The sequence below is a fragment of the Haloferax sulfurifontis ATCC BAA-897 genome (assembly GCF_000337835.1).
Lineage (GTDB): Archaea > Halobacteriota > Halobacteria > Halobacteriales > Haloferacaceae > Haloferax > Haloferax denitrificans.
In genome coordinates, this window is the sequence record NZ_AOLM01000012.1 from 1 (window position 1) to 56,585 (window position 56,585).

Below are 56,585 nucleotides of genomic sequence, written 5' to 3' on the forward strand. Positions count from 1 at the left end.
CGTCGCGGGTCGAGACGGCGATTTCGGGGAGGCAGGCGACGAGCGGGATGTCGGCGTCGACGGTCGTCACGCCCTCGTCGGTCGCGACGGTGAAGCCGCCGAGGAGCGCGGGCGCGACGTTGTCGGCGTGGGCCTCGCCGGAGACGACCGCCTCGCCCTCGGCGGCGACGGGGACGAGTTCCTCGCGGGAGAGGCCGCGGTCGTACAGTTCGTTCAGCGCGACGGCGGCGGCGGCGGAACTCGCCGCCGACGACCCGAGTCCGGACGACGGGCGGACGCCCTTGTCGATGCGGATGTGCGCGGGGGCGTCGAGCGCCTCCGCGACCGCGCCGACGACGTTCCGGTCGGGGTCGGTCGGGATGTACTGGCTTCCGACGCCGGTCACTTCGATTGTCGTCCGGTCCGCCCGTTCGACGTGCACGATGTCGGCGGGGCGGTCGAGAGCCACGCCGAAGACATCGAACCCACTTCCGAGGTTGGCGCTCGTGGCGGGTGCGCGGACCGTAACCATGCCCCGCTGTTGCCTTATCGCAGATAAAAATGTGGCGAACGTCGCAACCGACCCCCGTCTCGGTCGCTCGGCGACCGCGACGATGCGCCCCGCGGTCGCCGGCTCCGACGGCGGCGGAACCGGCCAATCAGAAAGGACTTTCCACCCGACGCCGAACCTCGGGGCATGATAGGCATCGTCGGCGGCGGCATCGCGGGCCTCGCCGCGGCGTACCGACTCCAGAACCGGGGTCACGACGTTCGAGTCTTCGAGGCGGCCGACTCTCTCGGCGGTCTCGCGGCGACCTACGAGACGAACGGCGACGACATCGAGAAGTTCTACCACCACCTCTCGAAGTCCGAAGAGACCATCGTCGAACTCGCCGGGGAACTCGGCCTCGGAGACGACTTGGAGTGGCGCATCGGCAAGAACGCCTACTACGTAGACGGCGTCGTCCACCCGCTGGACACCGCGTGGCAAATCGCCGCGTACCCCCACATGAGCCTCTACGACAAGTTCCGCCTCGGGATGCTCACCCTCGGCGTCGACGTGCGCGGGGGCGTCCCCGACTTCGACGCCTACGAGGAGCTCGCCGAGTACGAACACACGCCCATCGAGGAGTTCGTCGTCGAGCACACCACCCGCGGCGTCTACGACAACTTCGTCGACCCGCTCCTCGACGGGAAGTTCGGCGAGCGCAAACACGACGTGTCGGCGTCGTGGTTCCTCGGACGGGTGCGCTTCCGCGGCGAGCGCGACCTGCTCCGCGGCGAGAAACTCGGCTACTTCGACGGCGGCTTCGCCCCCTTCATCGACGCGCTCGTCTCCGCGGTCGGCCGCGAGCACATCGAGACCGGCGCGCGCGTGACCGAACTCGACACCGCCGGCGAGGCGGTCTCGTCGCTGACCGTCGAGACCGACGACGGGACCGAGACCCACGAGGTCGAGTCGGTCGTCGTGGCGACGATGCCGAACGTGCTCGAAGACCTCACGGGCTTCCCCTGCGACATCGACTTCCAGGGCGCGGTCTGCGGGCTGGCGACCATGTCGGAGTCGCTGATGGACACCTACTGGCTCAACATCGCCCGCGACGCGCCGTTCGGGTCGCTCATCGAGCACACGAACTTCGTGCCGAAAGAGCGCTACGGCGGCGACCACCTGCTGTACGTCGCGAGCTACGTGCAGGGGCCGCACGAAGAGCTCTGGCAGATGAGCGACGAGGAAGTCGAAGACGCGTGGTTCGACGAAATCGAGGACATGTTCCCCGACTTCGACCGCTCGGCGGTCGAGGAGTTCGAAATCGCTCGCAACCCGCGGGCTGGCCCGGTGTACGAACGCGGCTACCTCGACCTCGTGGTGCCGTACGACCTCGGCGACGACGTGGCCGAGGGGGTCTACTACGCGGGGATGGCGTCGGAAGCGCAGTATCCCGAGCGGTCGCTCAACGGCGGCATCGTCGCCGGCTACGAGGTCGCAGACCGAATCGACCGGAGCCTGTAGCGACCCGGCTCCGAGTTTCGAGGCTCTTCTCACCCGCTCGCGGCGCTCGCGCCGTGCCGCGTGCTCTCGTGCCGACAGATGGCACACTTACCGGCAAACCGTTTCTCGTCCGCAACTGCTTTTTAAGTAGCTGACTGACTAGTCAGTTAGTGAGTGCAGACGAAACGCCGGACCAGTCGGTCCCCGACGAGGTCCACGAAGAACTGATGGCCGCGACCTACCGGGCGCTGTGCGCCCACGGCTACGCAGACCTGACGATGCAACGAATCGCGGACGAGGCCGGAAAGAGCAAGTCCCTCCTCCACTACCACTACGGGACGAAACAGGAACTGCTCGTCGCCTTTCTCGGCTACCTGTTCGACCGCTTCGAAGCGCGGGTCGCCGCGACCGAGGGCGACGCCCCCGAGACGCGCCTCCGGGTGCTCCTCGACAAGATGGTCCCCGGCGCGGACGACGACCGCGACTACGACCGCTTCGGTCTGGCGCTCAACGAACTGCGGACGCAGGCCCCCTACGTCGAGGCCTACCGCGAGCAGATCGCCCGCAACGAGGCGGTCATCCGCCGCCGGCTCGCCGACATCATCCGCGAGGGCGTCGAGAAGGGGGACTTCCGCGAGGTCGACGCCGACCGGACCGCGTCGCTCCTCTTCGCCGCGCTCGACGGCGCGCGCCTCCAGCGCGTCGCGGTGACCGACCCCTCGGGCACCGAGACGGCGAGTCAGTCCGCCTTCGACGCGCCGACCGAGGTCCGCGCCGCGCTCGACGAGTTCGTCGTCGAGAAGCTCGTGCGCGAGGGGGGCGACGAATGAGCGCGAAGGCCCGGGACGTCAACCTCGTCGACGGCGACCTCGTCAAGCCGATGTTGGTGCTGTCGCTCCCGCTCGTCTTCTCGCAGATCATGCAGGTGGCGTACAACCTCGCCGACACCTTCTGGGTCGGCCGCGTCGGCTCCGAGGCCGTCTCGGCGCTGTCGTTTTCGTGGCCGCTCGTCTTCCTCATGATCTCGTTCGGCGGCGGCTTCACCGTCGCGGGGACCGTCCTCGTCGCCCAGAACAAGGGCGCGGGCAACCACGACGAGGTCGACCACGCCGCCGGCCAGACCCTCGGGTTCGTCATCCTGCTCTCGGCCGGGTTCGCGGTCATCGGCTACCTCCTGACGCCGATACTGCTCCCGCTCATCGGGACGACGCCCGGCACGGAAGTCCACCAGTTGGCGGTCGAGTACACCCGCACCATCTTCCTCGGCGTCGCGTTCATGTTCGGCTTCTTCATCTTCCAGGCGCTCCTCCGCGGGTGGGGCGACACGAGGACGCCGATGTACCTGATGGCGCTCGGCGTCGTCATCAACGTCTTCCTCGACCCGTTTCTCATCCTCGGGTTCAACTCGAACCCGATATTCGGCCTCGTCGGCCTCGAAGGCCTCGGGCAGTCGCTTTTCGCCGCGACCGGCTTCACCGGCTTCGGCGTGCAGGGCGCGGCCATCGCCACGGTGTTCTCCCGCGGCGTCGGCGCGCTCGTCGGCTTCTGGCTCCTGCTTTCGGGTCGGGTCGGCATCAGCCTCTCGCCGCGCGACCTGATTCCGGAGCGCGAGACGGTCGAGCGCATCGTCCGCATCGGCGCGCCGTCGAGCATCGAGCAGTCGACCCGCGCGCTCGGCGTGACCGCCCTCACGGCGCTCGTCGCCTACGCCGCCGTCAACGCCGGCGGGGCCAGCACCGAAACCGCGGTCGCCGCGTTCGGTATCGGCAACCGCCTCAACTCGCTCGTCTTCCTGCCGGCCATCGGCCTCGCGCAGGGGACCTCGACGGTCGTCGGCCAGAACCTCGGCGCGGACCAGCCGGACCGCGCCGAACGCGCCGTGTTCTTGGGTATCGGCATCATCGTCTCCGCGCTGGTGTTCGTCTCCGCCGCCGCGTACCTGTTCGCCGAACCCATCGTCTCGGTGTTCATCCCCGGCGAGGCGGAGGTCATCGCCATCGGCGTCGACTACCTCCGCATCATCGGCCCGACGTTCCTGTTCCTCGGGGCGTTCAACGTCGTCAACGGCGGCTTCCGCGGAAGCGGCTCGACCCGGACGGCGATGGTGTTCTCGCTCATCTCGCTGTGGGTGCTTCGCATCCCCGCGGCGTTCGTCCTCGTGGAGTTCTTCTCCATGGGGCCGACCGGCATCTGGTACGGCATCGCCTTCTCGAACGTCGGGGTGGCGCTTCTCGCGTTCGCGTGGTTCACCCGCGGCACGTGGAAAAACAGCGTCGTCGACGTCGGCCCCGCCGTGCCGACCGACGATTAAGCAAGAAACGACTTCGCGCGGCCCCTTTTAGGCGGTCTTCTCGTCGGTGCGGTCGACGTCCTGCATCCCCGGCGCGGCCGACACGTCTACGTCCTCGGGCTCGTCGGTCCCGCCGACGCCGACCTCGCCGGAGTCGTCTTCGACGTACACGTCGTCGGCGAAGCCGCCCTCCGCGTGGGGGTGGTCCGGGTCGTCGAGCTTGTCGAGCGTCGCGGGCGCGTCCGGGATGTCGATGGTGCGGAACTCGCCGAGCGGCTCCGCGATGTCGATGCCGTGGCGCTCGAAGAACTCCTCGTAGCGCTCGTAGTGGGCCTCGATTTCGTCGACCGGAATCTCCATCATCTCGGTCCAGCCGTGGTTGTAGAAGTCGAAGTTGGCCTGGACGTGGGTTATCTCGCGGGCCTCGGCCTCGGGGTAGCCCGCGTCGAGCGCCGCGAGGTAGGTGTCGAACGTGCACTCGAAGAACGCCGCCATGTGGTCCTCGCGCTCGTCTCTGCGGTCCGGGTCCGCGCGCTCGCCGAAGATGCGAACGTGGAGGTCCACCATCTTCTCGGTGGCGATGTCGCCGATGACCGGCATGGTGAGCGCCTTCTTCGTCGCGAAGTGGCGGATGTTCTGGCGAATCTTCATTTCGTCGTCCGCTTCGGGTCGGATACACGTAAAGACCACGTCTCCGGGGGCGTCGGTGTCGCGCGTCCCGCGGGCGACGCCTGTCCGGCGCGACGCGGGCGCGAGTCGGGCCTCCCGAACGAGATTTGACGACGTGATTTAATGCGGTTCGCCCGCATGTGGGTGCTATGAGCGACTCCGCATCCGTCCGCGAGGACTCGGTCCTCGAATGCGACGACTGCATCTCTCCGGCCGAAGCGTTCGGCATCGTCGCCGACGAGACCCGACTCACAATCCTCGAAGCGCTCTGGGAGTCACCCGACCGCCCCGTCCCCTTCTCCGAACTCCGCCGACGGGTCGGCGTCGACGACAGCGCCCGCTTCAACTACCATCTCGGAAAGCTCCGCGGCCAGTTCGTCCGCAAGACCGACGAGGGCTACGACTTCCGGCACGCCGGCGAGAAGGTCGTCCGCGCCGTGCTCGCGGGGACGTTCAACGAGGACCCCGTCCTCCCCGCCTTTCCGGCTCCCGGCTCCTGCGTCGCCTGCGGTGGCTCGCTCGAAGCCGACTACGGCGACGAGAAACTCACCATCTCCTGTGCCGACTGCGCGCGCACCCACGCCCACGAGGAGTTCCCGCCCGGCGGTCTCGAAGGCCGCTCGTCGGAGGCGCTCCTGTCGGCGTTCGACCAGCGCGTGCGACACCTCCACTGCCTCGCCGCCGACGGCGTCTGCCCCGAGTGCGGCGGGACGACGAGCACCTCGCTGTCCCGCGACGCCGACCCGTTCGACGTCGACGTGGTCGTGACCCACCGCTGTGCCCAGTGCGCTTACGAGGCCGTCTCGCCCGTTGGACTGGTGCTTCTCGACGAGTCGACGGTCCTCGGCTTTCTCTCCTCGCGGGGCGAAGACGTGTGCGGGACGCCGTTCTGGCGGTTCCCGTGGGTCGTCGGCGACGACGCGCTCACCGTCGTCTCGGAGGAGCCGTGGCGCATCCGCGTCCGCATCGAACAGGACGACGAGGCGCTCGTCGTCGAACTCGACGGCGACCTGTCGGTCGTCGACTCCGCGGTCGAACCCGTCGAGAAGATTGCATAAGCGCGCTACAGTAAGCCCGCTTACAGAAATGTAATTCAGATTACTATTTTGGTGTCGGCGGTCGTCCCTCCAAACGAGGAGAACGACCATGTTCGACGATATTCACTTCGGCCGCGACGACGTACGAGAGACGGTCCCGAGTCGGTTCAGAACGCTCTCAGAGACGGCGCTCGTCGCGCTCGCGGCCGTTATCGGCGTCCTCGCGGCGACCGCCGTCGCGACGCTCGTCGCCCCGCTCGCCCCCGGCCTCGGTCTCGTAGCGCTGTTCCTCGGGTGGCCGCTCGGCTTCGCGGCCGGCATCGCCGTCGTCCGCGGGGCTGTCGGTATCGTCGCTACCAGCGGTGTTCCCGGCCGCGTCCGTGACCTCGCCCGCGATGCGCCCGCTCGCGGCGACGGCGACGCGGCGTCGGCACCGTCGGAGTGCCCTGTCGCCGCCGACGGCGGCTTCGACGAGCGGGTCGGTGAGACGCAGTAACACCCACGATTCGGCTCCTGTCTCCCCATCTCGCCCCGATTTCCGACTGCGAAACAATCATGAGGGAGATAGCAATCCACATTAACCCCGAATACAAACGTCGGGTCATGAGCCAATCGTACGTGATCGTCGGCGACGGTATCGCCGGGGCCTCAGCGGCTGAGACACTCCGCGAAGAGGAACCCGACGCCGACATCACCATCATCACGGACGAGGGCGAACCGCTGTACAACCGCATTCTCATCAAGGAATTCGCCAAGGGCAAACTGCCCGAGGCACCCATCTCCATCCACGACGAGTCGTGGTACGACGACCGCGACGTGGACCTCGAACTCGACACGCTCGTCACGAACATCGACCCCGAGGGCCACACCGTCACCGCCCACGACGGCACCGAGTACGACTACGACAAACTCCTCCTCGCCATCGGCGGCACGCCGACCCAACTCCCCGTCGAGAACTCCGACGCCGAGGGCATCCACCACTTCTGGACGTTCCAGGACGCCCGCGACATCAAAGAGCACATCGAGGGCGCGGACAGCTCCGTCGTCATCGGCGCGGGTCTGCTCGGCATCGACCTCGCGGCCATCACGGCCGCACAGGAGGTCGAGGGCAAGTACCTCATGCGCGGCAAGGCGTGGTGGCGCTACGCGCTCTCCGAGGAGGGCGCGGAAATCATCCACGAGGCGCTCCGCGAGCGCAACGTCGAACCCGTCTTCGACTCCGGCGTCGACCACTTCGAGGTCGACGAGAACGACCGCGTCACGACCGCCGTCGACCCCAACGGCGACCGCTACGACGCCGACTTCGTCGGCATCGCCATCGGCCTCAACTTCAACACGGAGATTCTCGGTGGCACCGACATCGAGTACGACAACGGCATCTACACGGACGAGTTCATGCGGACGAACCACGACGACATCTTCGCGGCCGGTGACATCACCGAGTTCCACGACCTCATCCTCGGCGACCGCGCCCAGAACGGCGCGTGGGGCTCCGCCAAAGAGCAGGGCACCATCGCGGCCAAGAACATGGTCGACTACGGCTCCGAGGAGTTCCGCTGGGTCTCGTCGTACTCCATCACCCACTTCGACTTCCCGTTCCTCTCGTTCGGCCACCCGACGCTCGGCGACGACCACGTCGAGGCCAAGTACTCCGACACCGAGTGGCGGCGCCTCGCCATCAAGGACGGCAAAATCGTCGGCGGCGTCCTCATCGGCGACCTCTCGCCGCAGACGAAGTACAAGAAGCTCATGCGCGAACAGGTCGACGTGAGCGGCCAGAAGGAGGTCCTCGTCAAGCAGGACTTCCAGCTCGACGACCTCGAAGGCGCGGCGGCCGAACAGTAACCCGGGACCCGCTCCCGCTGTTTTCACCCGGCCAGCCGCGTCTGCGCGTGTTCCGCCCGGTCCGGCTCGGGCCCGACCGCGTCCGCGGTTCGCTCGCTTCCGTTTTGGCTCTCTTTCGTCCGGCGCGCTCACCGTCGCCAGCCCTCCCGTTCCCTCGTCGTCCCACGCCCCAACGGCCAAACATTTATCTCCCTCCATGAAGTGTGTTACCACATGTCATCAAAAGACGGACAGCAACCGTCTTCTCCGGACGCCACCGCGCCGCCGACCGTCGCCCCCGTCTCCGACGTCCCGCCCGGTGCACGGGTTCACCACTTCGACGAGTTGAGCGAGCGGACCCAACACGCGCTTGCGACCGCCAGCCCCGCCGGGTCGCTCGATATCGACCCGGCCACCTCGCGGCTCTCGCGGGGCGACGTCGTGGTGTTCACCGACTACGTTCGCGTCAAGTAATTCCTCTGTGCACGCCCCGTCGCCCGCGTTCGCAACCCGTCTCGGTCGCCGCCGAGCCGTCGGTCTCCCGCTCGCGGACGGCCGGGACCGAAGTCGTTTTCCACGCGTCGCCGCCTATCGCCGGGTATGGCAACAGGTGGCGGCCAAGGAACGATGACGCTCGCGTTCGAACTCTCCGCGCTCAAGCGGCTCGGCGACCCGAACGCGGCGTTTTCGGACGCGCGGACGTGGACGAAGTACATCGGCGTGGTGAGCGAGAAGCCGACCTACGTCGTGACGAATTTCACCCGGAAAGAGCGCATCCGGCAGGACTTCTTCTCCGGACCGCGCGGGGTCAAAGAGAGCCTCGAAAACGTGATGCGCCAGTTCGACACCGACCGGCACGTCTTCGTCGGCACGTCCGACGAGGACCGCGCGGTGGCCGAAGAAATCGGCTGGGAGTACCTCCCCGTCGAGGACGCCGCCGAGGCCGCCGAGTGGGTGCTCGCCGGCGACGACGACGCCCCCGCCGACCCCTTCGAGGACGAGGGCCGCGACGACTGGCCCTAGTCGGAACACAGCGGCGCGTTCGCCCGCGATTCCGTTCCCCTATCGAAAGCACTAATCAGCAACGGCACTTCTTATTCTCCGATGAGTCACCAGTTGCCTGACGTACAGGCCTCCCAGCCGGACGTGACCGTCGGGCTGAGCCAGGTCGGCGTCACGGGCGTCGAGAAGCTCGTCAAGATAGCTCGCGACGGGAAGCGACCCCTCGTCTTGATGGCGGAGTTCGAAGTGTTCGTCGACCTCCCCGGCGGCCGCAAGGGCATCGACATGAGCCGAAATATGCAGGTCATCGACGAGGTCCTCGAAGCCGCCGTCTCCGAGCCGGCCTACCGCGTCGAGGACATGTGCGGCGACGCCGCCGAGCGCCTCCTCGCCAAACACGAGTACACGACGACCGCCGAGGTCAGCATGACCGCCGAGCTCGTCGTCCGCGAGGACACCCCCGCCAGCGGCCTGTCCACCCAGAGCACCGCCCAAATCATCGCCAGCGCCACCGCGACCGACGAGGGAACCCGCGAGGAAATCGGCGCGGAAGTGGTCGGCATGACCGTCTGTCCCTGCTCGCAGGGTATGTCCGCCTCCCGCGCCCGCGACGTGTTACAGGACCTCTCCGTGGACGACGACACCATCGAGGAGTTCCTCGACAAGGTGCCCCAGCCGGGGCACTCCCAGCGCGGCCACGCCACGCTCACCGTCGAGACGGAGGGCTCGCCCGAGGTCGACCTCATGGACCTCATCGACATCGCCCGCGACTCGATGTCGGCGCGCATCTACAACCTCGCCAAGCGCCCCGACGAGGACCACATGACCTACCACGCCCACGCGAACGCGAAGTTCGTCGAGGACTGCGTCCGCTCGATGGCCGAGATGTCCGTCGACGCGCTCGACCACCTCGGCGACGACGCGGTGGTCCACATGAAACAGTCGAACGACGAGTCGATTCACCAGCACAACGCGCACGCCGAGCGCGAGGTGACGCTGGGACAGCTCCGCGACGAGCTCGACGCCTGAACGCTCTCGACGCCCGAGACGCTCGCGTTTCGAATCCCGTCCCGTACTCGTTTTTCAGTTCCCGTTTCCGCCGCCGCGAGCCGCTACAGCGAGAGCGGTGCCGCCTCCTCCCAGCGCGGGTCGAACGTCGCTCGGAGGTCGGCGGCGAACTCGGGGTCTTTCAGGTCTATCATGGCGAACGCCCGCCCGGGGTCGAGGGGGTTCGGCACCTCGATACAGACCTCCACGTCGTCGATGAGGTTGAACACGCCCGTGACGTTCTCCGCGGTACGCGCGTGGAAGTTCGGCGTGCTCGACAGCCGGTTCACGTAGCTCTGGTTGACGCTCTCGGGCAGGCTGTCGACGAGGCCGGGCGACATGAGCATCGACACTTCGACCCCGCGGTCGAGCGCGGCTTCGAGTTCGTCGACGACGAGGTCGCCGACGGCGTCGAGGTCGAACTGCGGCGAGGGCGTCCCGGCGACCATCACGAGCGAGTCGTCGGCCGCCGCGAGGCGCTCGACGAGCAGGTCGATGGTCTCGTCCGCGCCGACCGCGGCCGTCCAGAACTGGTCGTGGACCGGCTCCGCGGCGTCGAGTTCGTCGGTCAGCTCGTCGACGACGTTCTCGTACTGTTCGGCCTTCTCGGCCAGCTCTTGGCGCTTCGATTCGAGCAGGCGGTCCAGCGCCGTGTCGGGCTCGACGGCGACGTACTTCTTCGGCCGGCTGGCCGCCTGACTCCGGATGAGGTGGTACTGTTCGAGGCTGTTCAGCACGTCGTAGACGCGGCCCATGGGAACGTCGCTGGCGCGGGATAACTCCTTGGCCGTCGTCGCCCCCGTCCGCAGGAGCGCGCGGTAGGCCCGGGCCTCGTACTCGGACAGCCCGAGGTCTCGCAGACTGGTCATGCACCGTCCGTCACGTTTCTCCTTGATAAACAAACCGGATGTTTACACCCGAGTTCGGTTGCCGCCGGTCGCGGTCAGGGGGTGGAGTCAGGCGTCGGGCGTGACTGAAGACACCGCCTGCATCAACTCCTCGGGAGTGGTTGCCTCCACCGCCGTCTCGCCGGCGCTGACGCGCGCGGTCCCGGCGGCGAGGTCGGCGGCGTCGGCCTCGGGGACGACGAGCGCCTCGTGGTCCGCGACGCGGAGCGCCGCCCTGTGGAGGTCGGAGCCGACCCCGTCGTTGAGTTCGACGAGAAGCGGGTCGCGGAGCAGTCGCGCCGCCGCGGTCCCGTAGGCGGCGACCTGCACGCCGATGCGGTCCCACGCGCCCGCGAACGCGGCGATGGTCTCCCGTGCCACCTCGCGGTAGCGCTCGTCGTCCGTGAGCGCCGCGAGGTCGAGAAGCGCGTTCGCCATCTCCACGTTCCCGTCCAGCGGGCGGAGCGGCGACGACAGGAGCGCCTCGCCGCTCGCGGGGCCGTCGAGGAACGAGCCCTCGTCGAACAGTTCGTCGATGGCGGCGTCGGCGACCGCGGCGGCGAGTTCGAGGACCGGTTCGCCCGCCACCGACTCGTCGCCGAGCACCTGCCGGGCGCGACAGGCCGCGGCGACCACGCGCGCTTGGTCTTCGAGCAGGAGGTCCTCACCCGCGTCGCCGCCGGACCGGAAGTGGGTCACGACGCCGTCGTCGACGAGGTCCTCGGCGACTCGCGCGAGCGCGCGAGAGCCGAACTCGCGGGCCCGCTCGTCGTCGGTGAGCCCCGCCAGCACCAACAGTGCGTCCGCGGCGAGGGCGTTGCCGCCGGCGTACACCGTGAGGTCGGTCCGCGGGCCGGGGGCGTTGTCGCGGCCCTCCTCTCCGAGGAGGTAGTAGTCGGTCCCCGCGGCGGGACCCATGCTCCCGGCGAAGCCGGTTCCGGTCCACAGCGAGTCCACGAGGAAGTCGGCGGTCCCCGCCGCCGGGTCGAGGTAGGCGTCCTCGCCGGTGTAGCGGTAGCCGTTTGCGAACGCCCGCAGGAGCGCGGCGTTCGATTCGAGCGTCTTCTCGCGGTTCGGCTTCGACCACGCGGCGTCGTCGGCGTAGCGGAAGAAGCCGCCCTCGACGGGGTCGTACAGGCCGTCGCGAATCGCGTCGAGCGACCGGAGCGCCCGGCTTCGGTCGCGCTTCAGCGCGAACTCGACGGTCCGCGGGAGCGGGAACTTCGCGGCGTCGCCCCACCCGCCGTGGGCCTCGTCGAAGGCGACTTCCAACTGGCCGGCGAGGTGCGATTCGATTTGCGGCGAAACCTCGCCCGCGGGCGGGAGGTCGCCCCTGAGCGCCCGCGGGAGCCGCCCGGCATCTGCGCCCTTCTTCTCCCAGACCTCGCGCACGCGGTCGATGACCTTCCGCATGCCGTCGGGGCCGATGAACGTCGCGCCCGTGATGGGGTGGCCGTCGGGCGCGAGGAAGACGGTCGAGGGGAAGCCGCCCATGTTGTACCGCTCGCGGATGCGCGGCTGGCGGTCCACGTTCACCCGAATCGGGACGAAGCCGTCGTTGAGATTGGCCGCGATGCGCGGCTCGGCGTACGTCTCGGCGTCCATCTCGTGACAGTCCTCGCACCACGTCGCCGACAGCGAAAGCAGAATCGGCTTGTCCGCCGCTCGCGCCTCGGCGAACGCGTCGGGGCCCCACTCTCGCCATTCGACGCGCGTCTCGTCGGTCATGTCCACCCATCCGCGGTGGACGCGGGTAAGCGCTTCGAGCCCTCGTGGCACGACCGGTCGCCGTCGGCGGGTCGCGCGAGCTCCTCGACGACCGTCGCGGCCGGATTCGGGAGACCGACGCGCCGCGGGCGGGACAAAAGGGCTATGGGCCGCGACCCGGTAGTGTCGCCCATGCGAACGCGCACGCTGATGGCGCTCTTGCTCCTCATCCCCCTCTCCGACGCGTTGCTACTCGTGGTCGTCGCGCAGTACATCAACCTCGTGCCGACCGTCGCGCTCGTCGTCCTGACCGGGCTCGTCGGGATGCTCATCGTCCGCGCCGAGGGGCGACACACCCTCAGAAGCCTCCAGTCGAAGTTCGCCGGGGGCGACCTCCCAACGAACGAGGTCATGGACGGCGGCCTGCTCATCGCCGCGGGCGCGTTCCTCCTCACGCCGGGGCTCGTCACCGACACCATCGGCTTCCTGCTCGCCATCCCCGTGACTCGGTACCCCATCCGCGAGGTGCTCAAGCGCTTCGTCGTCAAGCCGTATCTCGACAAGCGCGCCGACGGCTTCGTCACCGGCAACGTCTGGACGACCGGCTTCCCACAGGGCGACTTCGGTCCCGGCGGCCCCGGCGGCTCGCCCGGCCCGAGCGGCGGGAGCGGTTCCGGCGGGAGCGGCAGTAGCGGGAGTAGCGGTGGCGACGGCGTCTACGACGCCGACCCCGACTCCTACCGCTTCGACGGTGACCGCAACGACTCCACGTAACGCGTCTTCTCCGCTCTCGCGTCGGCTGTTCCGGTGTTTCATCCGCGTAGCCACGCGATTGGCCCGCGTTTCGAGCCCCGCAATCGACCGACAGCGACGACATTCACTAACACGCACCAACGCGCCTCCGAAAAGAAAGTCTTAAAATCAACAGCGCACAACGAGTGAATGCGCTTACCTGGGCCAATAGCTCAGTCAGGTTGAGCGCTCGGCTGATAACCGGGAGGCCCGCGGTTCAAATCCGCGTTGGCCCACTCGCGTCGATAACGATTCGTTGCCGACGCGTGTCAGGGGCTCAAACTCCCCGGCCACCCAACTTCTGCGGATACCACTGACCGAGAGAACGTTCGGTCTGTCGTTCGTGCCGTCGGGACGAATCAGCGACGAAGCCTCGACTCCGCCGACCGAGCGGCGACTGTCTCGGCACAGAGAATCACTAATGTCTGACCCAAATACCTGCTTATTCAGCTCAATTCCGGCCCTATTTGCACAGAATCGTCTGCATTTACCGGCACATGACTGGTCGAACGAGCGAATACAGAGAAAGCTATATCACGCGATAGATTGTGGTACCGAATAACATGGAATACGAACTCACCTGTCTGTACGGGTGCGGCCACACCTCCACGGCCGACTCCCGCGAGAGCGTCGGCGTTCTCGTGATGGAACACATGAACGACGAACACGACACGCCCGTCGACCCGCTCGAAGCGGGCGAACTCGCGTTGAAGCGCTTCGACGGCGCGTCGCTCCGGCAGGCGCGGCAGTAGCGAACATTCCGATTTCTGTCACGTCTTCCAATCCGAGTTTCTCTCGGAGACAACCGTCTCACGAGCCAGAGCGGCGGCGCTGTCTTCCGATTTCTCGATTCGAGGTCCCGCGGCCTCGGATAAATTTACTCAGTTCTGTATCCCAGTAGTATTAAATCCGTACACGCCATACGTGTTGGTGATGCCAACCATCGACGTCTCCGAACACCTGTACCGCCAGATTGAGTCCGCCGCCGACGGCGAGGACCTCGACGCGGCGATGTGGAAGATGGTCGGCCGGTACCAGCGCGGTAACACGCCCGGCGACTAACAGGATTCGGACCGCCCCCGACCCCCCGACTGCGCGTGCAGTCGTCATCAACCTCGCTCGCCGCGACTGCCCTTTCCGCGGCGAGTCCGTTTTCCGTTTTCTGAGCGACTGCTCCCGAGAGTGGCTTCGATATCCGACTCCCGTCGGCCTCGTCCTTCTTTAGCGACGCGTTCGTACTCCCTTACGTGTTCGACGCCGAACCCCCCGGAACCCTCGGGAAGTTCGCGGAGACGATGCGCGTGTTCGCCGAGCGGCGGCCGTCAGTCCGCGACCTGTTGCGCAGTCGAACCGGCTCGCTCGACCGCGTCCACGCGGTCCTCCCGTCGACCGTCGCCGTCGGTGAATCTCTCGGCCTCACGGTGCAGGTGTGGGACGAGTACGAGCGGCTTCACGGCGCGTACGACGGCGACCTGCGGGTGTCTGCGACCGACGATAACGCGACGTATCCCGACCGCGTCTCCCTCGCCGGCGACGACGAGGGGTACGTCAGACTCGCCGACGCCGTCTCCTTCGAGACGCCCGGCGTCCACTACCTGACCTTCTCGCGGCCCGGCTTCGATGAGCGGTACGTCTCGAACCCCGTTTCCGTCTCCGCCGACCCCCCCCGACGAGCGCGTCTACTGGGGCGACATCCACCTGCACTCGCGGCTCTCGGACGGGACGGGGAGCCTGCGGAAGGGCTATCGGTTCGGCCGTGACGCGATGGACCTCGACGTAGTCGCCTACACCGACCACGACACGATGGGGTTTTTCATCCCGCCGTCGCTCCAGCGCGCCCTCATGCACGGGTGGTACTTCGACCGCTCGCGCCGCGTCGCCGAGCGGTTCAACGACCCCGGCGAGTTCGTGACGCTCGTCGGCTACGAGTGGACGAAACAGCCCAACTGCGGCGGCCACGTCAACGTCTACTTCGAGGACTCCGACGACGCCGTCCTTCTGGACTCCCGCGGCGGGACGACCGACACCTACGAGAAGCTCTGGAGCCGACTCCGCGAGTTCGAGTCGACCCGCGACTCGCGGGTCGTGACGATTCCGCACCACCCGACCGAGCGCATGTATCCGTTCGATTTCTCGGCCGTCGAGTACGACGACGAACTCGCGCCGCTCGTCGAGGTGTACTCGCAGTGGGGGTCCGGCGAACTCCCGGGCGACGAGGGGAACCCGTTCCCGCTGGCGATGGGCCGCGGCGAGGCCGACGAGCCGGGTCACTTCGTCCGCGACGCGCTCTCGATGGGCCACCGAGTCGGTCTCGTCGCGGGCGCGGACTACCACGGCCCGCACCCCGGCCACTCGCTCATCCACGCCGACCCGCACCTTCCCTCGGTCCGCGAGTGGGTCGACGACGGCGTCGGCTGGTCGAGCATCTGGCGCGTCTGGAACGAGCGGAGCTATCCCGGCGGTCTCTCGGCGTTCCGAGCGCCCGAACTCACCCGCGAGGCGGTGTTCGAGAGCCTCCGAAGTCGCCGCGTCTACGGGACGACCCAGCCGCACCGCATCCTCGCGTCCCTCTCTGTCGGCGGCGTCGAACCCGGCGAAAACGACAGTTCGCTCCGCCTCGCCGCCCGCGACGAACCCCGTAAGGTCGAAGTTGAGGTCGCGGGGACCGCCCCGCTCGAACGCGTCGAAATGGTCAAAAACGGAGAGACGTGGCGGTCGCACGCGATTACCTCGGACCCCGACGCGCCGCTTTCGGCGTACACGGCGACCGTCTCGTGGACCGACGACGACCCGGTCGAGGGAACGGTCTGGGACGACGACCGGCGCTCGGCGGCCGACGCGTACTATCTCCGGGTCACGCAGGTCCCGCGTGACTGCGAGTTCCCCGGGACCGCGTGGGCGGGCCCGGTCTGGGTCGAACCGCCGGACTGAGCCGACGTCGCGGCGGTCGCGCTCGCGACCGGTCGGCCTCTCAGCCGAGGACGCTCGTCACGCCGAGGCTTTCGGCGACCAGCCACGCGACGAACAGCGCGTAGGTCCCGAGAAGGACGTACGACTCGCCGCGTGTCAGTGCCATCTCGGTCCGGAGGACGGCGAAGAAGACGACCGACGCGCCCGTGAGGAAACTCATCATCGGCACGACCTCCTCGAAGTTGATGACCGCGCCACCGGCGACGAGGATGCCGACCGGGAGGGCGACGAGGAGCGCGAAGACGTTGCTCCCGAAGACGTTGGCGAGGCTCATCGGCGCGTTGCCCTGCCGTGCGGCCGCGACGCTGACGAACGTGTCCGGCAGGCTCGTACCGGCGGCGACGACCGTCAGCCCCCAGAGGAACGGCGACGTGCCGAAGGCGTCGCCGAGGCCGACCGCCGCGCGGACGAGCAGTTCGGCCCCGACGAGGATGACCGCGAGCGACCCCACGAGCGCGAGCCACTCGCGGGCCGGGCTCACGTCGTTGACGACGGCGGTGAGTCCCGCGCGGTGCTCCAGCGTGTCGTGGTACTGCATGAACAGATACAGCCCGTACAGCCCGAGCGGGATGAGCGCCAGCGGGCGCGTGACGAACCCGTCGAGGCCCGCGGTGTCGGCGGCGGGGCTGTAGATGACCGCGAGCGAGAAGGTGAGCACGAGGACGGCGATAGAAAGCAGGTAGAACTGCGCTTCCTTGTAGACGAGGTCGCGGTTCGACGCGAGGCGCTGGCCCTCGCCGACGAGCGCCGACACCGCCGGGATGATGAGGATGTTGTAGACGGCGGAGCCGACGACCGCGCCGACGCCGATGTCGAACGACTGGTACCGGAGCGTGGCGATGACGATGCTCGATAGCTCGGGGAAACTCGACCCGACGGCGGCGATGATGGCCCCCTGCACGATGGCGGGAAGCCCGTAGTACGCGCCCAAACGGTCCGAGGCCTGCACGAGCATGTCGCCGCCCTTCCACGCGAGAATCGCGCCGGCGACTGTGAATCCGACGAGAATCGGAACTGATGCCACGCCCGGACTTCGGCGGCCGGTGAGAAAAAACCCGACCCGGTCGGGTGGCGGGCTCGACGCTCCGCTCGCTCAGAACCCCTCGCGCAGGTAGCGGTCCCGCTCTGTGAACACCGAGGCGAGGGCGTCGGCCGCCTCCGCATCAGCGACCGAGAGTCGGTCGGTGCGGGCGAGCGCCTCGACGGCCCGCGCGCCGACGAGGAGTTGCGAGAGCGCCCCGATTTCGACGGTCGCGTCGGGGTCGGCGTCGCGGCCGACCGATTCGACGCTCGCCGTGCCGTCGGTGACGACGAGGCTGAACGGGCCGTTGTTCCAGTCGCATCGGCCGTCTTCGACCGCGAGGACGAGGTCACAGGCGGCGTCGGCGGGGAACGTGACGGCTTCGAGGGCCGCCGGCACGTCCACGATTCGGACCATCGGGCCGGGCTTGAGTTCGACCGTCGCCGCCCGCGGGTCGGTCAGGTCGTCGATGAGCCGGGTCGATTCGCGTTCCGACGAGAGGACGACCTCGTCGACCTGTGAGTCGTGGTCCCGCAGGAACCGAAACAGCTGAGCGCGGGCCTCGGCGTCGACGGCAACGAGTTCGCTCACGGACAGCGTCCGCGACTCCCGGTCGCCGGTCACGGCATAGACGACGTAGCCGCGGAGGTCGCCGTCTCGCTCCCAGCCGTAGACGAACGGGTCGTCTTCCCACCCGCGGAACAGCCGGTGGCGAATCCAGCCCTCGCTTCGGTCTACTGCGAGGTCCTCGGTCGCCGCGGCCGCGTACACGTCTTTGACCCGTTCCCAGTCGTCGGCGTCGAGTCGGACGAACTCCCCGGCCGGGTCGGCGGCGACCGCCCCGAGTTCGTCGGGCGGCACCGTCGTCTTCGCGTAGTTGTTCGCGGTCGCCCAGCCGAATCGGCGGTAGAAGGCGTACTCGAACGGCCAAAGCGCCGAGAGGTACCGACCGGTGTCGCGGAACTCCGCGAGGAGGTCGTCGAGCATCGCGGCGACGTGGCCCTGTCGGCGCGCCTCCGGGGGTGACGCGACCGCCGAGACACCGGGGAGCGGGTGCCACTCGCCGCGGACGCGAGCCGTGAAGTCGTAGAAGGCACAGACCGTCCGGAGGTCGGCCGCGTCGGGGTCCTCGACAGCCGCGTCGGGCGGGGCGTCGTAGAACCCCCGCGGGCGGTGGTTCTCCGGGTCGGGCAGTCGCTCGTTCGACCAGTCGGGGCCGTTCTCGGGGCGGAAGGCGTAGTTGAGGAACTCGCGGTAGTCTCGCGGTGCTCCTCGGGCAGGGGACGGAGATGCATACCCGCGGTGCGTCGGGGGACGATATAGGTTTTCGGTGCCGCGGGCGCGCAGTCGAGCGATTCGGGCGCGTCGGGACCGGGGTTCGGGGTCGCTCTCAGAACCGTGCGATTCACGTCACCTCGGCCCCGAGTGGCGCTCATGAGCGAGACGAAGCAGTCGTTTCTGTCGCGGGGGAACCTCCTTCTCGCGGCGGTCGTGACGCTCGGCATCGTCCTCCCGGGGGTGGCGCGCCGCCTACTCGGCGAGGCCGGCTACAACGGTCTCGGGATGCTCGTGTTCACGCTCGGATACGCGGGGATGGTCTTTATCGTCTGGTACGGGTGGCTTCGGCCGCTCGACATCACCGGCCCGTCCGGGTAGTCCGCCGCCGCGCGCCGGCCGTCACCCCGCGTCGACAGCGGTGTTCGCCGCGCGTCGGGACCGCACCGACCCCCCGGCGGCCCCAATATCCGGGGGTTCGACCGCCGGTTTCCAACGAGAATAACGGAACTTTGATAGTCGATTCGAACCGACCGAGAAAACAAGATGCTTCCCCTTCAGCTCGTAGACACCTTCCTGCTCGACTACAACATCGGGCAGGCGCTGTTGCTCGTGTTCATCCTGTCGACGGTCGGAACCCTACCGCTGAAGTCCCGGCACGTCCTCGGCATCAACGCCACGCTGTTCGGGCTCATCTTCCTTCTGACCCCGGTGACGCTGGCCAAGCCGCACTATCTGTTCCTCGGCATCACGCTCCTCATCGTCGGTCCCATCGTCTACGTCTCGGGCCGTCGCTGAGGGGACGCCCGCCGCGCGTTTCGCATCGAGCCGCCGCCGTTTTTCGCCGACAGTACGACGGACCGACCGACCGCGACTGACCTTCCGTGTTATCTCGTTCTGCGCGCGCCGATTCCGAAGAACGCGACGTTTAAACGGCGAGAACCGCAACCCACGGGTATGTCTGAACCGAGCGTTCCCGGCGGCCGCGGGGCCGTCTTGGACCTCCCCTGCGGCGAGACGAAGCGCGTCCGGGAACTCGACTTGGGCAAACGGGAGTTCGACTGTCCGTGCGGCGACAGCCACGCCGTCGTCATGGACGTCCACCCGCCCGACCGCTTCCTCCCGGAGTTCCTCGTCGAAATCCTCCAGGAGACCATCGAGACCACGAGCGACGACATGCCCGAGTTCGGGACGGCCCACCTCATGGGCATCGTCTTGGAGGAGTTCCCCGAGGCCGTCGTCTCCGAGGACGTCTCCGAGGACGGCGAACTCGGCGCGGGCATCGTCTGGGTGACCGATTTCGATTCTCGAAGGCTCCACGAGATAATCGTCGAACTCGTCGTGGAACTCATGGAACACGCCGTCAGCCACGCCGACGACGACGACGTCGTCTCGGAGTTCGAGTCGAAGATGCTCCAGTTCGACGTGAGCGAGTTCGTCGACCAGTACCGCGCCCAGCGCGACCTCGACCCCGAACCGTACATGTAGCGCCCGGGCGGGAACGCCCCGCTTTTCAGTCGATTCGAAGCCGGCCGACCGCCGGGTCCAGCGTCGCCTTCGCGCCGAGCGGGAGCGGCACCGCCGGGTCGGCGTGGCCGAACTCCACGTCGAACACCGCCGTCGCGTCGGGGTTGTACGCGTCGAGGACCGACAGCACCTCCGCGCGAAGCTGTGCGCCGTAGTCGGCCGGCGGCTCCCACTCTAGCCCGGGCGAGTACGTCCGCGGCCGACCCATCAGGAGGCCGTCGAAGCGTTCTAACAGCCCGCGTTCGCCCATCGCCCGCAGGGTGTAGCGGACCTCGCGCGGGAGCGGCACGTCCTCCGAGGTTTCGAGCGCGAGCACCGCGCCCTCGAGGTCGTCGGGGTCGGGGAGGTAACGCCCCGTCTGGAGGTGCCACTTCACGACGCTGAAGTTGCCGCCCCAGAGTCGCCCGGTCACGCGCTCGTCGCCCCGCCACGTCCGACCCGGATTGTCGCGCCACTCCCGCGGTGCTTCGGTGTCGAAGTCGAACCAGTCGTCGGTCCACTCGGGCGCGGGTTCGACGACGCCGATGGAGCGCTCGAAGAACGCCCGCCGGAGGTAGCGCTCGACGTACGGGTGCAACTCCGGGTCCACGGTGAGCGTCGGGTGGAGCGTCGCGCCGTAGCTCACGACGCCGTGGTTCCAGAGGAACAGCCGGAGGTTGTCGTTGTCGCTGAAGCCGAAGAACCGCGTCGGCGACGCGGTCAGTCTGGTCGGGTCGAGATGCGGGAGCACCCGCAGTTGGTCGTCGCCGCCGGTGACCGCGATGACGCCGCGTATCGACGGGTCCTCGAAGGCCTCCATCACGTCCGCCGCCCGCGCCGCCGGGTTGTCCCGGAGCCACTCCCAGTCGCGCCGGGCCGACTCGAAGACGACCGGGTCGAGCGAGAACACGTCGCGGAGTCGCGCGCACGCACGGTCCAAATGCGATTCGTCGATGGGCCGCGACGGCGCGACGACCGCCACCCGGCTCCCGGCGTCGAGCGGCGGCGGTGTGGTGAATACCGCGGGCATGCGTAGCCGCTACTCAGATACCCCTCAAAAGCCTTCCCCGGCCGCGACACGGTCGTTCGGCGAGCTTTTCGAAATTCGCAATCGAGTTTCGGACCTCGTAATTTTTCGCCGGACTTATTACGATGTGCGGATTGGATTCCGACGATGACTGACGAGGACACTTCGACCGGGTCTCAGGAAACCACAGAGGACCGGACGATTCTGCTCATCGGAAGCGGCCCGATCCAGATCGGACAGGCGGCGGAATTCGACTACTCCGGCGCGCAGGCCTGCCGCGCGCTCCGAGAGGAAGGCGCGCGAGTTGTCCTCGTCAACTCGAACCCCGCGACCATCATGACCGACCCCGAGATGGCCGACAAGGTCTACATCGAGCCCATCACGACCGAGGCCATCTCCGAGATTATCGAGCGCGAGCGCCCCGACGGCGTCATCGCCGGACTTGGCGGGCAGACCGGCCTCAACGTCACGGCCGAACTCGCGGAGGAGGGCGTCTTAGAGGAGTTCGACGTGGACATCATGGGCACGCCGCTCGACACCATCTACGCGACGGAGGACCGCGACCTGTTCCGCCAGCGCATGGAGAAAATCGGCCAGCCCGTCCCGAAGTCGACGACCATCTCGCTGGAGGAAGGCGAGGCGGTCGAGAACATCACCGAAGAAGCCCTCGAAGAGCGCGTCGAAGACTCCGTCGACGCCGTCGGCGGCCTGCCGGTAATCTCGCGGACGACGTACACGCTCGGCGGCTCCGGGTCGGGCGTCGTCCACGAGATGGACGAACTCGTCTCCCGCGTCCGCAAGGGCCTGCGCCTCTCGCGCAACAGCGAAGTCCTCATCACGGAGTCCATCTCCGGCTGGGTCGAACTCGAATACGAGGTGATGCGCGACGCCGACGACTCGTGTATCATCATCTGCAACATGGAGAACATCGACCCGATGGGGATTCACACCGGCGAGTCCACCGTCGTCACGCCCTCGCAGGTCATCCCCGACGAGGGCCACCAGGAGATGCGCGACGCCGCGCTCGGAGTCATCCGCGAACTCGGCATTCAGGGCGGCTGTAACATCCAGTTCGCGTGGCACGACGACGGCACCCCCGGCGGCGAGTACCGCGTCGTCGAAGTGAACCCGCGCGTCTCGCGGTCGTCGGCGCTCGCCTCGAAGGCGACCGGCTACCCCATCGCCCGCGTCACGGCGAAGGTCGCCCTCGGCAAGCGCCTCCACGAGATTACCAACGAAATCACCGGCGAGACCACCGCCGCCTTCGAGCCCGCAATCGACTACGTGGTCACGAAGGTGCCGCGGTGGCCCAAGGACAAGTTCACCGACGTTGACTTCGAGCTCTCGACGGCCATGAAGTCCACCGGCGAGGCGATGTCCATCGGGCGCACTTTCGAGGAGTCGCTTCTGAAGGCGCTTCGGTCGTCCGAGTACGACCCCGCCGCCGACTGGGACGAGGTGTCCGACGAGGAGCTCGAAGCCGACTACCTCGAAACGCCGACGCCCGACCGTCCGTACGCCATCTTCGAGGCGTTCGAGCGCGGCTACACCACGGAGGACGTGGTCGAACTGACCGACATCCACGAGTGGTACGTCGAGCGCTTCGGCCGCGTCGTCGAGGCGGTCGAGGCCGCCTCCGAGGGCGACTTCGCCGCCGCCGCCTCCGCCGGCCACACCAACGCCAGCATCGCCGCGGCGACCGGCACGAGCGTCGGCGAGGTCGAACAGAACGTCCCCGGCCGCACCTACAAGCAGGTCGACACCTGCGCCGGCGAGTTCGCCGCGCAGACGCCGTACTACTACTCCGCGCGCAAGCCCGAGTTCTTCCGCGGCCCCTTCGAGGGCGACTCGGCGGGTAACGAACTCCGCGTCGACCGCGACATGGAGAGCGTCGTCGTCGTCGGCGGCGGCCCCATCCGCATCGGGCAGGGCGTCGAGTTCGACTACTGTTCGGTCCACGCGGTGCAGGCGCTCCGCGACATGGGCATCGACGCGCACGTCGTCAACAACAACCCCGAGACGGTGTCGACCGACTACGACACCTCCGACGGCCTCTTTTTCGAGCCAATCACGGCAGAAGAGGTCGCCGACGTCATCGAGGCCATCGACGCCGACGGCGTCATGCTCCAGTTCGGCGGGCAGACCTCGGTCAACATCGGCCACCCGCTCGAATCCGAACTCGACCGCCGCGGCGTCGACTGCGAGATTCTCGGCACGACCATCGACGCGATGGACCTCGCCGAGGACCGCGACCGCTTCAACCGCCTGATGGACGACCTCGGCATCCTCCAGCCCGAAGGCGGCTCCGCGACGAGCGAAAAAGAGGCGCTCGACCTCGCCAACGACCTCGGCTACCCCGTGTTGGTCCGCCCGTCGTACGTCCTCGGCGGCCGCGCGATGGAAATCGTCCACTCCGACGAGGACCTCAAGGAGTACATCGAGGAGGCCGTCCGCGTCTCCCCCGACAAGCCCATCCTCATCGACGAGTTCCTCGCCGACGGCGTCGAACTCGACGTGGACGCCGTCTCCGACGGCGAAGACGTCCTCATCGGCGGCGTGATGGAACACGTCGAGGCCGCGGGCGTCCACTCCGGCGACTCCGCGTGTATGGTTCCGCCGCGCTCGCTCGACGACGAGACGATGGCCCGCGTCCGCGAAGTCACGGAGGACATCGCCAGCGCCCTCGACACGGTCGGCCTGATGAACGTCCAACTCGCGGTCAAGAAAAACGAGGGCGGCTCGAACGACGTGTACGTCCTCGAAGCCAACCCGCGGTCGTCCCGGACCGTCCCGTTCGTCTCGAAGGCGACGGGCGTCCCAATCGCCAAGCTCGCGGCGAAGGTCATGGCCGGCAACTCGATTGCCGACCTCGGCGTGAGCGAGCAGATTCCCGAGCAGGTGTCGGTCAAGGAGGTCGTCCTCCCGTTCGACCGCCTGCCGGGTTCGGACCCGCGTCTCGGCCCGGAGATGAAGTCCACGGGCGAGGTCATGGGCACCGCGACCACGTTCGGCAAGGCCTACGAGAAGGCCCAGTCGGCCGCGAACGACCCGATTCCGGCCGGCGGCACCGTCTACGTCGACCTCGCTGACCCCGAGTTCCCCGACGCCGACAGCGAGGCCGGACAGGAACTGCTCGACGCCTTCGGCGAGTACTACGAGGTGCTCACGCCCGAGGACGTCGACGACTTCCTCACGATGCTCCGCGAGGGCGACTTCGACTTCGTCGTCTCCCGCGACCGCGACACGCTCATCGACTGCGTCGAAGAGGAGGTCAGCTACTTCTCGACGTACGCCTCCGCGAAGGCGGCCCTCGAAGCGCGCGGCGCGGCCGACGAGGACATCGACGTCCTCCCGGTCGGCGAGCGCCCCCGCGTCGTCGCCAACTGGGGCCAGTAAGGAGCCAGAACGGCGCGCGACATTCGACTCGCCGCCGACCCGATTCTCCGTTCTCCCGGCCGGTGACCGCCGCCGACCCGGACTTTTGACGCGTTCCCGAAGGTTATTGAGCCGCGCCCCCATGCGCGGGTATGGCACGCAATCGCGGTCGCGTCCTCCTCGCCGGTGCGACGGGTCGGACGGGCCGACACGTCCTCGACGCGCTGGCCGAGACGCCCCTCGTCGTCAGGGCGCTGACCCGCGACGCCGACGCCGAACCCGACCTCAGAGCGCGCGGCGCGGACGAGGTCGTCGTCGGCGACCTCCTCGACCCCGACGACGCCCGCCGGGCGGTCCTCGACGCCGACGCCGTCGTCTCCGCGGTCGGCGTCTCCGCCGGACTGGAAACCATCCGCGGCGACCTCGTCGACGGCGCGGGCGTCGTGAACCTCGTGGACGCCGCGACCGCCTCCGGCGCACAGCGGTTCGTCCTCATGTCCTCTATCGGCGTCGGCGACTCGAAGGGCGGACTCCCGCTGTCGCTCCGCGCGATTCTCACCGCGTCGGGCGTCCTCTCGGCGAAGGAACGAAGCGAAACCCGACTCCGGGACGCGCCGCTCGACCACACGATTGTCAGGCCCGGCGCGCTCACCGACGCCCCCGCGACCGCCGACGTGGTCGTCGGCGAGGGCGGCGACTCCGTCCGCGGGAGCATCCCCCGCGCCGACGTGGCGAACGTCCTCGCGCACTCCCTTTTCACCCGCGAGACGGAAAACCGGACGTTCGAGGTCGTCTCCCGTACCGGACTCCGCGACCGGGCGGACAACGTGGTCGATATCGACTGGACGCCGCTCCCTCGGGCCGAGGCCGCGGGCGGCGAGGGCGACCAAGAACGAGAGCGAGAACTCGCGGAGTAGTTAGCGGTGGCGTTCAGTCGAGTTTGCCGAGCGCTTCGAAGAAGTCGGAGGTCGGCCCGGCGAGCCGAACCGGCGAGTCGGACCGCTCGATGCGAATCTCCGTCGGTGGCGACACCGTCCGACGGGTCCGGCCGTCGCCGACGACGACCGCCGACGCCGCGTCGGTGACGGTGACTGTCACGGCGGCGTCCAGCGGGACGACGAGCGGCGGCATCCCCTCGTCGGCCGCCATCTCGGTGACGACGAGCCCCTCGACGCCGGGGTGGACGAGCGGGCCGCCCTCGCTGAGGTTGTAGGCGGAACTCCCCGCGGGCGTCGTGACGAGCACGCCGTCGGCGTGGCTCCCGGAGTACAGCGAGCCGTTCACGCGGACTTCCAAGCTCGCACCGCCGCCGTGACCCCGTCGCGGGCCGTGGACGACGACCTCGTTCATCGACGAGTCCATCTCCCAGTCGTCGCCCGTGGCGACGATGCGGGGCACCTCTCGAACCGACTGGCCCCCCTCGCGGAACGCGGCCACCTCGGCCAACACCTCGTCGATGGCGTCGTCGGGCGAGACGGCGTTCAGGAAGCCGACCTCGCCGAGGTTCACGCCGAGAATGGGGACGCCGTCGGCACCGCGGGCGGCGTAGAGAAACGTCCCGTCGCCGCCGATGCTCACCACGAGGTCACAGGAGTCGAACGACTCGACGGGGACGCCCTCGACGCCCAACTCCTCGGCGGTCGCCGCGTCGACGACCGCCTCGGCGTCGACCTCTGCGAGCGCCTCGCTCGTGTCAGCGGCGAGGTACGCGGCCCGGCTGTTGCCCTTCTGTGCGACGATGCCGACCTTCATGCCCCGCGGTTTGGCGTCCCCGGGCAAAAGCCCACCGTCACGTCGCCCGGTCTCGGTTCGTCTCGATGCCTCGCGCGCTTCACCCGGCGCGCACGGGAAACGTTCATCACGACGCCTGCCCACCATGAGGTGATGGCAGGCACGGACGCCGGCCGCGCTGTCGTTCGGTGGTGGCTCCCGTGAGTGACGACGACGACTGGTTCGAGCGGGCGCTCCGCGACCGCGACGACAGCGAGACCGACGCAGACGACGCGGACCCGGACGAACGCGAGCAGAGCGACGACAGCGAGACCGACGAGCCGGCGGGTCGCGGTGGGGCCGCGGGCTCGGACTCGGACTCGGACTCGGACCCGAACCCGGACTCGCCGGACGCGTCGGTGTCGGGTGGAACCGACTCCGAGACCGAACGGGGCGGACCCGAGGAGACAGACGCGGCCGAAGACGAGGGGGAACCGCTCTCGTTCGGCGACGACGGCCCGTTCGGTGGAGGTGCGGTCGACGACGCCCCGACAGACGACGACCCGTTTTCGACCGACTTCGCCAGTGCGTTCGAGAACGCGCCGACGCCCGACGCGGGCGGCGGGTTCGGCGGCGAGTCGCCCGGCGACGACTTCGGGTTCGCCCCCGGCCCGGAGGGGTCGGACCCGCCGACGTTCGACGACGAGGAGTTCGACTCCGACATCGACCGCATCGACATCGGCATCGAGGGGCTCGACGACATGATTCTCGGCGGCGTCCCCGAGCGGTCGCTCATGGTGGCCATCGGGAGCGCCGGGACCGGCAAGACGACGTTCGGCCTGCAGTTCCTCCGGAAGGCGCTCGATGACGGCGGGAGCGGCGTCTACATCACGCTCGAAGAGAGCCGCGAGCGCATCCTCGACACGGCCGACGAGAAGGGGTGGGAGTTCTCGAAACACGAGGCTGACGGCCGGTTGGCCGTCGTGGACCTCGACCCCGTCGAGATGGCTAACAGCCTGTCGAGCATCCGCAACGACCTCCCGCGGCTGGTCGAGGAGTTCGGTGCCGACCGGCTCGTCCTCGACTCCGTCTCGCTTCTGGAGATGATGTACGACCACCCCTCGAAGCGCCGAAGCGAGGTGTTCAACTTCACGCGGTCGCTGAAAGACGCCGGCGTGACGACGATGCTCACCTCCGAGGCGGACCAGTCGACCCCCTACGTCTCCCGACACGGCATCGTCGAGTACCTCTCGGACGCCGTGTTCGTCCTCCAGTACGTCCGCGGCGACGACTTCCGGGAGACCCGGCTCGCAATCGAGATTCAGAAGATACGCGACGCGAACCACTCCCGGGAGACCAAGCCCTACGAACTCACGAACGAGGGCCTCAGCGTCTACCAGCAGGCGAACATCTTCTGACCCCGCGTTCTGCGTTCTACGTTCCGGCGGCGTCAGCCTCGGACACGCGCCTCCGCGGCGAGGAAAAAAGCGTCGTTGGAAGTATCGTCGGAAGCGTCGTCGGCGTCGATAGCTCAGTCGTCCGCGGGCGCGGGCTCCGCCGACTGCTCCTCGAAGCCTTCGAAGTGAACGACTTCGTCGACCGGGCGGCGGTATTTGCGCTCCGCCCGCAACTCGCCGGCGTCGTCGGCGGGGATGCCCATCGTCAGGAGCATCACGGGCTCGTAGCGCTCGCCGTCGATGTCGAACGCGTCGAGGACGGCGTCGGCGTCGAAGCCGCCGACGGGACAGGAGGCCACGCCCTCGTCCCACGCGGCGTACATGAGCGACATGGCGACCAGCGACGTCGAGCGGACGGTCCAGACGCGGCGCTCCTGTTCGGGGAGGTCGGCCATGCCGGCGATGTTTTCGAGGATGCCGTCGCGGACCTCCTCGTTGGGCAGGTAGCCCTTCTCCAGCATGTCGTCGGCGACGGTCTCGGCGTGCGCCTCGGGGTCCTTGTTGCCGAGCACGATGACGGACGCGGCGGCTCCGGTGACGTGTTCCTGGTCGTAGGCCGCCTCGCGGAGCAGTTGTTGGGTTTCGTCTTCGCGCAGTACGACGAACTCCCACGGCTGGAGGTTGTAGCTCGACGGGGCCTGTACGGCGTTCTCGAAAATCGTCCGGAGGGTCTCGTCGCCGATCGACTCGTCGGCGTACTCGTGAATCGAACGGCGGGTCGTCACGACCTCTGTGAACTCCATCGATTCCCGGGACGGACGGCGTACAGATAGGGCGTTGTAATCCGGGTGAATCGGCCGATTCCGGTGTGTTCGCAGTTCTCGTTCCAGTCATTTCATCAGGTTACACTCGTGTTACTGGTGCCGGCGAACCGACACAACGAGATACGGCTATCGTACGTGAGTGCGTTTGTCTAGCATGGTCGCCACAGCAGACGCCCACCCATCTGACTTCGACCCCGACGAGTTTCGCGACCTCGGCTATCGGACGGTCGACATCATCGCGGAGTACTTCGAACACGTAGACGAACTGCCGGTCTTTCCGGGCAAACCGCAGTCCGTGGTCGAGTCGGTGTTCGACGAACCACTGCCAGAGAGGGGACAACCTCCACGCGAGATTCTGGACGCGTGGCCGGAGCGGATTCTCCCGAACTCGACGCACGTGGGTTCGCCGCGGTACTTCGGGTACGTCATGGGCTCCGGGACGACGATGGGCGTCCTCGCGGACGCGCTCGCCGCCTCGGTCAACGTGAACGCCGGCGGGTGGAAACCGGCACCGGCGGCGACCGAAATCGAACGGCAGACTATCGAGTGGGTCGCCGAGATGATCGGCTATCCCACCGACTGCGGTGGCCTGTTCACGAGCGGAGGAACGATGGCGAACCTGACGGGGATTCTCACTGGCCTCCGTTCGACGGCGGGGTACGATACGAAATCTCGCGGCCTCCAAGCGGACGACCGCCCGGGGCGATTCACGATATACATGTCCGACCACGAGGGGCATTCGTCTATCTACCGAGTCGCAGAACTCCTCGGCCTCGGCGCGGACGCGGTTCGACTCGTTCCGAGTCACGACGATTTCACGATGGATGTGGACGCCCTCGCCGAGCGACTCGACCGTGACGAGGCCGACGGCGACGTGCCGTTCTGCGTCGTCGCGCAGGTCGGGTCCATCAACGTCGGCGCAATCGACCCGCTGGAGGCGATTGCTGACGTCTGCGAAGCACGCGATATCTGGTTCCACGCCGACGGTGCGTGCGGGGCAGTCGGCGCGATGCTCCCCGAGAAGCGCCCGCAGTACGCCGGATTGGACCGCGCGGACTCGGTCACGCTGGACCCACACAAGTGGCTGTCAATCCCCTACGAGTGCGGCTGTGTCCTCGTGCGTGACCCCTCGGCGATGGAACGGTCGTTCGCGATGCACGCCTCCTACCTGGAGGGGACAGCTCGAACCCCCTACGAGGGACTGGATTACTACGAACTCGGCCCGCAGATGTCGCGTGGCTTCCGGGCGCTGAAGGTGTGGATGAGTGTGAAACACCTCGGTGTCGAAGGATACCGGGCGCGTCTCTCACAGACTGTTCAGTGTACGGCGCACCTCGACGCCCGCGTCCGCGACGCCGACGACTTCGTGGCACTCCACGAACCGAACCTGTACCTGTACTCGTTCCAGTACGCCCCACCGGACCTCCAGATGGCCGCCGCGGCGGATGCAAACGTCCACGACGCAGTCGATGAGTACCTCGACGCGCTCAACCAGCGAATCGCAGACGAAATCCAACTCAGCGACGTCGCGTTCGTCATGACGACGTCGATACACGACAGGACGGTCCTTCGATTGTCCATCTGTAGCCACCGAACCACGACCGACGATATCGACCGCACGTTCGAGACGCTTCGCGACATCGGCGAACGTGAGGACGCGACGCTCCGAGAGACGTTCGAGATTGCGAGGTAGCCTGTCTCCGACGAGTCGTCCGCTCTCGAATCGCTCCGAACCTATCTGACGATGGTCACCGGCACGGGCGACCGCCGGAGGACCTCCTCCGCGACGCTCCCGAGCAGGATGCGCGAGACGCCGGTCCGGCCGTGGCTCCCCATCACGACGTGGTCGTAGTCGGCGTCGTCGCCGCCCAGCACCTCGACGATGACCTTCTGGGGACTGCCGACTTCGATGCGGTCGGTCACCGCCCTGTCGGCGTCGACGATTCCGACCTCGGCTTTCACCTCGGCGAACGTCTCTCTCGCCTTTCGTTTCTCCGCTTGGAACCACTCTTCGGAGCCGCTGAGCGCCCGCTCTCTGTAGTCGGCGTCGGCGGGGTTGATGACGTTCAAGAGCGTGAGTTCGGCGGCGGGCCACTCCGAGGCCGCGAAGCGAACCGCGGCGACCGACTGCGGCGACCCGTCGGTCGGAACGAGCACGTGTTCGGCCATGTCGCGGACTACTCGGCCGACCGCTAAAAAGCCGCCCGGCGAGCGCGCCGGGTCGGGGGCACCCCGACCCGGATGAACTGCGGTCGGCGCGCCGCGTCGCGGCCGTCAGTCGCCGTGTCGCGTCACGCAGGTCGAAAGCCCCGTCAGTTCGACGGGTTCCGAGTTGTCGGGCGAGTAGACGACCATCTGCCCTTTCTCCATGTACGGCACCTTGTCTTCGAGGTTCGGCGGGATGTTGACGCTCTTGATGGCGTCCTCGTCGCCGAGGTTGAGCACGACCTTCGTGTTCACCTGCTTGAACACCGGGTCGGCGATGTCCTGTGGGTCCTGCGTGATGAGAAACAGCCCGAGGCGCTCCTTTCGGCCCTGTTTGGCCGCCTCGGTGAACTTCTGGATGACCTTCCGCGCCTGCACCGAGTCGGCGTCGGTGAGGAAGTTGTGCGCCTCGTCCATCCCGAGGACGACCGGCGTCTCCTTGATGCGGTCGCTCGACGGGTCGTTCGAGAGCTTGTCGTCGATGAGAAGCGCCGACACCGCGAGGACGAACAGCTCTTTCGCCCGGCTCGACGAGAGGTGGTAGGTCGGCACGACCGTCAGCCCGCCCGGGCGGACGAGCTGGTGGTCGAGTTCGGTTATCGGGCGGGCGTCCTGATCGAACACGCCGCTCGGGACGCCGCGGACCCGACGCTTCACCGCGTCGAAGGTCGCCTCGTGGACCCGCCCCGACTCGTGGAGCTCCTCTTTCAGCGCCGGGTCGTCGAGGAACCGGAGGAACTGCTTGTACGTCCCCGAGTCGCCGTAGTTCCGGAAGAAGCGGTTCAGGAGCTCGACGAGCGCCGGGTACTGGTTGTCGTTGAGACTACTCCCGGCGACGAGCCACGGGAGGTCACGCGCCATCGAGAAGGGGATGGTGAACTCCAACTGCTCGGCGCGGTGGTTCGCGCCCGGATACGACGACCCGGCCATCTTGGGCACGAGCGCGACGGTGTCGTCGTGGCCGCCGTGGGCGACGCCCTCGCGCTCGTAGCGTCGGGCCGTCTCGGCGTCCATGTCCGGGTTGTCGTCGTGCATCTGGGCGTACTCGTCCTGCGGGTCGAACTGGACGACCGCGGTCTCGACCTCGCGGCCGTCGTCCATCTCGTAGCTCCGCTCCCCCGAGAGGTACTGCCGCAGGATGTTCTTCGAGGCGTGGGTCTTGCCCGACCCGGTGCCGCCGGCGACGAGCGTGTGGCGGAACACGAGGGGGTCGCCGTCGGTGTAGTCGTCTTTCAGTCGGTAGTCGATGGTCGGCGGCCGGGCCGCGGTCCGGACCTTCTCGCCGCCGACCGAGAGGTGGCCGAGGAAGACGCCCGCCTCGGGTATCTTCAGGCCGGTCTTAATCTGGGTCGCGTCGGTGGCCTCGCCGACCGTCGCCTGCGGTTTCGGCACGCGGTCGACCATCCGACGCTTGAGTTCGCCGCGGTCGGAAAACAGGACGGCGATGGGTTCGAGTTCGGCCATGAACTTGAAATCGCGCTCCTCGAACTCGTCGGCCGGGCGGCGCATGGCCCGGCGGGCGTGAATCTCCGTCGCGTCGTCGGCCTGAAACTCCTGGGCGTACTCCAGGCCGACGATGCGGCAGAACAGCAGTTCGTCGTCGGGGTAGGGGACGACGAGGTACTTCCCGAGGCGGACGCGCTCGCGGTTGCCCGCGGTCACGAACGCCCGGAGCGCCGTCCGGTCTGGGTCCTCCGACACGCGCAGGCCCGGCGAGACCGCAATCGCGCCGACGCCCCGCTCGTCGCCGACGGGGTCGGCGTCGTACTCGTCGAACTGCAGGTCGTCCGCGTCGTCGGTCGCGCCGGCCGCGCTGGTCGTACCGGTCGAACCGCCGTCGCGGCGTTCGTCGCGGCCGTCGCGGTCGGTTTCGACACCGTCGCCGTCGACGCTGTCCCCGTCGGCCGAACTCGCGGCGGTCGCGCTCTCGCCCTCCGAGGCGGGTTCGGAGCGCCCGTTTCCGGCGGCTTCGGCTCCTCGGTCCTCTTGACCCGCGTCCGACGAGTCGTCGGGGTCGTCGCCGGCGAAGTCGCTGAAGTCCCCCAGGTCGGTCATGTTCCAACGCTTGCGGGCGGCGAGTAAAAAGCCACGCGTCGGCGACGGCGCTCGGTCCCGTGTCGGGCGGTCCCGTATCCCGCGGTCTCGGGCCGTCGCGTACGACTTTTCCGTGTCGCGCCCCTAGCCCGGCTATGTTATTGGTCCGCGGTCACGGCGGCGGCACGGCACTCACCGGCACGATATTCGAACGGGGGGAGCAAGCGCCGACCTACCGCGGCGCGCCGAACGAGGACGCCCCCTACGTCTGGGTCTGCGACGAGTTCTACGAGGTCGAAAGCGGCGGCTCGGAGACCGAAATCGACGGGCGGACGATTCGCGTCGCCTTCGACACGCCGCTTCCCCGCGGCTTCGACACCCGCGAGCAGGCGCTGTCGGCGGCGAAAGAACACGTCAGGACGCAGTTCGCGCGGGTCGGCGTCCCCGCCGACGACGTGCGGGTCGAGGTCGTCCGACCCGAAGAGGAGGGGACGCCGGAGGACGAACAGTCGGACGCGGCGGGCCGCTCCGCCGACGAGGGCTCTCCCGAGGGCGACGCGTCGGACGCGTCGCGCTGAGGCCAGCCACCGACTCGTTTTGCGCCCTCTCGCGAGAGGGCCTCACTCGTCGGCGTCGACCCAGCGGATGTTGTCGTAGCTCTTCATCGGGTCCGAGTCGAGTTTCTCGGAGAGTTTGCGCCTGAGCGCGGCCTTCTCGCCGATGCTCACCCGCGCGAGTTCGTCCGCCTTCTCGACCGCCAGCGGCGGCCCGCGCGTGGCGGCCACGTCGCGGACGACGTGGTGCATTAGATCCGCCCGGGTCTCCGGGTCCTTCGTGAACGCGTAGGGCGCTTCGACCCGGTAGCACACGTCGGTTCGGGGGTCGTACAGCACGAAGAACGTCACCGTGTACGCTTCGGGGTCGAGGTTGCGCTCGATGCCGAACGCCTCGCCCTCGGCGCTCAGTTGGCGGTCCGACCCGCCGCGCGAGGCGAACCAGCTCGTGAACGTGAGTTCGTCGGTGCGGCGCTCGTCGCCGTCGGGGCCCTCCCGGCGTTCGAGCAGGTTGACGAAGAAGGCGGCGTCGTCGACCCACGGCCGCCGGCCGGCGTCTGTCCCGTCGAGCTGTTTCCTGACCGTGCGGACGACGTGTTTCGCGCCGGGGTTCTTCACGAAGCCGGCGAGGGGGACGCCGCGCTCGACGAAGCGCTCGACGAGTCGGACGTAGTTCTCCACGACGGCCTTCGGCTTCGCGTCGCGCGCGAGGTCCTTCAGTTCGGCGTCGCGGTCGCGCCAGTTCAGGAGTTCCTTCGGGTACACCGGCCCGTCGAGGATGAGGAGGTCGGCGACGGCGTCGGCGTGTTCGAGCGCGTGGGCGCTCTCGGCGAGGTAGAGCGCGAGCGCGTGGACGACGCCCTCGGCGTAGCGGTTGACCCGCGGGACGCTCAGCACGCGCCGCCGGCCGTAGCCCTCGTCGGAGTGGAGCCACTCGTCGGTGTCGAAGAAGGGAACCGGGTCGTGGGTGTGCGCCGCCATGACGATAGAGCGGTGGCGGTGGAGGTCGAGGTCAGAGGGTTCGGCGGCCATCGCGGCGTGGGCCACGTCGAGGACGAGCCCGTTTTTGAACGTCGTCGGGTTGATGGTCCCCGAGTCGAGGCCGTGGACGGTCGGAAACGGCGACTCCGTGAGCGCCACGTCATCGATGTCCGCGGCGTGGAGCTGTTTTTCGCCGAGCGGTTCGACGATTGGGGGTCCCCCGTCGGGCGATTCGAGGGGGTCGAGCCACGACTCCCAGACCGTCCGCGCGAGGTCGTCGTAGTCGGCGTCGTCGACCGAGTCCGCGATGGTGCTCGCCATGGACGCGATGTCGTCCACGTGGACGGGGTCGAGGGTCATACCTCGCCGTCGTCGCCGACAAGTATAGTGGTTGTCGTCGTCGGTGGGAGCCACCCCGACGGGGCCGACGCGAGCAGGCGCGGGACGGCTCGTCCCCTCGACAGGTCCCGGCACGCTCATACCGCTCCGTTGCCAACGCTTCACCGACGATGTCAGTCAGCGCGGTCGGGTTCGACCTCGACTACACACTCGCGGTGCCGACGCGGGACCGCGAGACGATTCTCTCGGAGGCGGCGGCGGCGGCGGGCGCGCCCCCGCTGACCCGAGAGGCGTATCTCCGGGCACACCAAGAGAACCTCACGCGCGAGACCCGCGCGCCCATCTTCGAGGCCCTCCTCGACGAGCACGGCTCCCCCGTCGACCCGGAGCGCGTCGCGACGGCGTACAGAGAGCGAATCACCGACGCGGTCGTCCCCGTCGAGGGCGTCGAGGCGATGCTCGCCGGCCTGCGGACGACCTACCGCGTCGGCCTCCTCACCAACGGGCCGGTCGTGGCCCAGGAGGCGAAAATCGACAAACTCGGGTGGCGCGACCACTTCGATACGGCCCTCGTGACGGGCGCGCTCCCCGCCGGCAAGCCGGACGAGCGGGCGTTCGAGGCCCTGCTCGACAGCCTCGGAACCGCGCCCGACGAGACCGTCTACGTCGGCGACAGCGTCCACCACGACATCGCCGGCGCGCACGACGCCGGGATGCTCCCGGTGCAGGTGCTCGGGAAGGGCTGTGACGACCCCGACCCGCGGGCGGTCGCGCACATCCACCACGACGACCTGCCGACGGCGCTTCCGGAACTCGTCGCGGACCTCTGAACCGGTCGCGCGACGGCCGGCTCTCTCCTCTATTCCTCGCGGTCCCCGGCGTCGAGCGCCGCGACCAGCGCGCGGAACGCCGGGAGCGTCCACTTCACCTGCGCGCCGTCCTCGACGAACACGAGCGTCCGCGGCGGGCGGACCGCCTTCGGGCGCACGCGAAGCCCCGCTTCGGACGCGGCGTCGGCGGTCACGTCGAGGTGGGCGATGAACTCGACGCGGGCGCGGTCGGGCTGGACGTACACCTCGGCGACGCGCTCGCCGTCGGCGGCGACCGCGTAGGCGAGCGCGCCGTCGTCGGTCGGTTCCACGTCGGCGTCGGCGTCGACGACGGAGAGAACCGAGAAGGCGTCCTCGTGGCCCGTGACCTCCGAGGCGAGCAGTTGGGCGATGCGTGTCCCGTCGGAGAGCGAATCGACGACCATGCCGGGCGTTCGCGCCCGGACGGTTTCGGGGTGTCGCTTCGCGGCGGGCGGAAGGCGGAAAAGAGAGATTGGGCGCTACTCGGCCAGCGAGCGCGTTGCCTTCTCGGCCGCGTCGTCGACGTTCACGTCGTTCGCGCGCGCGAAGAGGACCGCGGCGGCCTCGGCGGTGATCCCGAGCCGCGACTGCCGCTCGTTGATGCCGGCGACGGCGGCCTGCTTTTCGACGCCGGCGGCGACGCAGGCGTCGAGAATCTGCTCGAACGCCGACTGCTCGCGGAGGACGGAGGCGTCGGGTTCGAACTCCTCGGGTATCTGCACCTCGGCGGGGTCGAACGTCGCGACAACCTCGCCGTCGTCGCGTTCGACGAGGCCGCGGCCCGCCGCGAGGTCGATGAGGCGCTTGGCCTGGTCCGGGGAGAACCAGTCGCGGTCGAGCGACAGGGCGACGACGAACTCGCCTTCGCCGAGGCGGGTCGAGCCGTGTTGCCGGAAGGGGACGGCGACGGTGACGTCGAGACTCATCGGTTCGACGGCGGGCGCGGGCGAACTAAACGGTTTGCGTTGCCATCGCCTCCGAGAGACGTGGTGGCACCCGTCTCCGCCGAGCACCGATTCGAGCGATTCAAGTAGTCACCGAGGTTTTTACCCCGTATGAAGGACCAAGGACGCTCCAAGCGGAAGCGGACCGGCGGTCGGCGCAAGCCGTCCCGAAACAAGAAGCGCTACCAGCTGGGCCGCGAACCCGCCGCCACGACGGTCGGCGAGCCCCGGTTCCAGATTATCGACTCCCGCGGGAACAACGAGAAGCTCCGCGCCCTCTCGACGAACGTCGCGCAGGTCGCAGACGGTGCCGACGTGACGCAGGCCGACATCGAAGGCGTCGTCGACAACCCGTCGAACGTCAACTACGCCCGCCGGAACATCATCACGAAGGGCTCCATCATCGACACAAGCGCCGGCCGCGCCCGCGTCACCTCCCGCCCCGGTCAGGACGGGCAGGTCAACGCCGTCGTCGTCGACGAAGAGTAAGTTCTCTCCCCGCGTCGTCGTTTCGGCGCGGTCCGACTGTTTATCCCCGTGAGCCCCGCGGCCGTCGCTCGCGGGGGTGTGTGGTCGAAGTCGAAAACGAGACTGGACGATACCGAATCGAACCGCGCGACGGACCGACCGGCGGGTCGGCCGGTCAGGGCGTCAGGGCGTCGGCGCGGCCTTCTGAAGCGCCGTCTCGGCGATGTTACCGCCGTAGTCGGCGCTCCGCGAGACGGAGTCGACGATGAGGCCGAGCAGTTGCGCGCGCGCCGGGTCGAGGTCCCGGAGGAGTTCGTCGATGCCGCGGGCGCTCGCGTCGATGGCCTGAACGGCCTCGCGGGACTCGTTGGCGAGGCGGCTCGCCTCGTCGCTCTCCTCGGCGAACAGCGCGTCCATCCCGCCGTTGACGACGGCCTTCGCCTCCTCGAACAGCGCCTGAATCGCCTCGACGATTTCGTCGTCGACCGGTTCCTCGAAGTTCAAAGAGAGGTGGGCGATTTTGGTCGCGTGGTCGCCGATGCGCTCCAGTTGCCGGGCGGCGGACTGGTAGTCGAAGCAGATTTCGCGGGGGAGACCGAGTTCCTCGGCGGCCTTCGGGGTCCGGAGCGTCGCCCGGAAGATGCGGGAGACGACCATCCAGAGGCGGTCGACGTCGTCGTCGCGCTGGATGACGTCGCGGGCCATGTCGTCGTCCTGCTCGGCGATGGCCGCGATGGCGTCTTCGAGCATCGAAAGCGAGATGAGCCGCATCCGGGTGACCGCGTTGTGGATGGAGAGCTCGGAGGAGTCGAGCAGGTCCCGGATGACGACCCGGTCGCGCGTCTCTTCGAGCACTTCGAGGCCGACGAGGCTCTGGGTCGCCTCGCGGATGGTCCGGCGCTGGTCGGTCGTGATGCGCGAACTCTCCAGGGCGATGATGTCGAACCCGCTCACGTACATCGTCATGACGGCGCGCGTGAGCTCGTCGCCTTCGAGGGTCGCGATGTCGAGGGTGCCCTCGGTGCGTTCTTCTTCCGAGCGGGGCGTCAAGAACAGCGAGTCGCCCTCCGGGTAGAACTCGACTTCGCTCCCCGCCGAGACGCCGTTGTCCGTCGCCCAGTCTTTAGGAATCGAGACGGTGTAGGTGGAACCGCCCGTCACCTGCACCTTTCGGGTTTCGACCATGTCCGTGGGTGGTCCTCAATACACAATAAAACTGTCTATCTCTATATATCGAGCTCAGTTTTTATGTGGTGGACGTGACCGAACGCGACTCGTGACGGTTCGGAGGCGAAACGACGCTCACTCAGTAGTCATCTCGCGCCGTGTCCGTCGGCCCGCGAGCCCCGAATTTCCTGACATATCGGAGAAAGTTCGCACACGAAACGGCCTATGATGGGGTAATCGTCTGTTTTCGCCGGTTTCGACCCGTTCTTGTCACACGTTACCATTCGTTGGGGACATACCGGAATGTATCACTATATAGTCGTCATAGCAGGGTATTTACGCAAAAATCGGCTCCTCAAAATCGATGACGCGTAACTCGGACAGCGTTCTTTCGCGGCGTAAGTTCCTGATTGCCTCGGGCGCGACCGGTCTCGCTGGACTCGCCGGGTGTACGGAGAACAACACCGGCGACTCCGGTGGAGACTCCGGCGGCGATTCCGGCGGCGACTCCGGCGGCGACTCCGAGGGAACAGACTCGTCGGGCGACGGGAGCAACGAGCTCTCGGGAACCATCGACATCGCCGGTTCCTCGACGGTGTTCCCGCTCGCGACCGCGATGGGCGAGCGCTTCCAGAGTGAGCACTCCGAGGTCAACATCAACCTCCAGTCCACCGGCTCCGGTGGCGGCTTCGCGAACTACTTCTGTACGGGCCAGACCGACTTCAACAACGCCTCGCGCCCGATTCAGCCCGACGAGGAAGAACAGTGCGCGAGCAACGACGTGACGCCCGTCGAACTCAAAGTCGCCACCGACGCCCTGACGGTCGTCGTCAACAACGACAACGACTTCATCGGCGAGGGCCTCACCACCGAACAGCTCCAGACCATCTTCTCGGCCGAGTCGGCCCCGACGACGTGGGCGGACGTCAACTCCGAGTGGCCCGACGAGGAAATCGAGATTTACGGTCCCACCGACGCCTCCGGTACCTACGACTACTTCATCGAGGCCATCATCGGCGAGGACGGCCCGGGCCACCGCCAGGACTACTCCGCGACCGAGCAGGACCGCACCATCATCCAGGGCGTCCAGGGCTCCGAGTACGCGATTGGCTATCTCGGCTTCGCGTACTACAGCGAGAGCACCGACTCCGTGCAGGCGGTCCCCATCGAGAACGACGCCGGCGAGTTCGTCGAACCGTCGCTCGACACGGCGCTGTCCGGCGAGTACAACCCGCTTTCCCGCCCGCTGTTTACCTACCCCGCCCGCGAGTCGCTCGCGGAGGACCACATCGCCGAGTTCGCCCGCTACTGGATGGAGAACTCCACCAGCCGCGAAATCGTCGCCGACGAGGTCGGCTACGTCCCGCTCGGCGAGGACGAGCAACAGGAGATGCTCGACACCCTCAACGCCGCCATCGAGGAAGCTAACTAGCCGCTTTCTCGACACAATCAGCTAACGAAGCGCTTTTTCATACACCACGATTCAATCCAACCAATGAGCACAGATGACCTCGAAACCGACCTCACGCGGAACACGGAGAACTCTCCGCGTGAGCTACTGACGCGGTCGTTCTTCTTCCTGTGCGCGGCGCTGTCCGTCGTGACGACCCTCAGTATCGTCGGGCTCCTCATCACGGAGGCGGCCAAGTTCTTCACGCTGACAGCCTCGCTGATGGGAGTGACGGGAGAGACGGCGTCTATCGTCGACTTCCTCACCGGTACCACGTGGCAGATACACAGCCAGGAGTTCGGCGTGCTGGCGCTCGTGTCGGCGACGTTGATGGTCACCATCGGGTCGGCCGTCATCGCGCTCCCGCTCGGCGTCGCGACCGCCATCTACCTCAGCGAGTACGCGAGCGCGCAGGCTCGGTCGGTTCTCAAGCCCGCGCTGGAAATCCTCGCGGGCGTCCCGACCGTCGTCTACGGCTTCTTCGCGCTCATCTACATCACCCCGGCGCTGGAAGTCGTCTTCCCCGACATCGGGACGTTCAACATGCTGTCTGCGAGCATCGTCGTCGGCATCATGATCATCCCGATGGTCGCCTCCATCAGCGAGGACGCGATGTCCGCCGTCCCCGACGAACTCCGGCAGGCGGGCTACGGCATGGGCGCGACGAAGTTCGACGTGTCGACCGGCATCGTCGTTCCCGCCGCGCTGTCCGGCATCTTCTCTTCGTTCATCCTCGCAATCTCGCGCGCCATCGGCGAGACGATGGCCGTCACCGTCGCCGCGGGCGCGCAGGCGAAGTTCCTCAACCCGCTGAACCCCGCGTCGTACCTCGAAGGCGCGCTGCCCATGACCGCCGCGATGGTCCAGCTTCTCACCGGTGACATCACCGGCGGCGGGCTGGCCTACCGCAGTCTGTTCGCCATCGGCCTCGTGCTCTTCGTCATCACACTCATCATGAACGTTATCAGCGACTACGTCTCGCGGCGCTACCGGGAGGCCTACTGAGATGGCGACCGACACCGACTCCGGCTACATCGACGGCTTCGGACAGGTCAGTCGAACCACCGGAACCATCTTCCGGTACCTGCTTTTGGCCGCGACGATGTTCGGCATCGTCACGCTCGCCGTCCTCCTCGTCTACGTCGCAAACGACGCGATTCGCCCGCTCACCGCCGACCTCGGCTGGCATCTCACCTTCTTCCTGACGCTCGTCGTCCCCACGGCGGTCGTCGGCGGTTACCTCGCCCGGCGCAACGTGCCGGCGCTCAAACTCGGCGGCATGGTCGTCGGGATGCTCGCCGTCTCCCTGCTGTTCAGCGGCGGCGTGGCAATCGTCTTCGTCGACATCATCCCGCCGCTGACCGGCCTCTCGTACGTCGTCGGCCTCCTCGTGCCGGCGGCGCTCGTCGTCGTCCTGACGAAGTACGAACAGCAGATTCCGTTCACCCTCCGCGTCGCCGCGACCGGGGCCGCGTTCGTCCTCTCGCTCGTCGGCGTTCCGGGCTACTTCCACAGTATCCCCGAAATCGTCCGCCAACTTCCCGTGGTCCCCGCCGACTGGATGGTTCTGACGCTCGTCCTCGGCGGCGTGGCCGCGGTCGTCGTCGGCCAGTACGTCGCTCGAATCCGCGAAGACACCACGGCCGGCCTCGCGGCGGGCGCGTCCGCGCTCCTCCTGACCGGTCTCGCGGCCGTCGTCGGCCCGGCACTGGGCGTCGACGCGAACGCCGCCGCCGTCGTCACGTCGGTCGCGTTCGTTCCCACGGTGGCCTACGCCGGGGGCGCGGCGGTCACCCGCGAACGGGAGCGAATCGGCCTCCTGCTCGCGGCCGTCGTCATCGGCGGCTCGCTCGTCGGCGCGGCCGCGGTCGACGCGCTCGGCTTCGCCGGCCCGCAGTCGTGGGTCGACTGGCAGTTCCTCACGAGCGCCCACAGCGGGTCCGCGGAGAACGCCGGTCTCTACCCGGCTATCGGCGGCTCCATCCTGCTGATGGCGACGGTCGCCGCCCTCTCGTTCCCGCTCGGCGTCGGCGCGGCGGTGTACCTCGAAGAGTACGCCCCCGACAACGCCTTCACCCGGTTTATCGACGTTAACATCTCGAACCTCGCCGGCGTCCCCTCGGTCGTCTACGGGCTGCTCGGGCTCGGCGTGTTCGTCACCTACCTCGGCCAGCCCACGGGAACGGTCATCATCGGCGGCGCGACGCTCGCGCTCCTCATCTTGCCCATCGTCATCATCTCCTCGCGCGAGGCGATTCGCTCGGTCCCCAGCGATATGCGGCAGGCGTCCTACGGCATGGGCGCGACGCGCTGGCAGACCGTGAAGAACGTCGTCCTCCCGGAGGCGTTCCCCGGCATCCTGACCGGGACCATCCTCGCGCTCGGCCGCGCCATCGGCGAGACCGCGCCGCTCATCATGATCGGCGCGCCGAACGTCCTTTTCACCCTGCCGACCGAGCTCACCTCGAAGGTGAGCGCGATGCCCCTGCAGGTGTACGCGTGGTCCAGCCTGTTCGCCAGCGAGGACTTCTACACGAAGGCCGTCCCGGCGGGCGTCGTCGTCCTCCTGGCGGTCCTCCTCGCGATGAACTCCATCGCCATCGTCCTGCGCAACAAGTTCGAAAGCGGAAACTGAACGTTACCAATGAGCCAAAGAGACAAAGCACCCGAGGGAGAACAGCAAGCCATGAACGGAACAGAGGACCCGACGAACGATGAGATGCTCGTCGAAACCGACGTGAGCGACGGGCTCTCTGCGTCGGCGAACTCGGTGAGTCGGGACGCCGAGACCGTCATCAGCTCGGAGAACATCAACGTCTGGTACGGTGACGACCACGCGCTCACCGACATCACGATGGATATCCCCGAAAACAGCGTGACCGCCATGATCGGTCCCTCCGGCTGTGGGAAGTCCACGTTCCTTCGCTGTATCAACCGCATGAACGACCTCATCGACGTCGCCCGCGTCGAGGGCCGACTCACGCTCCGCGGCAAGAACGTCTACGACGACGACGTCGACCCCGTCGCCCTCCGCCGCCGCGTCGGCATGGTGTTCCAGAAGCCGAACCCGTTCCCGAAGAGCATCTACGAGAACGTCGTCTACGGCCTGAAGATTCAGGGCATCGACGCCGACTACGACGAGGTCGTCGAGGAGTCGCTCAAGCGCGCCGCCCTCTGGGACGAGGTGAAAGACCGCCTCCACGAGTCCGGACTCGACCTCTCCGGCGGCCAACAACAGCGCCTCTGTATCGCCCGCGCCATCGCCACCGACCCCGAGGTGCTCCTCATGGACGAGCCGGCGTCGGCGCTCGACCCCGTGGCGACCTCCCAGATCGAAGACCTCGTCGAAGAGCTCGCCGAGGACTACACGGTCGTCATCGTCACGCACAACATGCAACAGGCGGCGCGCATCTCCGACAAGACCGCCGTCTTCCTCACCGGCGGCGAACTCGTCGAGTTCGACGACACCCAGAAAATCTTCGAGAACCCCGAGAGCCAGCGCGTCGAAGACTACATCACCGGCAAGTTCGGATAGTCCTCGTCCGCGCTCGCGCGCTCTCGGGTCGCTTCTGCGAGCCGTTCGATTCGCGCCCTCGGAGCGACGCCCGCGCCCCGCCGTCGCGCATTCGACACGGTCGTTCGGGACGTACCGCCGACTCGACCACCGGAACCATCACAAGGAATTTCACTTCGCCTGTCGGAACGTCACGTATGGCCAGAAACACGTACCAGTCTCGCCTCAATCAGCTCGAAGAGGACGTGTTGTATCTCAGCGAACTCGCCGCCGAACGGGTCCGGTTCGCCCTCGACGCGCTCGAAGACAAAGACGAGCGGAAGGCACAGGAAGTCATCGAGGGAGACCACGAGATAAACCGCATCTACCTCGACTTAGAACAGGACTGCATCGACCTGCTGGCGCTCCAACAGCCGGTCGCTGGCGACCTGCGGTTCATCGCGGCGTCGTTCAAGATTATCACCGACCTCGAACGCATCGGCGACCTCGCGACCAACCTCGCGCAGTACGCCATCGACGCCGAAAACGACGTGTACGCGGAGGTCGACATCCGCCGCATCGGCGACGCCGCCCTCGATATGGTCGACCAGGCGATGGACGCCTACGAGACCGAAGACACCGACCTCTGTCGCTCCGTGGCCGAGCGCGACGACGACCTCGACGCGATGTGCGACGCCGCCTCGGAGAGCATCGTCCGCGACCTCATGACCGGCGACGACTTCGAGGGCGACGGCGACCTCGACCCCGAAAGCGCCCTCGTGGACGTGCGCCGACTCCTGCTTACGGTGCGCGACCTCGAACGCATCGGCGACCACGCCGTCAACGTCGCGGCGCGGACGCTCTACATGATAGACAACGACGACTCACTGCTGTTCTGAGCGGGCGTCTCACGCCGACGCGTCAGTGACGCGTCGCTCGCTTCTTCGAAAAACGAGAGAAAGACACGACCGCAGAGCGCCGACCGTCCGGCTTACTGGAAGCCGATGCGGCCGCCGTCGCGGGTGTCGGGCGACAGCCCCTCGCGGGAGCCGCCTTTGAACTGGTCTTGGATGTCCTCGTAGTAGCGCATCAGTTCCTCGGTGATGGTCGGGCGGACCGATTCCATCGCCTTGCGGAAGTGGCGCATCTCGATTTCCTCGGCGTCGGAGTCCTCGCGGAGCGCCTCGATGGCCGCCTCGCGGCAGATGGATTCGAGGTCGGAGCCGACGTAGCCGTCGGTTATCTCCGCGATTTCGCGGAGGCTCACGTCGGGCGCGAGCGGGCTCTGCTGGGTGTGGATGTCGAGAATCTGCTCGCGGCCCTCCTCTTCGGGCTGGCCGATGAGCACGAGGCGGTCGAACCGCCCCGAGCGGATGAGCGCGGGGTCGATCATGTCCGGGCGGTTGGTCGCCGCGATGACCATGACGTTGCCCGCGTCTTCGAGGCCGTCCAACTCCGTCAGGAGCTGGTTGACGACGCGCTCGGAGACGTTGTTACCCATGTCGTTGCCGCGGGCCGGGGCGAGCGCGTCGAGCTCGTCGAAGAAGATGATGGTCGGCGAGACCTGCCGAGCCTTGCGGAACGTCTGCCGAATCGCCTTCTCCGACTCGCCGACCCACTTCGACAGCAGCTGCGGGCCGCGCACCGAGATGAAGTTCGCGTTCGTCTCGTTGGCGACGGCCTTCGCTATCAGGGTCTTCCCCGTGCCGGGCGGCCCGTAGAGGAGCACGCCCTTCGGGGCCTCGATGCCCATCCGCTGGAACTTCTCGGGCGTGGTCAGCGGCCACTCGACGCTCTCTTGGACCTTCTGTTTCGGCCCTTCGAGCCCGCCGACGTCGTTCCACGTGACCTTCGGAATCTCGACGAGCACCTCGCGCATCGCCGAGGGTTCGACCTCGCCGAGCGCGCCGCCGAAGTCGTCGTTCTTGACGACCATGCGGTCGATGAGGCTCGGCGGGATGTCCTCCCTGTCGAGGTCGATCTCGGGGAGGTAGCGTCGGAGCGCCTTCATCGCGGCCTCCTTGGTCAGCGCCTCGATGTCCGCGCCGACGAAGCCGTGGGTGTCGTCGGCGAGGTCGTCGAGGTCCACGTCGTCCGAAAGCGGCATCCCGCGGGTGTGAATCTGGAGGATTTCCTTGCGGCCCTCCTCGTCGGGCACGCCGATTTCGATTTCGCGGTCGAACCGACCGGGGCGGCGGAGCGCGGGGTCCACCGAGTCGACGCGGTTGGTCGCCGCGATGACGATGACCTGTCCGCGGGCTTCGAGCCCGTCCATCATCGTCAAGAGTTGGGCGACGACGCGGCGTTCGACCTCGCCGGTCACGTCCTCGCGCTTGGGCGCGATGGAGTCGAGCTCGTCGATGAAGATGATGCTCGGCGACTCCTCTTTGGCGTCCTCGAATATCTCGCGGAGCTGTTGTTCGGACTCGCCGTAGTACTTCGAGATGATTTCCGGCCCCGCGATAGAGAAGAAACTCGCCGAAGTCTCGTTGGCGACCGCGCGGGCGAGAAGCGTCTTCCCGGTGCCCGGCGGCCCGTGAAGCAACACCCCCTGCGGGGGCTCGATGCCCAGCTTCTTGAATATCTGGGGGTGTTTCATCGGCAGTTCGACCATCTCGCGGACGCGCTGAATCTCGTTGGTCAGGCCGCCAATGTCCTCGTAGGTGATGCCGCCGCCGGCCTTCTCGAAGCCCGAGATGGGCTCCTCGCGGAGTTCGACGTCGGTGTCCTCGGTGACGAGGACGACGCCGTCGGGCTTCGTCTCGACGGCGATGAGCGGAATCGCCTGTCCGGGCGACCGCATAAACGGGTGGTTCGTGCTCGACATCACCGGGACGATGTCGCGTTCGACCACGGGCCGCTTGAGAATCTGCCGTTTGACCATGCCGGCCGCGTCGGACCCGAACTGCACGCTCGCCTCCTCCGGCGGCGCAAGCACGAGTTTGTCGGCCTTCGTGGCCTCTGCCTTGCGGATGGTGACCCGCTCGCCGATGCCCACGTCGGCGTTCTGCCGCGTGAACCCGTCGATGCGGACCGTATCCGTGTTCCAGTCCTGCCGGTCTGCCCGCCACACCTTCGCGGCGGTCGTTTTTCCTCCCTCGATCTCGATGATGTCTCCCGGCGAGAGCTTGAGATGGAGCAAGGTGTCCGGATCAAGACGGGCGATGCCGCGCCCCGAGTCGTTCGGGTACGCTTTCGCCACTTCGAGTTGGACTTCGTTCATGATTACCTCGCGGGGATGCTGATACCTGTGAGAGGCCATCGGATAAGTCCTTCCCCGGTCTGCCCGGGGCACCGTCCTCTCGTGGTTACAGCCTAGCACACCGTAGGGCGGGCGGCTACTAATCCCTACCGACTGGACAGGGGACGGCGCGTCGATGGCTGGCGTTTTTACGCTCGAACACGACGGTTCACGCATGCGACTCCTCGCGTTCGACGGCCGGATGGGTGCCAGCGGCGACATGCTCCTCGGCGCGCTCGTCGCCGCCGGTGCCGACCCGTCCGTCCTCTCGCCCGTCGAAGACGCTCTCGACGTGACCTACCGCGTCCACGAGGTCGACAAAAACGGCATCCTCGCGACCAAGGTGGACGTGCTCCTCGCGGAGGCCGACGGGGGCGAACCCCGCGGCGAGGGCCACGGCGACGACCACCGACGCCAGCCCGAACCCGAGAGCGGCGACGGCGACGACGGGGGAGACTCCGACGACGCTGACGGTGACGACGAAGACGAGCACAGCAACCAACACCAGTACCGTCACCACGACCATTCACACGACCACGCACACTCCCACGACCACGACCATTCACACGACCACGCACACTCCCACGACCACGACCATTCACACGACCACACCCACGCCGAGGGCCACGGCCCGCACCGGACCTACCCCGAGGTGGTCGACCTCGTCGAGTCGATGGGCTTGCCCGCGGGCGTCGTCGAGGACGCGACGGCCATCTTCCGCGTGCTCGGCGAGGCGGAAGCCGAGGTCCACGGCACGGACCTCGACGCGACGCACTTCCACGAGGTCGGCGCGGACGACGCCATCGCCGACGTGGTCGGGGTCTGTCTCCTCCTGGAGGACCTCGGCGTCGACCGCGTCGTCACCGGCCCGGTCGCCGTCGGCGGCGGCGAGACCGAGATGAGCCACGGGACCTACCCGGTCCCCGCGCCCGCCGTGGTCAACATCACCGCGGCGGCCGGCTGGTCGGTCCGCGGCGGCCCCGTCGAGGCCGAACTGCTCACCCCCACGGGCGCGGCCATCCTCGCGCACCTCGCCGAGGGCGTCGAGTCGCTCCCGTCGATGTCGGTCGAGTCGTCCGGCTACGGGGCCGGCGGCTGGGACTTTTCGGACCGTCCGAACGTCCTCCGCGCGGTCGTCGGCGACGGCGGCTCGCGGCTCGTCCGCGACGAGATTACCGTCCTCGAAACGAACCTCGACGACGCCACGCCCGAGGTCCTCGGCGGGCTTCAGGAGACCCTGAAGGACGCCGGCGCGCGCGACGTGACCATCGTCCCGACGACGATGAAGAAATCCCGCCCAGGTCACCTCGTCAAGGTCGTCGTCAGGCCGGAAGACGCCGAGCGCGTCGCCTACCGCCTCGCGGTCGAAACGGGCACGCTCGGAATCCGCGAGCACGGCGCGGGCCACCGCTGGACCGCCCGCCGCGAGTTCGAGACGGCGACGCTCGACGTCGACGGCGACGACTACGAGGTGAGCGTGAAGGTCGGAAGCGACGCCGACGGCGTCGTCTACGACCGAAGCGCCGAGTACGACGACGCGCTGGCGGTGGCGAACGAGACGGGCCTGCCGGTCCGCGAGGTCATGCGCCGCGCCGTCGACGCGGTGGCGTCGGACGACGCCGAGTGAGCGGTTCGCGGGGCTCTTCGCCCGAGACGCTTCGCCGAAAAAACCGTTCGCGGCCGCCCCGTCAGGTCACTTCTCGTTGAACTGTGGTCGGGAGTTGAACGGCGCGAACGTCCCGTCGGGGTTGTTCACGTGGACCCACGCGTGGAGGCCCCAGTGGCCGCCGGCGAAGCCCCACATGCCGTCGTCGCCGTCGCCGTGGAACAGGTCCGGGAACGGGCCGGCGTACGCCTCTATCTCGTCGAACAGGTACTCGGCCGCGCCGAGGACGAGCGTTTCCCTGCCGTTGCCCTCGTTTTTCCCGTAGACGAGCGCGGCGGGTTTCGTGAGGTCGACCTCGTCGTCGTAGTTCTCGATGACGTAGTCGTGGTTCACGTAGTGGTAGCCCATGCCCGGGATGAACGGACTTTCGAGGACGTAGCCGTCTTCGATGGCCTTCCGAACGTCGGCGTACTTCGACGTGGCCGCCCGGACCGACGCGATTTCGCGCTGGAGCGCCCCGCGGTGCGCCGCCGCGGGCGCGGCGAACGCGCCGACCGAGAGCGCACCGACGCCGAGTGCCTTCAGATACGTCCGTCGCCCGACCGTAGGGTTGCGTGATGTGCTCATGCGACATGCGATACGCGTCGGTGGAACGTAGGTATGATTCGGGCACGGCGCGTCCCATAAACCGAGAGTCGCGTTACGAGCGTTCTTTTCGGCCCGACCACTCGAAGCGCGGGCACCCTCCGCCGGTCGCGGAGCGCCACGTTAGGCGGCCGTTAACGGCGTCGAAACCGCCGCCGCCGACACTCACTCCTCGCGCGAGCGGTGTTCGTCCAGCGCCTCGTCGATGCTCAGCTCGCCGTCGGCGACGCGCCGGGCGAGCGCCTCGTCGATGGTGCGGTTGTCCTCGGACGCCTCCCGCGAGCGCGCCTTGATGCGCGTGAGCTCGCCCTCGGTCGGTTCTATCTCGCGGGACTCGATGCGCTCGCCGTCCCGACGAGCGATGTTCACCGCGGCGAGCACGTCGCCCATCCCGCGCGCTCCGGTGCCGAGGTAGGGCGTCGTCCCGGTTTCGTCGACGAGTTCGACCGCGACGCCGTCGAGTTCGTTGATGAGCTTCGCGCCCTGTAAGCGCGCGCCGTCGCCGATGCGGACCACGGGGTCGACCGCGTCGTCGGTCTCCTCTCGGATGACCTCGACGGCGTCCGAAAGCGGGACGTGGAACGCGGCGACGACCGTCTCGCCGGAGAGGACCGCGACGCCCGGTCTGGTTCCGGGGTCGACGCCGACGACGGTCTGTCCGCCGTCGCCGCGGAGGCTCGCGAGCGCCTCGTCGACGGCGCGGCGCACGTCGTCGCCCGTCGCGGTCACGCGGGTCACGTTCCCGTCGGAGCCCGTGCCGCCGAGGTCGTCGTCGGGGCCGGTGAGGAGGACCTCCGCCCGTTCGGGCAGGGGGTCGCCCGGCTCGACGGTCGTAAAGGCGACTCCTCGGCTCCGCAGTTCGGACACGGCCTCGTGGTAGAGGTCGAAATCGGCGGTGGCGACGACTATCACGGGGGTCCCTTGGCGGCGGCGACGAATAAAGCGTCGTGCGCGAGTCGCCGTGGCGGCCGCGGGTCGGCGTCGAGGCGGCGGGCGGTCGCGCGACCGCGAGTGCGTCCGAGGCCGTCCGCGGCGACCGGGGTCTTTTTCGGCCGGTGGCGCCCACCACCTGACGTGACAGAGTCAGTCTCCACCGGCTGTGACGCGCTCGACGACCTCCTCGACGGCGGGTTCGAACGCGGCACCGTCACGCAGGTGTACGGTCCCTCCGCGGCCGGCAAGACGAACGTCGCGCTCTCGGCGGCGGTCCGGGTCGCCGCCGCGGGCGGCACCGTCGTCTACATCGACACCGAGGGCCTGTCGGTCGACCGCTTCCAGCAACTCGCGGAGGCGGTCGCCCCCGAGGACGTGGAGTCTGTGACCTCGCGGCTGATGATAAGCGAGGCGTACGACTTCGAGGACCAAGAACAGGCCGTCCGCGACGCCGAGGAGTTCGCCGCCAGCGCCGACCTCATCGTCCTCGATTCGGCGACCGGCTTCTACCGGCTGGAACGGACCGCCGAGGGCGACGGCGGCGAGGCGCTTCGCCGGGTGGCACGGCAGGTCACGCACCTGCTGTCGCTCGCGCGCAAACACGACCTCGCGGTCGTCCTGACGAACCAGGTGTACGCCGACCCCGACACCGACCGGACGCGCGCGCTCGGCGGCCACACCCTCGAACACTGGACCGGCACCGTCGTCCGCCTCGACCGCTTCCGCGGCGGCAACCGCCGGGCGACGCTGGAGAAACACCGCGCGAAACCCGCCGGGGAGACGGCGACGTTCAAGATAACGGACCGCGGGCTCTCCGCGGCGGACGTGTAGAAAAAGGTCGACGCGGCCGGGCGGACGGCCCGGCCGAATCCCGCTCCTGTCTTCAGTTCGTGTTTCCTCTCGGGCGCGCCGGTGAGCCCCGGGCGACTGCGTTACAGGTCGTTGAGCTTCCGGAGGAGCTGGCCGCGGTAGCGCTCGTCGGCCTCGAAGCCCTTGACTTCGAGCACGTTGCGTTCGAGCTTGTCGAGGGCGACGTGGAACGCGTGTTCGGCGCCGTAGCCCTCGCCGCTTCCGGCCAGTTGGCCGTGGCTCGTGCGGAGCCGAATCTGGCACTGGATGAGCGGCGTGCCGCGGAGTTTCTCCTTGTGCTCGTGGAAGCGGACGTGAGCGTGAAGCACGCTCATCCGCTGGTACTTGTCCGCGACCTCGGTGATAGCCGAGTTGATGTCGGCGCGGCTCAGCGTTTCGAGGAGGCCGATGTTCGTGACCTGCACGTCCATCTGCTCTTCTTCGGTGTAGGTGAGCGCGCGGAGCACGTCGGTCTTGGTCACCACGCCGAGGACCTCGCCGTCGTCGTCGGCGGGCGTGACGACCAGCCCGGCGATGTTGTGTTCCAGCATGCGCGCGACCGCGTCGCGCACGCTCTCTTCGGGCGTCGCCGTGCGCGCCGGGCTGGTCATCAGGTCGTAGACCGGGAGGTCGAGCATCCGGTCGGTGTCGCCGCGGCGGTCCTGTTTGCCCTGCCGACCCTCGTCGCGCACCATGAACTCGACGAGGTCGTAGGTGGTCAGGATACCTTCGAGGCGGCCCTCGTCGTTGACGACCGGCAACCGCGAGACGCCGTGTTCGCGGAGGCGGTTGATGGCCTGCCCGAGGTGGTCGCGCTCGCCGACGGTGACCACGTCGTCGGTGTAAATCTGCTCGACGGTCAGCGCGTCGAGGTTGTCGAGGACGGCTTCGAGGATGGCGTCCTGCGTGATGATGCCGTACTGTTTTTCGCCCTCGTAGACCGGCGCGACCTTCGTGTCGCCCTCGACGAGCATGCGCGCGACCTCGCGCACGTTCTCGTGACGGTCTATCTTGGGGACGGCCTTCGTCAGCGCGGCCGCTTTGGTGTTGTCTTCGACGTGCGAGTTGATGAGCTGTTTCTCACCGATGACGCCCGCGTACTCGCCGTCGTCCTGAACGATGATGCCCTTAGGGTTTTCCCGCTCGAAGATGGAGCGGACTTTGCCTAATCGCTCGTCAACGTCGACCTCGATGAAATCAGGAGTGGCGATATCAGCAATATCCATAATACATCCTTACATACAACGCCTCGTCTCTTGAAGGTTCGTCCCGTTTCCACCCGCTAGGAAGGACCGAAATCGCAAGGCCACGACGGGGCTGAAGGGGCGAATTCCGCCGGCAGACGGCCTATGTCTATTGTTAACACTCCAATTCCGCTGAATGTCGCCGTTTCTCGCCGACGCGTCGGCCGGGGACGCCGGCCGCGAGGGGCAGTACTCTCAGTCGGTTGTCAGCCCTCGCCGGGTCATCTCGGGAGCGTTCCGGTCTAACTCCCCCGCCGAACGCGACCCAGTTATATCCCTGTATTCGGCGGTAGTCCCGGCCTAACCTGCCGATTTCGAACATCTAGTCGCTCCATACTTACAGCCGTTCCTACCGTTCAGTATTTCCAGAGAATGGCGTCTCCTGACAAGAACTCCCAGACTGACCGCCGCGATGGCGAAGAATCGTTCCGAGCAGACGGTGGCACCGCCGAACTGGTCCCCACGACCGGTCCGCAGGCGATGGCCGCCCGCGCGAGTGAGCTTCCGGTCCCCGCGTCGGACCGCATCGAGTACGGCCCCGCCGACGACCTCGTCGAAGACGAGACGGACGAAGACCGCCCGGAGACGCTCCGGGAGGCCGTCCTCCGCGAGGTGAAGGCGTTCTTCGCCGCCATCGACGACGAGACGGCGTTCGCGCCCGCGCCCTCCGAGGCGTTCATCGAAGACAAGTTCTTCGACTTCGCGTTCCTCGACGGCGTCGAGGCCGTCGAACACTACTGGGTGAACAAGCCCTTCGCGTTCGTCTCCATCCTGTACGACCACGAGAAGCGCGAACACCGGTACCACGTGAGCGAGCCGCGCCTCGACCCCTTCGAGGACTTCGTGCGCGAGGACCTGACGAAGATTCTGCGCAACAGCCTGCTGTACCGCGACCTCGACGCCGACGGCGACCGCGAGGACGTCTTCGACGAGGAGGCCCGCGAGATAATCTCCGAACACGCCGCGACGGTCGAAGAGGGGTCGCTCTGGAAGCTGTTTTACTTCCTGCTTCGGGACTTCATCCACTTCGGCCGCATCGACCCCGTGATGCGCGACCCCGGCATCGAAGACATCTCCTGTGACGGCGACGACGTGCCCGTCTACGTCTTCCACAGCGTCTACCGGGACGTGCCGACGAACGTCGTCTTCGACGACGGCGACCTCTCGTCGTTCACCATCCGCCTCGCGCAACGCGCGGGCAAGCAGGTCACCGTCTCCGACCCGCTCGTGGACGCGAGCCTCCCGGACGGCTCTCGCGTCCAGTTAACCCTCGGCTCTGACATCGCCACCCGCGGGTCGAACTTCACCATCCGGAAGTTCTCGGACGTGCCGCTGTCGCCGGTCGACCTCGTGCGCTGGAACACCTTCAGCGTCGAGCAGATGGCGTACTTCTGGCTCGCCATCGAGAACAACCGCTCTCTCATCTTCGCGGGCGGCACGGGCTCCGGGAAGACCACCTCGATGAACGCGGTGTCCTTCTTCGTCCCCGGCCACGCGAAGGTCGTCTCCATCGAGGACACCCGCGAAATCACCCTCCCGCACGACAACTGGATTCAGTCGGTCACCCGCGACACGTTCACGGCCGACGGCCGCGGCGAGGTGTCGATGTACGCGCTCCTGCAGGCCGCGCTCCGACAGCGCCCCGAGTACCTGCTGGTCGGCGAGATTCGCACGGAAGAGCGCGTCGCGCTGACGTTCTTCCACTCCATCGCCACGGGCCACACCGCGTACACGACGTTCCACGCCGACTCCTCGGAGGGCGTGGTCCACCGCATGCGCAACGAGCCCCTCGGCGTGCCCGCCCAGATGCTCTCGGACCTCGACATCATCTCGGTCCAAAAGCAGATTCACCTCGACGGCGACCGGACCCGCCGGAACATCGCCGTCACCGAAATCGCCGGCGTCGACGACGACGGCGAGGTCGAACTCCGCGACGTGTTCAAGCGCAACCCCGAAAACGACGCCCACGAGCGCGTCGGCGACTCCGTCGTCCTCGACGAAATCGCCGCCGAGCGCGGCTGGACGAAGGCCGACCTCAAGTACGAACTCGACATCCGCGCCGACGTGCTCCGGTACATCGCCGCCTCGGGCGTCGACGACTACCTGACGGTGTCGGCGATGATTCGCCGCTTCGAGCGCGACCGCGAGGGCCTCCTCGCGCACGTCTACGCCGAGACCTCGCTGGTCTCCGTCGACGACGAGGCCGACGAACACGACGACGACGCGGCCGACGAGGCTGACGCCCCGGCCGACGAACACGACGACGACGAAATCGAGGTCTCGCCCGAGACCGAGCGGCTCCTCGCGGACCTGTTCGACATCGAGTTAGACGACGACGCTGACGGCGACGAAACGCCCGACTCCGCCGAGGCGGAGGCCGCCCCCGAACCCGCGCCCGCCGCCGAAAGCGACGACGCTGATGCCGGCGCAGACGACGCGGAAGCCGATTCCGCTGTCGTCGCAGACGCCGTCGAGTTCGACGATGTCGCGGAGGCCGGCCCCGCGCCGGCCGATGACGCCTCGGACGCCGACGAAACCGACGAAACCGACGAAACCGACGAAACCGACGACTCCGAATCCGTGACCGACGACGACGACCGGGAGGCCGACGATGCCCGCTGACTCGTCGGCGTCGGTTCCCCTGCCCGACTACGAGGTCGAGCAGTACTTCCCGCGCGAACACTTCGACGAGTCGCCCGAGGAGGTCGAGCGACTCCGCCAGCGCTACGGCTACGTCCGCACGTACTTCAAGCGCCACCCGGCGGGCCACCGCGACCTCCAACGCTGGCTGAACCAGACCCGCGTGGGCACGACCTACGACCTGTATCTCACCCAGTCGATTAAGCTGGCGGCCGTCACCGCGGCGTTCGGCTCGCTCGTCGGGCTCGCGCTCACGTTCGTCCTCGCCCGCACGGGCGTGCTGGCGAACGCGTCGAGCCCCGTTAGCCTCGGCATCGCGGCGCGGTACGTCGCCCCGCTCACCCCCTACAAGGTGCCCATCCTCGGCGTGGTCCTCGTCGGCCTCGTCGGCGGGTTAGCGGCCGCCGGGACCTACTACGCCCGGTACTACCTCCCCAAGAGCCGCGCCGAGATGCGCGGCCGGAGCATCGACATCCTGCTCCCGCACGCCATCGTCTACATGTACGCGCTCAGCCACGGCGGGATGAGCTTCCTCGAAGTCATCCGCTCGGTCGCCGACGCGCCCGACTACGGCGAGGTGTCCCGCGAGTTCGAGATGATCGCCCGCGACATGGACCTGTTCGGTAACGACCTGTTCACGGCGCTCCGCAACTCCCGGAACCTGACGCCCTCGATCAACTTCGAGCAGTTCCTCGACGACTTGCTGTCGGTCCTCGACTCCGGCGGCGACGTGACCGCCTTCCTCGACCGCGAGTCCGCGACCTACCTCGAAGAGGCCCGCGACGAACAGGAGGACTTCATCGAGACGCTGTCGATGCTCTCGGAGGTGTTCGTCGCCGCGTTCGTCGCCGCGCCGCTCTTGCTCATCGTCACCCTGATGGTCATCAGCTTCCTCGGCGGCGACACGCTCGTCCAGCTGTACGCGCTGAACTACCTCATCTTCCCGCTCGGGATGGGGCTGTTCTTACTCCTCGTGGACGTGCTCTCCTCGCCGTACACCCAGGACACGGTCCGGACGAAACACGACGTGACCGTCCTCGAAGAGATTCGGACGGTCGCGGTCGACTTCCTCGGCGCGATGCGCCGCGAGGTCCAGCGCGCCCGCGAGGCCCGCTGGGGAAGCGACGGAATCGCCTCCGACGGCGGCTTCGTCGACGAGCGACTCGACGACTACCGCCTCGAAAACGCGGTGTACGAGCTTCGGACGCTCATCGGCGACCCGCTCGACATCATGCGCCGCCAGCCGTACCTCTCGGCGGCCTTCACGGTGCCCGTCGCGCTCCTGTCGGTCGTCGCCGTCTACGCGCTCGGCCTCGCGACGCCGAGCCTCGACGCCATGCTCGCCGACCCGTACAACACGACGGTCTGGTTCGTGGTCCTCCCGTTCGCCATCGTGGCGGTCCCGCTGACGGTGTTCCACGAGCTTCGGACCCGCCGCGAGCGCACCCTCGAACGGCGCTTCCCCGACACGCTGAACCTGCTGTCGAGCGCCAACCAGATGGGCATCTCGCTGGTCGAGTCGCTCGCGCTCGTCTCCCGCTGGTCGAACGGCGCGCTCGCGGACGAACTCCGCGCGCTCCGCAACGACATCCGCTGGAACCACGACGCCCACGCGGCGCTCATGGCGTTCGCCACCCGGCTCAACGTCCCGCAACTCTCGCGGGTCATCCGGCTCATCGCCAGCGGCGGCCGCACCAGCGGCGACCTCTCGCGCGTCCTCAGCGTCGCCGCCGAAGACACGCGCAACCGCTACAAACTGGAGAAGTCCCGCCGTCGCGCGATGGGCTCGTACATCGCCATCGTCGTCATCGGGTACTTCGTCTACCTGTTCGTCATCCTGATGCTCGGCGCGAGCTACCTCGCCCCGCTCGCCGAGATGACCGCGCCCACGACGGCGTCGAACGGGCAGGCGCTCCCCATCGGTATCGGCTCCGTCCCGCTGGCGAACTTCCACGTGGTGTTCTTCCACTCCGCGCTGATTCAGGCGGTCGGAAGCGGGCTCCTCGCCGGCAAACTCGCCGACAACAGCGCCCTCAGCGGGCTGAAGTACGCCCTCGGACTGTCCGCGCTGGCGCTCGTCGCCTTCGCACTGGTGTAAGGCCATGACTCACAACACTCCCAACAACACCCAATACACACAATCGCCCCTCAGGCACGTACTGCGCGGGCTCGTCGCGGGCGCGGCCCGCCGCGGCTCGCACCTCCGCGGTGACCGCCGCGGGGCCTCGGCCATCCTCGGCACGATGCTCGCGTTCGCGCTCGTCGTCTCGCTCGTCGCGATGGTGCAGGTCTCGGCGGTCCCCGCGTGGAACCAACAGACCGAGTTCGAACACCTCACGGCCGCCGAGACCGACTTCGCCGCGTTCGACGAGAGCGTTGCGAAGGCCGTCGACGGCCGGCAGACCCGCGCGACCCTCGACGCCGGCGTCGACTACCCGACCCGCGCGCTGTTCGTCTCGCCCGCCGCCGGCTCCGGAAGCCTCCGGACGACCGACCCCGCGACGGCCCGCATCTCCGGGGCGGTCGCGACCGGCGAGACCGGCACCTACTGGGACGGCTCCGAACACGCGTTCGACACCCAGCAGTTCGTCTACCGCCCCGACTACCGGTAC

52 protein-coding genes, 1 tRNA gene and 1 pseudogene (1 of these 54 running past the window's edge) are annotated in these 56,585 nt (G+C 67.8%); 35 read left to right on the forward strand and 19 right to left on the reverse strand.

The features are described from left to right. The coding region (locus tag C441_RS07050; RefSeq protein WP_007274491.1) for a homoserine kinase at positions 1–511 on the reverse strand (511 nt) is incomplete at its 3' end. Positions 512–676: 165 nt separating this feature from the next. Between C441_RS07050 and C441_RS07055 the strand changes: the two genes are divergently transcribed. The 3 genes from C441_RS07055 (at position 677) to C441_RS07065 (ending at position 4,280) form a co-directional block, all read left to right on the forward strand. Beyond that, positions 677–1,990 (forward strand): NAD(P)/FAD-dependent oxidoreductase, encoded by a 1,314-nt coding sequence (locus C441_RS07055; RefSeq protein ID WP_007274492.1) that lies wholly within the window; start codon positions 677–679, stop codon positions 1,988–1,990. Positions 1,991–2,139: 149 nt separating this feature from the next. After that, a complete protein-coding gene (locus tag C441_RS07060; protein ID WP_007274493.1) occupies positions 2,140–2,799 on the forward strand; it encodes a TetR/AcrR family transcriptional regulator in 660 nt (219 codons plus the stop codon). Then, the gene (locus C441_RS07065; protein WP_007274494.1) at positions 2,796–4,280 is read left to right on the forward strand and encodes an MATE family efflux transporter; all 1,485 of its coding nucleotides are present in this window, start codon (positions 2,796–2,798) and stop codon (positions 4,278–4,280) included. Before C441_RS07060 ends, C441_RS07065 begins: the two co-directional genes overlap by 4 nt. A gap of 27 nt (positions 4,281–4,307) precedes the next feature. On the opposite strand, the gene C441_RS07070 is transcribed toward C441_RS07065, so the two are convergent. Then, positions 4,308–4,949 (reverse strand): DUF6149 family protein, encoded by a 642-nt coding sequence (locus tag C441_RS07070; protein ID WP_007274495.1) that lies wholly within the window; start codon positions 4,947–4,949, stop codon positions 4,308–4,310. Positions 4,950–5,077: 128 nt separating this feature from the next. Between C441_RS07070 and C441_RS07075 the strand changes: the two genes are divergently transcribed. The 6 genes from C441_RS07075 (at position 5,078) to mptA (ending at position 9,820) form a co-directional block, all read left to right on the forward strand. Beyond that, positions 5,078–5,986 (forward strand): winged helix-turn-helix domain-containing protein, encoded by a 909-nt coding sequence (locus C441_RS07075; protein WP_007274496.1) that lies wholly within the window; start codon positions 5,078–5,080, stop codon positions 5,984–5,986. An 88-nt stretch (positions 5,987–6,074) separates the two neighbouring features. Next, complete coding sequence (locus tag C441_RS07080; protein WP_007274497.1) at positions 6,075–6,461, forward strand: hypothetical protein; 387 nt, start codon at positions 6,075–6,077, stop codon at positions 6,459–6,461. 107 nt (positions 6,462–6,568) lie between these two features. After that, positions 6,569–7,810, forward strand: a complete 1,242-nt coding sequence (locus C441_RS07085) for an NAD(P)/FAD-dependent oxidoreductase (protein WP_007274498.1) — start codon at positions 6,569–6,571, stop codon at positions 7,808–7,810. A gap of 213 nt (positions 7,811–8,023) precedes the next feature. After that, positions 8,024–8,263: a hypothetical protein gene (locus C441_RS19870; RefSeq protein ID WP_007274499.1), complete on the forward strand. Its 240-nt coding sequence runs from the start codon at positions 8,024–8,026 to the stop codon at positions 8,261–8,263. 153 nt (positions 8,264–8,416) lie between these two features. Continuing rightward, positions 8,417–8,812: a DUF7124 domain-containing protein gene (locus tag C441_RS07095; protein ID WP_007274500.1), complete on the forward strand. Its 396-nt coding sequence runs from the start codon at positions 8,417–8,419 to the stop codon at positions 8,810–8,812. Positions 8,813–8,893: 81 nt separating this feature from the next. Then, positions 8,894–9,820: a GTP cyclohydrolase MptA gene (mptA, locus tag C441_RS07100; RefSeq protein ID WP_007274501.1), complete on the forward strand. Its 927-nt coding sequence runs from the start codon at positions 8,894–8,896 to the stop codon at positions 9,818–9,820. 83 nt (positions 9,821–9,903) lie between these two features. Here the strand turns inward: mptA and C441_RS07105 are convergent, their stop codons facing one another. Then, positions 9,904–10,707 carry a TrmB family transcriptional regulator gene (locus C441_RS07105; protein ID WP_007274502.1) on the reverse strand — a complete coding sequence of 268 codons (804 nt, stop codon included), beginning with the start codon at positions 10,705–10,707 and terminating at the stop codon, positions 9,904–9,906. Between the two features lie 87 nt (positions 10,708–10,794). Further along, positions 10,795–12,453 carry a DUF255 domain-containing protein gene (locus tag C441_RS07110; RefSeq protein ID WP_007274503.1) on the reverse strand — a complete coding sequence of 553 codons (1,659 nt, stop codon included), beginning with the start codon at positions 12,451–12,453 and terminating at the stop codon, positions 10,795–10,797. A gap of 171 nt (positions 12,454–12,624) precedes the next feature. Here C441_RS07110 and C441_RS07115 point away from each other — a divergent pair, with 171 nt between their 5' ends. From C441_RS07115 to C441_RS20255, 6 genes are all read left to right on the forward strand, one after another. Beyond that, positions 12,625–13,206, forward strand: coding sequence for an FxsA family protein (locus C441_RS07115; RefSeq protein ID WP_007274504.1), 582 nt, complete (start codon positions 12,625–12,627; stop codon positions 13,204–13,206). Between the two features lie 180 nt (positions 13,207–13,386). Further along, positions 13,387–13,460: transfer RNA gene (locus C441_RS07120), tRNA-Ile, on the forward strand. Between the two features lie 327 nt (positions 13,461–13,787). Further along, positions 13,788–13,976, forward strand: a complete 189-nt coding sequence (locus C441_RS07125) for a hypothetical protein (protein ID WP_007274505.1) — start codon at positions 13,788–13,790, stop codon at positions 13,974–13,976. Between the two features lie 181 nt (positions 13,977–14,157). Next, positions 14,158–14,286 carry a hypothetical protein gene (locus tag C441_RS20505; RefSeq protein ID WP_004042243.1) on the forward strand — a complete coding sequence of 43 codons (129 nt, stop codon included), beginning with the start codon at positions 14,158–14,160 and terminating at the stop codon, positions 14,284–14,286. Between the two features lie 185 nt (positions 14,287–14,471). Continuing rightward, positions 14,472–14,984, forward strand: a complete 513-nt coding sequence (locus C441_RS20250) for a hypothetical protein (protein WP_007274506.1) — start codon at positions 14,472–14,474, stop codon at positions 14,982–14,984. 82 nt (positions 14,985–15,066) lie between these two features. Next, positions 15,067–16,155 (forward strand): DUF3604 domain-containing protein, encoded by a 1,089-nt coding sequence (locus C441_RS20255; protein ID WP_239640821.1) that lies wholly within the window; start codon positions 15,067–15,069, stop codon positions 16,153–16,155. A 40-nt stretch (positions 16,156–16,195) separates the two neighbouring features. Here C441_RS20255 and C441_RS07135 read toward each other — a convergent pair whose 3' ends face one another. Both C441_RS07135 and C441_RS07140 read right to left on the reverse strand, forming a co-directional pair. After that, positions 16,196–17,218 carry a sodium:calcium antiporter gene (locus tag C441_RS07135; protein ID WP_007274508.1) on the reverse strand — a complete coding sequence of 341 codons (1,023 nt, stop codon included), beginning with the start codon at positions 17,216–17,218 and terminating at the stop codon, positions 16,196–16,198. 69 nt (positions 17,219–17,287) lie between these two features. Then, positions 17,288–18,510, reverse strand: a pseudogene (locus C441_RS07140) (GNAT family N-acetyltransferase). Positions 18,511–18,649: 139 nt separating this feature from the next. On the opposite strand from C441_RS07140, the gene C441_RS07145 reads away from it, so the two are divergent. The 3 genes from C441_RS07145 to C441_RS07155 all read left to right on the forward strand — a co-directional run bounded on the left by C441_RS07145 (position 18,650) and on the right by C441_RS07155 (position 19,978). After that, positions 18,650–18,871 carry a hypothetical protein gene (locus C441_RS07145; protein ID WP_049918016.1) on the forward strand — a complete coding sequence of 74 codons (222 nt, stop codon included), beginning with the start codon at positions 18,650–18,652 and terminating at the stop codon, positions 18,869–18,871. Between the two features lie 165 nt (positions 18,872–19,036). Continuing rightward, entirely contained in the window at positions 19,037–19,288 is a 252-nt protein-coding gene (locus C441_RS07150) for a hypothetical protein (protein WP_007274510.1), read from the forward strand. 159 nt (positions 19,289–19,447) lie between these two features. Beyond that, positions 19,448–19,978: a DUF5815 family protein gene (locus C441_RS07155; protein ID WP_004969680.1), complete on the forward strand. Its 531-nt coding sequence runs from the start codon at positions 19,448–19,450 to the stop codon at positions 19,976–19,978. Between the two features lie 25 nt (positions 19,979–20,003). Here the strand turns inward: C441_RS07155 and C441_RS07160 are convergent, their stop codons facing one another. Continuing rightward, positions 20,004–21,026, reverse strand: coding sequence for a S66 family peptidase (locus C441_RS07160; RefSeq protein ID WP_049920495.1), 1,023 nt, complete (start codon positions 21,024–21,026; stop codon positions 20,004–20,006). 144 nt (positions 21,027–21,170) lie between these two features. On the opposite strand from C441_RS07160, the gene carB reads away from it, so the two are divergent. Next, positions 21,171–24,419, forward strand: a complete 3,249-nt coding sequence (gene carB, locus C441_RS07165; RefSeq protein WP_007274512.1) for a carbamoyl-phosphate synthase large subunit — start codon at positions 21,171–21,173, stop codon at positions 24,417–24,419. A 131-nt stretch (positions 24,420–24,550) separates the two neighbouring features. Then, positions 24,551–25,315: an SDR family oxidoreductase gene (locus C441_RS07170; protein ID WP_007274513.1), complete on the forward strand. Its 765-nt coding sequence runs from the start codon at positions 24,551–24,553 to the stop codon at positions 25,313–25,315. Positions 25,316–25,328: 13 nt separating this feature from the next. Here C441_RS07170 and C441_RS07175 read toward each other — a convergent pair whose 3' ends face one another. Then, positions 25,329–26,150, reverse strand: coding sequence for an NAD(+)/NADH kinase (locus tag C441_RS07175; protein WP_007274514.1), 822 nt, complete (start codon positions 26,148–26,150; stop codon positions 25,329–25,331). A 179-nt stretch (positions 26,151–26,329) separates the two neighbouring features. Here C441_RS07175 and C441_RS07180 point away from each other — a divergent pair, with 179 nt between their 5' ends. Next, positions 26,330–27,526, forward strand: a complete 1,197-nt coding sequence (locus C441_RS07180) for a KaiC domain-containing protein (protein ID WP_007274515.1) — start codon at positions 26,330–26,332, stop codon at positions 27,524–27,526. Between the two features lie 113 nt (positions 27,527–27,639). On the opposite strand, the gene C441_RS07185 is transcribed toward C441_RS07180, so the two are convergent. Next, on the reverse strand, positions 27,640–28,308 hold the full coding sequence (locus tag C441_RS07185) for a nitroreductase family protein (RefSeq protein ID WP_007274516.1): 669 nt from the start codon (positions 28,306–28,308) through the stop codon (positions 27,640–27,642). Positions 28,309–28,483: 175 nt separating this feature from the next. On the opposite strand from C441_RS07185, the gene C441_RS07190 reads away from it, so the two are divergent. Next, complete coding sequence (locus C441_RS07190; RefSeq protein WP_007274517.1) at positions 28,484–30,022, forward strand: pyridoxal phosphate-dependent decarboxylase family protein; 1,539 nt, start codon at positions 28,484–28,486, stop codon at positions 30,020–30,022. Between the two features lie 41 nt (positions 30,023–30,063). On the opposite strand, the gene C441_RS07195 is transcribed toward C441_RS07190, so the two are convergent. Both C441_RS07195 and C441_RS07200 read right to left on the reverse strand, forming a co-directional pair. Continuing rightward, the gene (locus tag C441_RS07195; protein ID WP_007274518.1) at positions 30,064–30,498 is read right to left on the reverse strand and encodes a universal stress protein; all 435 of its coding nucleotides are present in this window, start codon (positions 30,496–30,498) and stop codon (positions 30,064–30,066) included. Between the two features lie 105 nt (positions 30,499–30,603). Then, the gene (locus tag C441_RS07200) at positions 30,604–32,589 is read right to left on the reverse strand and encodes an ATP-binding protein (protein WP_007274519.1); all 1,986 of its coding nucleotides are present in this window, start codon (positions 32,587–32,589) and stop codon (positions 30,604–30,606) included. A 134-nt stretch (positions 32,590–32,723) separates the two neighbouring features. On the opposite strand from C441_RS07200, the gene C441_RS07205 reads away from it, so the two are divergent. Then, positions 32,724–33,146, forward strand: coding sequence for a DUF7113 family protein (locus C441_RS07205; RefSeq protein WP_007274520.1), 423 nt, complete (start codon positions 32,724–32,726; stop codon positions 33,144–33,146). Positions 33,147–33,188: 42 nt separating this feature from the next. Here C441_RS07205 and C441_RS07210 read toward each other — a convergent pair whose 3' ends face one another. Further along, positions 33,189–34,463: a DNA double-strand break repair nuclease NurA gene (locus tag C441_RS07210; protein ID WP_007274521.1), complete on the reverse strand. Its 1,275-nt coding sequence runs from the start codon at positions 34,461–34,463 to the stop codon at positions 33,189–33,191. 149 nt (positions 34,464–34,612) lie between these two features. On the opposite strand from C441_RS07210, the gene C441_RS07215 reads away from it, so the two are divergent. Beyond that, entirely contained in the window at positions 34,613–35,272 is a 660-nt protein-coding gene (locus C441_RS07215) for an HAD family hydrolase (protein WP_007274522.1), read from the forward strand. Between the two features lie 29 nt (positions 35,273–35,301). On the opposite strand, the gene C441_RS07220 is transcribed toward C441_RS07215, so the two are convergent. Together C441_RS07220 and C441_RS07225 are read right to left on the reverse strand one after the other, a co-directional pair. After that, positions 35,302–35,697, reverse strand: a complete 396-nt coding sequence (locus tag C441_RS07220) for a hypothetical protein (RefSeq protein ID WP_007274523.1) — start codon at positions 35,695–35,697, stop codon at positions 35,302–35,304. A gap of 75 nt (positions 35,698–35,772) precedes the next feature. Beyond that, positions 35,773–36,219 (reverse strand): DUF2240 family protein, encoded by a 447-nt coding sequence (locus C441_RS07225; protein WP_007274524.1) that lies wholly within the window; start codon positions 36,217–36,219, stop codon positions 35,773–35,775. 129 nt (positions 36,220–36,348) lie between these two features. Here C441_RS07225 and C441_RS07230 point away from each other — a divergent pair, with 129 nt between their 5' ends. Next, on the forward strand, positions 36,349–36,726 hold the full coding sequence (locus C441_RS07230; protein WP_004969695.1) for a 30S ribosomal protein S8e: 378 nt from the start codon (positions 36,349–36,351) through the stop codon (positions 36,724–36,726). Between the two features lie 162 nt (positions 36,727–36,888). Here the strand turns inward: C441_RS07230 and C441_RS07235 are convergent, their stop codons facing one another. After that, complete coding sequence (locus tag C441_RS07235; RefSeq protein WP_004969697.1) at positions 36,889–37,890, reverse strand: phosphate uptake regulator PhoU; 1,002 nt, start codon at positions 37,888–37,890, stop codon at positions 36,889–36,891. 346 nt (positions 37,891–38,236) lie between these two features. Between C441_RS07235 and C441_RS07240 the strand changes: the two genes are divergently transcribed. The 5 genes from C441_RS07240 to phoU all read left to right on the forward strand — a co-directional run bounded on the left by C441_RS07240 (position 38,237) and on the right by phoU (position 43,714). Then, positions 38,237–39,304, forward strand: coding sequence for a PstS family phosphate ABC transporter substrate-binding protein (locus C441_RS07240; protein ID WP_007274525.1), 1,068 nt, complete (start codon positions 38,237–38,239; stop codon positions 39,302–39,304). A gap of 63 nt (positions 39,305–39,367) precedes the next feature. Continuing rightward, positions 39,368–40,327 (forward strand): phosphate ABC transporter permease subunit PstC, encoded by a 960-nt coding sequence (gene pstC / locus C441_RS07245; RefSeq protein ID WP_007274526.1) that lies wholly within the window; start codon positions 39,368–39,370, stop codon positions 40,325–40,327. Position 40,328: 1 nt separating this feature from the next. Continuing rightward, positions 40,329–41,957: a phosphate ABC transporter permease PstA gene (gene pstA / locus C441_RS07250; RefSeq protein ID WP_007274527.1), complete on the forward strand. Its 1,629-nt coding sequence runs from the start codon at positions 40,329–40,331 to the stop codon at positions 41,955–41,957. Positions 41,958–42,008: 51 nt separating this feature from the next. Next, positions 42,009–42,857 (forward strand): phosphate ABC transporter ATP-binding protein PstB, encoded by an 849-nt coding sequence (pstB, locus tag C441_RS07255; RefSeq protein ID WP_007274528.1) that lies wholly within the window; start codon positions 42,009–42,011, stop codon positions 42,855–42,857. Positions 42,858–43,033: 176 nt separating this feature from the next. Then, positions 43,034–43,714: a phosphate signaling complex protein PhoU gene (gene phoU, locus C441_RS07260; RefSeq protein WP_007274529.1), complete on the forward strand. Its 681-nt coding sequence runs from the start codon at positions 43,034–43,036 to the stop codon at positions 43,712–43,714. Positions 43,715–43,806: 92 nt separating this feature from the next. On the opposite strand, the gene C441_RS07265 is transcribed toward phoU, so the two are convergent. Beyond that, a complete protein-coding gene (locus C441_RS07265; RefSeq protein ID WP_007274530.1) occupies positions 43,807–46,038 on the reverse strand; it encodes a CDC48 family AAA ATPase in 2,232 nt (743 codons plus the stop codon). A 193-nt stretch (positions 46,039–46,231) separates the two neighbouring features. Here C441_RS07265 and larC point away from each other — a divergent pair, with 193 nt between their 5' ends. Then, on the forward strand, positions 46,232–47,683 hold the full coding sequence (gene larC, locus C441_RS07270) for a nickel pincer cofactor biosynthesis protein LarC (protein ID WP_007274531.1): 1,452 nt from the start codon (positions 46,232–46,234) through the stop codon (positions 47,681–47,683). Positions 47,684–47,749: 66 nt separating this feature from the next. Here the strand turns inward: larC and C441_RS07275 are convergent, their stop codons facing one another. Together C441_RS07275 and C441_RS07280 are read right to left on the reverse strand one after the other, a co-directional pair. Then, entirely contained in the window at positions 47,750–48,289 is a 540-nt protein-coding gene (locus C441_RS07275) for a hypothetical protein (protein ID WP_007274532.1), read from the reverse strand. Positions 48,290–48,472: 183 nt separating this feature from the next. After that, a complete protein-coding gene (locus tag C441_RS07280; RefSeq protein WP_007274533.1) occupies positions 48,473–49,219 on the reverse strand; it encodes a hypothetical protein in 747 nt (248 codons plus the stop codon). Between the two features lie 162 nt (positions 49,220–49,381). Here C441_RS07280 and radB point away from each other — a divergent pair, with 162 nt between their 5' ends. Next, positions 49,382–50,071 (forward strand): DNA repair and recombination protein RadB, encoded by a 690-nt coding sequence (gene radB, locus C441_RS07285; protein WP_007274534.1) that lies wholly within the window; start codon positions 49,382–49,384, stop codon positions 50,069–50,071. A gap of 101 nt (positions 50,072–50,172) precedes the next feature. On the opposite strand, the gene C441_RS07290 is transcribed toward radB, so the two are convergent. Next, the gene (locus C441_RS07290) at positions 50,173–51,315 is read right to left on the reverse strand and encodes a CBS domain-containing protein (protein WP_007274535.1); all 1,143 of its coding nucleotides are present in this window, start codon (positions 51,313–51,315) and stop codon (positions 50,173–50,175) included. Between the two features lie 390 nt (positions 51,316–51,705). Here C441_RS07290 and C441_RS07295 point away from each other — a divergent pair, with 390 nt between their 5' ends. The 3 genes in view from C441_RS07295 to C441_RS07305 are tightly spaced (at most 4 nt apart) and all read left to right on the forward strand, a layout consistent with a single transcriptional unit that may run on beyond the window. Continuing rightward, positions 51,706–53,955 (forward strand): type II/IV secretion system ATPase subunit, encoded by a 2,250-nt coding sequence (locus C441_RS07295; protein ID WP_049920496.1) that lies wholly within the window; start codon positions 51,706–51,708, stop codon positions 53,953–53,955. Continuing rightward, positions 53,945–56,071 carry a type II secretion system F family protein gene (locus C441_RS07300; protein WP_007274537.1) on the forward strand — a complete coding sequence of 709 codons (2,127 nt, stop codon included), beginning with the start codon at positions 53,945–53,947 and terminating at the stop codon, positions 56,069–56,071. Before C441_RS07295 ends, C441_RS07300 begins: the two co-directional genes overlap by 11 nt. A gap of 4 nt (positions 56,072–56,075) precedes the next feature. Further along, positions 56,076–56,585 carry the beginning of a hypothetical protein gene (locus tag C441_RS07305; protein WP_007274538.1) on the forward strand. The gene runs 1,668 nt beyond the window's last position, so the window shows 510 of its 2,178 coding nt (coding positions 1–510); the start codon lies at positions 56,076–56,078; the stop codon falls past the right edge of the window.

Excerpts from the sequence above, each read along its gene's own strand:
- C441_RS07055 (WP_007274492.1), top strand. The coding sequence starts at position 677 with ATGATAGGCATCGTCGGCGGCGGCATCGCGGGCCTCGCCGCGGCGTAC.
- C441_RS07065 (WP_007274494.1), top strand. The coding sequence starts at position 2,796 with ATGAGCGCGAAGGCCCGGGACGTCAACCTCGTCGACGGCGACCTCGTC.
- C441_RS07075 (WP_007274496.1), top strand. The coding sequence starts at position 5,078 with ATGAGCGACTCCGCATCCGTCCGCGAGGACTCGGTCCTCGAATGCGAC.
- C441_RS07080 (WP_007274497.1), top strand. The coding sequence starts at position 6,075 with ATGTTCGACGATATTCACTTCGGCCGCGACGACGTACGAGAGACGGTC.
- C441_RS07085 (WP_007274498.1), top strand. The coding sequence starts at position 6,569 with ATGAGCCAATCGTACGTGATCGTCGGCGACGGTATCGCCGGGGCCTCA.
- C441_RS19870 (WP_007274499.1), top strand. The coding sequence starts at position 8,024 with ATGTCATCAAAAGACGGACAGCAACCGTCTTCTCCGGACGCCACCGCG.
- C441_RS07095 (WP_007274500.1), top strand. The coding sequence starts at position 8,417 with ATGACGCTCGCGTTCGAACTCTCCGCGCTCAAGCGGCTCGGCGACCCG.
- mptA (WP_007274501.1), top strand. The coding sequence starts at position 8,894 with ATGAGTCACCAGTTGCCTGACGTACAGGCCTCCCAGCCGGACGTGACC.
- C441_RS07105 (WP_007274502.1), bottom strand. The coding sequence starts at position 10,707 with ATGACCAGTCTGCGAGACCTCGGGCTGTCCGAGTACGAGGCCCGGGCC.
- C441_RS07110 (WP_007274503.1), bottom strand. The coding sequence starts at position 12,453 with ATGACCGACGAGACGCGCGTCGAATGGCGAGAGTGGGGCCCCGACGCG.
- C441_RS07115 (WP_007274504.1), top strand. The coding sequence starts at position 12,625 with ATGCGAACGCGCACGCTGATGGCGCTCTTGCTCCTCATCCCCCTCTCC.
- C441_RS07125 (WP_007274505.1), top strand. The coding sequence starts at position 13,788 with ATGGAATACGAACTCACCTGTCTGTACGGGTGCGGCCACACCTCCACG.
- C441_RS20505 (WP_004042243.1), top strand. The coding sequence starts at position 14,158 with ATGCCAACCATCGACGTCTCCGAACACCTGTACCGCCAGATTGAGTCC.
- C441_RS20255 (WP_239640821.1), top strand. The coding sequence starts at position 15,067 with ATGCACGGGTGGTACTTCGACCGCTCGCGCCGCGTCGCCGAGCGGTTC.
- C441_RS07145 (WP_049918016.1), top strand. The coding sequence starts at position 18,650 with ATGAGCGAGACGAAGCAGTCGTTTCTGTCGCGGGGGAACCTCCTTCTC.
- C441_RS07150 (WP_007274510.1), top strand. The coding sequence starts at position 19,037 with ATGCTTCCCCTTCAGCTCGTAGACACCTTCCTGCTCGACTACAACATC.
- C441_RS07155 (WP_004969680.1), top strand. The coding sequence starts at position 19,448 with ATGTCTGAACCGAGCGTTCCCGGCGGCCGCGGGGCCGTCTTGGACCTC.
- C441_RS07160 (WP_049920495.1), bottom strand. The coding sequence starts at position 21,026 with ATGCCCGCGGTATTCACCACACCGCCGCCGCTCGACGCCGGGAGCCGG.
- carB (WP_007274512.1), top strand. The coding sequence starts at position 21,171 with ATGACTGACGAGGACACTTCGACCGGGTCTCAGGAAACCACAGAGGAC.
- C441_RS07170 (WP_007274513.1), top strand. The coding sequence starts at position 24,551 with ATGGCACGCAATCGCGGTCGCGTCCTCCTCGCCGGTGCGACGGGTCGG.
- C441_RS07175 (WP_007274514.1), bottom strand. The coding sequence starts at position 26,150 with ATGAAGGTCGGCATCGTCGCACAGAAGGGCAACAGCCGGGCCGCGTAC.
- C441_RS07185 (WP_007274516.1), bottom strand. The coding sequence starts at position 28,308 with ATGGAGTTCACAGAGGTCGTGACGACCCGCCGTTCGATTCACGAGTAC.
- C441_RS07190 (WP_007274517.1), top strand. The coding sequence starts at position 28,484 with ATGGTCGCCACAGCAGACGCCCACCCATCTGACTTCGACCCCGACGAG.
- C441_RS07195 (WP_007274518.1), bottom strand. The coding sequence starts at position 30,498 with ATGGCCGAACACGTGCTCGTTCCGACCGACGGGTCGCCGCAGTCGGTC.
- C441_RS07200 (WP_007274519.1), bottom strand. The coding sequence starts at position 32,589 with ATGACCGACCTGGGGGACTTCAGCGACTTCGCCGGCGACGACCCCGAC.
- C441_RS07205 (WP_007274520.1), top strand. The coding sequence starts at position 32,724 with ATGTTATTGGTCCGCGGTCACGGCGGCGGCACGGCACTCACCGGCACG.
- C441_RS07210 (WP_007274521.1), bottom strand. The coding sequence starts at position 34,463 with ATGACCCTCGACCCCGTCCACGTGGACGACATCGCGTCCATGGCGAGC.
- C441_RS07215 (WP_007274522.1), top strand. The coding sequence starts at position 34,613 with ATGTCAGTCAGCGCGGTCGGGTTCGACCTCGACTACACACTCGCGGTG.
- C441_RS07220 (WP_007274523.1), bottom strand. The coding sequence starts at position 35,697 with ATGGTCGTCGATTCGCTCTCCGACGGGACACGCATCGCCCAACTGCTC.
- C441_RS07225 (WP_007274524.1), bottom strand. The coding sequence starts at position 36,219 with ATGAGTCTCGACGTCACCGTCGCCGTCCCCTTCCGGCAACACGGCTCG.
- C441_RS07230 (WP_004969695.1), top strand. The coding sequence starts at position 36,349 with ATGAAGGACCAAGGACGCTCCAAGCGGAAGCGGACCGGCGGTCGGCGC.
- C441_RS07235 (WP_004969697.1), bottom strand. The coding sequence starts at position 37,890 with ATGGTCGAAACCCGAAAGGTGCAGGTGACGGGCGGTTCCACCTACACC.
- C441_RS07240 (WP_007274525.1), top strand. The coding sequence starts at position 38,237 with ATGACGCGTAACTCGGACAGCGTTCTTTCGCGGCGTAAGTTCCTGATT.
- pstC (WP_007274526.1), top strand. The coding sequence starts at position 39,368 with ATGAGCACAGATGACCTCGAAACCGACCTCACGCGGAACACGGAGAAC.
- pstA (WP_007274527.1), top strand. The coding sequence starts at position 40,329 with ATGGCGACCGACACCGACTCCGGCTACATCGACGGCTTCGGACAGGTC.
- pstB (WP_007274528.1), top strand. The coding sequence starts at position 42,009 with ATGAACGGAACAGAGGACCCGACGAACGATGAGATGCTCGTCGAAACC.
- phoU (WP_007274529.1), top strand. The coding sequence starts at position 43,034 with ATGGCCAGAAACACGTACCAGTCTCGCCTCAATCAGCTCGAAGAGGAC.
- C441_RS07265 (WP_007274530.1), bottom strand. The coding sequence starts at position 46,038 with ATGAACGAAGTCCAACTCGAAGTGGCGAAAGCGTACCCGAACGACTCG.
- larC (WP_007274531.1), top strand. The coding sequence starts at position 46,232 with ATGCGACTCCTCGCGTTCGACGGCCGGATGGGTGCCAGCGGCGACATG.
- C441_RS07275 (WP_007274532.1), bottom strand. The coding sequence starts at position 48,289 with ATGAGCACATCACGCAACCCTACGGTCGGGCGACGGACGTATCTGAAG.
- C441_RS07290 (WP_007274535.1), bottom strand. The coding sequence starts at position 51,315 with ATGGATATTGCTGATATCGCCACTCCTGATTTCATCGAGGTCGACGTT.
- C441_RS07295 (WP_049920496.1), top strand. The coding sequence starts at position 51,706 with ATGGCGTCTCCTGACAAGAACTCCCAGACTGACCGCCGCGATGGCGAA.
- C441_RS07300 (WP_007274537.1), top strand. The coding sequence starts at position 53,945 with ATGCCCGCTGACTCGTCGGCGTCGGTTCCCCTGCCCGACTACGAGGTC.